The following is a 56592-nucleotide window of genomic DNA, read 5'->3' as shown; positions in this document are numbered from 1 at the left end:
GTAGTCGCCGTCGAGCGCGCGGATCTGTTCGATCACGTCGTCGTCGAGCTTGATCGGATGGCCGCCCGTCTGCAGCAGCGCAAGCACGAGCGACGTGAATTCATGGCCCATCGGGATGCCGGCAAAGCGGATGCCGGCCGGCTTGCCGGGCTCGCCGATCGAGAACGACGGCTTGCGCTCGGCGTCGTCGCGGCGTTCGGTCACGGTCACGCGATCCGTCAGCGACGCAATCTCGTTCAGCAGCGCCAGCAGTTCCTGCGATTTCGCGCTGTCGTCGAACGAGGCGACGAGTTCGATCGGGCGCGTGATCTTTTCGAGGTACGCTTTCAGTTGATTCTTGAGATTGGCGTCGAGCATGGCGTTTCGGATTCCGTATTAATGATTATGGTCGGGCACGTCGTGCCGGAGGAGGGCGCGGGCCGCGCGATGCGGCGGCCCGCCGTCGCGCGCCTCGTGCGAGGCGCGCGGCGCGATCGTCAGATCTTGCCGATCAGGTCGAGCGACGGGGTCAGCGTTTCCGCACCCGGCGTCCACTTGGCCGGGCACACTTCACCCGGATGCGCCGCGATGTATTGCGCAGCCTGCACCTTGCGCAGCAACTCGCCCGCGTCGCGGCCGATGCCGTTGTCGTGGATCTCGCACAGCTTGATCTCGCCTTCCGGGTTGATCACGAACGTGCCGCGCAGCGCCATCCCTTCTTCCTCGATCAGCACGTCGAAGTTGCGCGACAGCGTGAGCGTCGGGTCGCCGATCATCGGGTACTTGATCTTGCCGATCGTGTCCGACGTGTCGTGCCATGCCTTGTGCGTGAAGTGCGTGTCGGTCGACACGCCGTAGATTTCGACACCCAGCTTCTGGAATTCCGCGTAGCGGTCGGCGAGGTCGCCCAGCTCGGTCGGGCAGACGAACGTGAAGTCGGCCGGGTAGAACACGACGACGGACCACTTGCCCTTGAAGTTCTCTTCGGAAACGGGCACGAACTCGCCGTTGTGGTAGGCGGTTGCCTTGAACGGCTTGATTTGGGTGTTGATGATCGGCATGTGGTGGTTTCCTTTGCGTCAGTGGTGAGTGGAGTGTTGCCAGTATCCGGGTTCACCCTGACTTTGTGAAATTGCTTGTTTCAATCCGGGGCATCGGGAATTTCTATCTGCTTCCGGCCCTTGATTGGGTGGGGTGGGCGGGGAGGCGCTTTTGACACTTGGGCGGGCGGGGTGGGGCGGAGCCCCGAGCAAGGTGCCCGGCGCCTGAGTGGCTTTGGACGCAATACAATCCAAAGCATGCCGTTAGGGCCTTTACCTGCGGGCAGCCGATCCACCCGAACAGCGCGGGATCCCATGAAAAGAAACCTGATCGTTCTGGACGAAGTACCGCCGTCTTTTCCCGATCTGATCGGAGACGGGCTGGCCGGATTCAACGCGGCGTCGAAAGGGCCGTCGAACTACAAGGATTTGGCCATCTCGGTCGGCGACACGGACGACTGCGCCGGAGGATTGATCGGCTACACCGCGTGGGGATGGTTGTTCGTCCAGTGGTGTGGGTCGCGGAGCACGTGCGCGGCCAGGGATACGCGTCCGGCCTGCTCGTGCGCGCGGAGCAGGTCGCGGCGGAACGAGGGTGCGCAGCCGCGTGGATCGACACCTTCAATCCCGATGCGAAGCGGCTCTACGAGCGATTCGGCTACGTCGTGTTCGGCGAGTTGGCCGATTTTCCGGCTGGGCACACGCGATACTTTTTGCAGAAGCGGTTCGGCTTGTCTGCGTCGAGTTGACGCATTTGCATTGCCGCCGCGCGTATCGGCTCAGATCTGATACGGCATTCGAACACCGGGTTCGGTGGGGGGGAAGTCTTTCGTGTTGCGCGACACGAGCAGCAGCCCGTTCACTTGCGCCGATGCCCAGACGATCGCGTCGGGCAGGCGTATGCGGCGTTCCTTGCGAATGATCACGGCGCGATTCGCAACCGTGCTGTCGAGCGCGATGACATCGAATGACGAGAGCCATGCGCGAGTCGGGGCTTCGTCACGTTCGGACGTGCCGACCAGGACTTCCATCCACGAGATCGTGCTGATCGCACGATAGTCGTAGCGGCCTAGCTCCGCGCGGGCGGATTCCACGCCGCCCAGATAGTCGATCAGGATGTTGGTGTCGAAGAGAGCTTTTACCATTCCGAGCGCAATTCCTCCTGATACGCGAGCCCGTCGACCGTGCGATCTTTCCAGAGACCGAATACGTCGTCGGCGAGCGGGCGCTTGTGCAGGGCAATGTAGGCATCGATCGCGTCGCGGATGATTGCGGCGCGGGGACGATGTTCAGTCTCGACGATGGCGGCCAACTCGTCGAGCTGGCCATCCGACAGATCAAGCAGAATCCGGCTCATGACAGCCTCCGATATATGATATGCATATCATATATACTCGATTGAAAGCATGCAAGACTCGGGCTGGGTGCGGCGCGACGAGTGCTCGCGTAAGCCGTTGTCCGACAAGGCGAGAGGGGCGTTCCGCTCAAATCCCCGCCATCTTCCTCAACCACTCCGCCAGCCGCCGTGCCCCGTCCGGCATGTCCGCGTCCTCGCGCGTGCACAGGTAGTAGTCGCGCCCGTCGTCGAGCGCGTGATCGAACAGCTTCACGAGTTCGCCGTTCGCCAGTTCGCGCTCGACCAGCGGCGCGCGCAGCAGCGCGGCGCCGAGATCCGCCCGCGCGGCGCTCAGCGTCAATTGGCCATCTTCGAACATCGGCCCCACCGCATGCGACACATGCCGCACGCCGGCGCCCTGCAGCCAGTTGACCCACGTGCTGCGATCCTCGTCGTGCACGAGCGGCGCATGCGCGAGATCGGCCGGCGTGCGGAACGGCCCGTGGCGCTTCAGGAACGACGGGCTGCACATCGGCACCATCGCGCCCGGCAGCAGCCGCTCGCAGCGGTAGCCGGGCCAGTCGCCGGTGCCGAAGCGGATCGACAGGTCCGACGCATCGCTTCGGTAATTGCGGTGATGCGCGTACAGCACGGTCACGTCGACATCCGTGTTGTCGGCCAGGAACGAATGCAACCGTGGAATGAACCAGCCGATGCCGAGCAGCGGAATCAGGCTGACGGTGATCTGCCGCAGCGACGAACGATCGCGCACGAAGCGCGTCGCGCTGCGCAGCACCGAGAACGCGGCGCTGATCGAGCGGTAGTAGTCGCGCCCTTCGTCGGTGAGTGCGAGCAGCCGGCCCTCGCGCACCGTCAGCGGCGTCTGGATGAACGCTTCGAGCAGTTGCAGTTGATGGCTGACCGCCGACGGCGTGATGTCGAGTTCGCCCGCCGCCGCGGTGACCGACCCGAGGCGTGCAAACGCTTCGAACGCACGCACCGCGCGCAATGGCGGATCGTGCGGCAATTGTTCGATATTTTTCATGTATCGAATTTTATCGAAAAGTCAGGGTAAGCGACAACAATAAAATGTCTTGTATTTACAATGTGTTGGGTTAATGTGTCGAGAACGGCATAAGCATCCAACAATTGGGTATTTGGGGTTTGGGTGCTGAATATTTAATATTTTTCATGTTTTGATTCGAGTCACCGATCCCCCGCACATGAAAATCGCCTTCCTTCACGCCAGCCTCGTTTTCTCGGCGGCCGCCTTGGTCGCTTCCGTTCCCGCGTTCGCGCAGTCCGCGCCGCAGACGGTCCTGATCGGTCTCGCCGCGCCGCTCACCGGCCCGTCCGCACGTATCGGCAAGGACTTGCAGAACGGCGCGCAACTCGCGATCGACGACGCGAATGCCAAGCATCCGACCATCGGCGGCAAGCCGGTGGTCTACAAGCTCGTCGCGGCCGACGACCAGTCCGATCCGCGCACGGCCGTCGCGGTCGCGCAGCAGCTCGTCGACCAGCACGTGATCGGCGTCGTCGGTCACTGGAACACCGGCTGCAGCGTGCCGGCGTCGCGCGTCTACCGCGACGCGGGCATTCCGCAGATCGCGCCGGCGTCCACCGGCCATCAATACACGCAGCAGGGCTACGCGACGGCCTTCCGCATCATGGGTCACGACGATGCGGGCGGCAACTTCACCGGCGCGTATGCGGTGAAGACGCTGAAGGCGAAGCGCATCGCGGTGATCGACGATCGCACGTCGTTCGGCGCGGGGCTGGCCGACCAGTTCATCAAGGGCGTGCAGGCGAACGGCGGCGCGATCGTCGATCGCCAGTACGTGAGCGACAAGACGACCGACTTCAGCGGCGTGCTGACCGCGATCAAGGGCAAGCGCGCGGATCTCGTGTTCTTCGGCGGCCTCGATGCGCAGGCCGCGCCGATCGCGCGCCGGATGCGCCAGCTCGGCGTGAACGCGCCGCTGCTCGGCGCGGGCGGCTTCGTGAGCCAGACCTTCCTGTCGCTCGCGGGCAAGGACGGCGACGGCGTGACCGCGCTCGAACCGGGCCTGCCGCTCGACCGGATGCCGGGCGGCAACGCGTTCGACACGCAGTATCAGGCGCGCTTCCGCGCACCGATCGAACTGCATGCACCGTTCGCGTACGACGCGGCGGCCACGCTGATCGCGGCCGCGCAGAAGGCCGGCACGACGCAGCCGGCGAAGCTGGTAGCGGCGGTTCGCGCGATCGACCGGCCCGGCGTGACGGGCCGGATCGCGTTCGACGGCGAAGGCAACCTGAAGGACCCGGCGTTCACGATCTACCAGGTGCGTGGCGGCAAGTGGAGCGTCGTGGACGTGCTCGGCGGCTCGCGTACCGCAACGAAATAAACGACGCAAGGAGACGACCCCATGACCGACCCGACCCAGGCATCCGCCGCCGCACCCGAGGACACGCGCCTCGGAATCCTCGCGCGGCGCCGCATCGAAGCGGAAATCATCAAGCCGATCTACGAGATCATGAAGCGCGAGTTCGGCGCCGAGCGCGCGCAGGCCGTGATCGCGGAAGCCGTGCGCGGCGCGGCCGTCGACGCGGGCCGCACGTTCGCCGCGCAGGAGCCTGGCGGCACGAGCGTGAAGTCGTTCATCGCGCTGCAGGTGCTGTGGGAGAAGGACGATGCGCTCGACGTCGAGGTGCGGCGCGCGGACGACGCGCACTACGACTACGACGTGCATCGCTGCAGCTACGCGGAGATGTATCACGCGATGGGGCTGGGCGAAATCGGCCACCTGCTGAGCTGCGCGCGCGACAGCTATTTCATCCAGGGCTATGCGCCGAACATCGCGCTGACGCGCACGAGCACGATCATGCAGGGCGGCAAGCGCTGCGATTTCCGCTACGCACTGCAGAGCGCGACGGAGAACGGCGATGCGTGACGACAACGTGAATGCGCCGCGCGTCGACAGCGATCGCCTGTGGGCGTCGCTCGAGCGGATGGCGCAGATCGGCGCGACGCCGAAGGGCGGCGTCTGCCGTCTCGCGCTGACCGATCTCGATCGCGAGTCGCGCGACCTGTTCGTGCAGTGGGCGCGCGACGCCGGCTGCACGGTGCGCGTGGACCGGATGGGCAATGTATTTGCGCGCCGCGCGGGCCGCAATCCCGATGCCGCGCCGGTGCTGACGGGCTCGCATGCCGATTCGCAGCCGACGGGCGGCCGCTACGACGGCATTTACGGCGTGCTCGGCGGGCTCGAGGTCGTGCGCGCGCTGAACGACGCGGGCATCGAAACCGAACGCCCGATCGACGTCGTGATCTGGACCAACGAGGAAGGTTCGCGCTTCGCGCCGGCGATGATCTCGGCCGGCGTGTTCGCGGGCGTCTATACGCTCGACTACGGGCTGTCGCGCACCGACAGCGCGGGCAGGACGATCGGCGAGGAACTGGAGCGTATCGGCTACGCGGGCGCCGAGCCCGTCGGCGGCTATCCGGTGCACGCCGCGTACGAACTGCATATCGAACAGGGCGCGATTCTCGAACGGGCCGGCAAGTCGATCGGCGTCGTGACGGCCGGGCAGGGGCAGCGCTGGTACGAGGTGACGCTCACCGGTGTCGATGCGCACGCGGGCACGACGCCGATGGAATTCCGTCGCGATGCGCTGGTCGGCGCCGCGCGGATGATCTCGTTCATCGACGTACTCGGCCGCCGTTACGCGCCGTACGCGCGCGCGACGGTCGGGATGATCGAAGCGCGGCCGAATTCGCGCAACACGGTGCCGGGCGGCTGCTTCTTCACGGTGGAGTTTCGGCACCCCGACGATGCGGTGCTCGACGAGCTGGACGCGGCGCTGCGCGCGGAACTCGCCCGCGTGGCGGACGAGACCGGCCTCGGCGCGCAGATCGAGCAGATCTTCAAGTACCCGCCGATCCCGTTCGCGCCGCGCTGCATCGACGCGGTGCGCGACGCAGCGGTAGCGCTCGGGCTGTCGCACATGGATATCGTGTCCGGTGCGGGGCATGACGCGTGCTACGTCGCGCGCGTCGCGCCGACCGGGATGATCTTCGTGCCGTGCGTCGACGGGCTGAGCCACAACGAGGCCGAAGCGATTACGCCCGAATGGGCGGCGGCGGGCGCCGACGTGTTGTTGCGTGCGGTGTTGCGGAGCGCGCAGGAAGCCTGAGCGTGACGAAGGCGGCCCGGCGGGCGGGTGTTCGCCGGCAGTTCGCACGCGTTCGGATCGCCGTTCGGCAGGACCATCGCCATGCGCGGGTGCGCCTGCGCGGCCTCGATCGATGCGATGGCGAACGGCGTGTCGCCTGACGTCATCAACGCCTTTTATTGTCCGGCCGTGCGTTACTTGCCCGCCTTGCGCCGCGCCATATACGCGAGATACGCGACGATCTGGTCGAGCTCCCGATCGCTCAACTGATCGGGCGGAAACGCCGGCATGCTCCGGCCCGGCCAGTCGCGCACCGACGCCGGGTTGCGGATGTAGCGGCGCAGCGCGGCGGGCTGGAAGTAGTCGACCGGATTCATCGGTGCGTTCAGGTCGGGGCCGGCATGGCTGCTGCCCGCACCGTCGACGCGGTGGCACGCGAGGCATTGCGTGACGAACAGGTGTTGGCCCGCGCGGGCCGGATCGCTTGCTGGCAACGCAGGATCGACGGCGAGCGACGGCCAGCGCGCAACCGGCGACGATTCGATCGTGACGCGCACGATCTGGTAAGGCCACTGCTCGCCGCGCACCGACGACGCGTCCGGCCCGAGCCACACGAGATAGAACGGCCCCGCGCTGACCTGCTTGCCGGGCAGCTTCGGCCACGGATGGGCCGAATCCTCGATCGCGAGCCATGCGACGGCGCCGGCCGGCGCGCGGCGGCGCACGAGATCGAGCGGCAGTTGCGCGGCGAAGCCGTCGGCCGCGCGCGTTTCGAGCACGCCGTCGGCCGGCAGCGGCGTGTCGCCGAGCAGCGCGGCGAACGGCACGGCGCGGAACGTCATCGGCCGGCCGTACGCGATGTCGCGCGGCACGTGGATCTCCGTTGCATCGGGGCGCGCGAGCAGCGTCTGCCGCGTCAGGGCGCGGGCCGTGCCGTCGGTGTCGAGTTCGAGCGTGGACTGGGCCCACGCGCGTTGTCCGATCAGGCAAACCGTCAGCAGCACAAGCGAAAACCACTGGCGCTTCAGCATTCGTTCTCCGGGAAAGGGCGTTCCGGCAGCGGCAGGACGCGCAAGCCGCGGCCGATGGAAGGAATCGGGCGACAGTCTATCCGGTACGCGCGGCGCTGGCGACTTCGGCGCGGGAAAGGTTGGGCGGCCACGGTCGGGCAGGCCCGCGACAGCGTGTCCGGCTACCAGGCGGCCTGGCGTTGTCGCAGCGCGGTTTGGGCAGGGGGAAACGAAGGGCAGGGTGGCCGACATGCGCACTGCCAGCGTTCACGACATTGCCGTTACCGGACCGCCGTCAATGATTCGCGCACGGCACTTCGTTCTTCGACAACGGCGTATCCCGCCCCGGTTCGAAATCGGCTTCGCGCGCGCCCGACGGCGTCAGCGACACGAAATGCATCGCCACGCCTTGCGCCGGGAAACCGGCAATGCCCGTCGTGCCCCACGGAATCGGCGAGCGCTGCGCGCCGCTCACCGAAATGTCCGCCGGCGCAAGTGCCAGCGTCAGCAGCCGCCCGTCGCGGGTCGGCACGTACGCACGCGTGCCGGAGACACCGATGCCGGATTCGCGCACCGACGCCGGCAGGCAGTCGAGCGTCGCCGTGCGGCGGCCGTTCGGGTCGATCAGCATCGCGACGCCGCGATCGTCCGCCGTCGTCGTGACGACGATGAAGCGGTCGATCGCCGGCACGTAGGCCGACGAGTACACGTAGTACCGGATCGCACCGTTCAGCGCCCCGAGCTTGTCGAGCTTCGCCGTGACCGGATCGAACATTGCGTATTCGAGCGTCGCGTCCGTGCTGCCTTCGATGAATTTCTGCCAGACGAGCAGCGCGTTGCGCGGCGAACCGGCGACCACGGGCCACCACTCGCGGCGGTGCGGCGCGACCGCGACGTGGTTCAACTCGCGCCCGGCCGCATCGTAGGTCTTCAGGTAGACGCCATTGCCGGTGCCGAGGTTGTCGACGCCGCCGCCGTCGACCCAGTCGGCGGAATAGAACACGACGAAGCGTTCGCCCGCCGTTGCGACATGCCCCGAGTGGCCACCCGGCTCGACGTCGTTCGGGTAGGGCTTGATGGGCTTCAGGTCGCGGCGATAGACGCCGTAGCGCTGGCTGACTTCCTGCGGCGCGTTCCAGCCGTCCTCGAACGTGACGAAGATGTCGCCGCGCGCGTTCTGCGCGATCGACACGGGCTCCTGCGCCTCGGGGCGGCTGATGAACGGTCGGACGTGCAGCAGGTGCGGCTTGCCGGGCAGCCACTCGCCGACGTACACGTCGTGCGGCCAGTTGCCGTTGCGCATCGCGCCGCGCGGCACGGTGCCCGAGCTGCTGAAGAATACCCAGCGTTTGCCGTTGCCCGCGTCGGCCACGCCGATGCCGTGCATGAAGCGTCGCGGGTCGCCGGTGTCCTGCGGCGCTACCGGGCCCTGCACGGTGACCGTATGCACGACGGGCGCGGCGGCCAGCGCCGACGGCAGTGTCGCGACGACGCAGCACGCGCCGCAGAGCGCGGCCGCGACGCGGCGAGCCGCGCTCGGCCGCTTGCCCGCCTGCGCCGCGCGCGTTCGCCCCGTCATTCGACGGTCACCGATTTCGCGAGATTGCGCGGCTTGTCGACGTCGGCGCCGCGCGCGCAGCCGACGTGATACGCGAGCAACTGCAGCGGGATCACGTTGACGATCGGCGACAGCAGGTCGCCCGAATCGCGCACGCGGATCAGGTGCGTATCGCGATCCGCGTCGATCGCGAGCTGGTTGCCGGCGAGCACGTAGAGCCGCCCGCCGCGCGCGCGCACCTCGGCCATGTTGGACTTCAGCTTCTGGAACAGGCGGTCGTCCGGCGCGATCGTGACGACCGGCATCGCGCTCGTGACGAGCGCGAGCGGGCCGTGCTTCAGTTCGCCGGCCGGATAGCCTTCCGCGTGTATGTATGACACCTCCTTGAGCTTCAGCGCGCCTTCCATCGCGATCGGAAAATGGATGCCGCGCCCGAGGAACAGCGCGTTCTCGGTGCGCGCGAACTTCGCGGCCCAGCCCATGATCTGCGTTTCCAGCGCGAGCGCGTGGCCGATGCGCTCGGGCAGCGCGCGCAACTGCTTCAGGTGCATCGCGACCTGCGCGGCGTCGAGCCGGCCGCGCAATTGCGCGAGCGTCAGCGTTAGCACGAACAGCGCGACGAGCTGCGTCGTGAATGCCTTGGTCGATGCGACGCCCAGCTCGATCCCGGCCCGCGTCAGGAACCGCAGCGGCGCGTTGCGCGCGATCGTGCTGGTCGCCACGTTGCAGATCGCCATCGACAGATCCTGGCCCATCTCGCGCGCACGCGCGATCGCGCCGATCGTGTCGGCCGTCTCGCCCGACTGCGAAATGCCGACGACGAGCGTGCGCGGATCGGCCACGGTGTCTCGGTAGCGGAATTCGCTGGCGATCTCGACCTGCGCGGGCACGCCCGCGATGCTTTCGAGCCAGTACTTCGCGGTCAGGCCCGCGTAGTAGCTGGTGCCGCAGCCGAGCAGCAGCACGCTCCGAACGCGCGACAGCAGCGCGCGCGTGCTTTCGCTCTCGTCGAACAGCGCCGGCGAGATCGTGTCGATGCCGTCGAGCGTGCTGGCGATCGCCTTCGGCTGCTCGAAGATCTCCTTCTGCATGAAGTGCTGGTACGGGCCGAGCGCGGCGTCGCCGTCGCGCGCCTTCACGTGGCACAGCGGGCGCTGCGCTTCGTGCCCGCCCGAGTCGACCACGGCGATGCGTTCCGGCGTGATCAGCGCGACGTCGCCGTCTTCAAGGTAGACGAAGCGGTCGGTCAGGTCGCCGAGCGCCGCGCAGTCCGACGCGAGGTAGTTCTGTTCGGCGCCGATGCCGATCACGAGCGGCGAGCCGGCGCGCGCGGCGACGAGGCGCTGCGGCTCGCGCGCGCTCAGCACCGCGATCGCGTACGCGCCGTGCAGCCGCTTGACGGCGCGCATGACGGCGTCGAACAGGTCGTCGCGATAGAGGCTGTGGATCAGGTGCGCGATCACCTCGGTGTCGGTTTCGCCGCGAAACGCGTAGCCGCGCTGCCGCAACTCGGCGCGCAGCGCGTCGTGGTTCTCGATGATGCCGTTGTGCACGACCGCGATCGTGTCGCCCGACATGATCGGATGCGCGTTCATTTCCGACGGCGCGCCGTGCGTCGCCCAGCGCGTATGCGCGATGCAGGTCTGCGCTTCGAGACCGAGCGTCAGCACGCGATCCTGCAGGTCCGTCACGCGCCGCAGCGTGCGTTCGCTGAGCAGGCGTCCGTTGCCTTGCACGGCGATGCCGCACGAATCGTAGCCGCGATACTCGAGCCGGCTCAGCGCATTGACCAGTTGCGGCACCTGATTGCCGATGCCGCTTGCTCCGACGATTCCGCACATGATTCACCTCGTCCACAAGAAGTTGCCGGCCTGCCGGCGATGCACGGCAGCGCGGCGTCAGGAGCGGCGCCGCGCTGCACGGATGCCGTCCCGTGCGCGGCGGCGCGTCTCCGCTAACCTACTCGCGGGGCGGCGGCCCCGCATGGGCTACCCATTCGATGCCGGAAATCGACCCGTTCGCGTCGTGCGACGCGACGAGAATGCGCGTCGTGCGTCGCGCGCCGCGCCGGCGGGCGCCGGCCAGCGCGGTCGGCGGCACCGCGCGCACCTTCGCGCTGGCCGAGCGCCGCAGCATCTTCGACACGCGCAGCCGGTACGCGAGCGGATGCACGACGCGCCCCGCGATCAGCCACGTGACGGTCGTGCCCGCGATGATCGCGATGCAGGTCGCGTAGAACACGATCTGTTCGATCGGCATCTCGGCCTCGTTGAACGGCAGCAGGTAGCGGTACGTGTAGATGCAGATCGATGCCCACACGGCGCCCACCAGCGCGGGTCGCACGAGGCGGAACCAGCCGACCAGCACGAGCCCGGTGATGCGGCCGCGCTCGGCGATCATTTCGCGCGGCGTGCGCAGGGAAAGGTCAATAATCGGTGCGTTCTTCATGTTGAATGCCTCGGTCGGGGCTGACCCATACGGCCCGCTTGCCGCGGCCCCGCAATAGGACGGCGGGCAGGGCGACGACGGTGGTGATCATGCTGATCAGCCAGAAGGCCACGGGATACCAGACGGTGTCCAGGAAATACATCAGGAGTTTTTCATCGTAACGACGGTCGATCATGCTGCCGATGATCAACTGCAGGATGCAGGTGGCGACCAGCAGCATCCCGTGCCAGTGCGGCACGACCGATACGTGCCAGTCCAGCGGCAACGGATGGAAGACATCGACGAGCGCGAGCAGCAGGATGAACGACATCGAGTAGGCCCACGCGATGCCGATCAGGTATTCGACGAACAGCGGCCACATCATCATCTGCGTCGGCCGTGCGAGCGTGCCCGCATACTTCATCAGCACCTGGATGCCGCCTTTCGCCCAGCGCAGCCGCTGCCGGTACAGCCCCTTCACCGTTTCGGGCATCAGGATCCAGCTCAGCGCGTGCGGTTCGTATACAACGCGCCAGTCGCGGCACTGCAGCTTCCAGCTGATGTCGATGTCCTCGGTCAGCATGTCCGAGCTCCAGTAGCCGACGTCGGCGAGCGCGGTCTTGCGGAACATCGTGATGACGCCCGACACCGTGAAGATGCGGCCGTACACCTGCTGCGTGCGCTTGATCAGCCCGACGATCGACGAGAATTCGCCGACCTGCATGCGGCCGAGCAGCGACGTGCGCGTGCGGATGCGCGGGTTGCCGGTCACGGCGCCGACGCCGGGGTCGGTCAGGAAGTGCTCGAGCATCCAGCCGATCGCGTCGTGCGCGAGCAGCGAATCGCCGTCGATGCACAGCAGGTATTCCGCGTTCGATACGGCCGCCGCGGTCGTGAGCCCGACCGCCTTGCCTTCGTTGCGCGCGTGATGGATCACGAGCAGCCGCGGAATCTCCACGGCAAGTTCGTTGAGGATCTCGCCGGTGCGATCCTTGCTGCCGTCGTTGACCGCGATGATGTCGTAGTTCGGGTACTGCATCGCGTTCAGGTGGCCGATCACGGCGCGCGCGTTCGCGGCTTCGTTGAAGCAGGGCACGACGATCGAGATCTTCGGGATGCCGCTCGACGCGATCGTCCGCGTCGACAGCACGCGCCCCTCTTCGAGCAGGAAGTAGTGCACGACGCCGCCGATCATCCACAGATACGACATGAAGAACGGGTAGTAGAAGACGAAATCCTGCAGGCGCTGGATGATGCCGTGGGTCGTCATGGTGTCTTCGTTCCTTGCGGACGCTGCATCTGCATCAGCGCGTTGATCGACGTCGGATCGAGACGCGACTTCAGCGACATCACGTCGCGCATCGTGTCGAGATCCGGCTGGTTGTTCAGGAACTTGTCCGGGTAGTAGCCGAAGTTCACCGCGCCCTTGCTGCGCAGCCGCCGCATCTGCGCGATCAGCGCGCTGCCGGAAATATCCTTGCGCTCGCGCCAGTCGTACGACTGCAGTTCGAACACGGTGCGCGCGAGGCCGCGCTGTTTCGCGCGGACGGCGCCGACGAGCTGGTCCATCCAGCGCTGGGGGTCCGGTGCCTGTTCCATGTACGGCATCGCCATCAGTGCGACGAAGTCGTAGGTGGCGAGGAAATCGTCGTAGTTCTGCGCGTACCATGCTTCGGACTCGGGCTTCAGCACCGGCAGCGCGAAGATGTTGCGCGCGGTCAGCACGTCGCCCGCGTTCTGGTTCGCGAGCACGATCTGCTCGAGCTGGCGCGTCAGCTCGATCAGGTAGCGCGTCTTCTGCCGCGTCCAGCGGCTCATCAGGTCCGGCGTCGCGCGGATCTTGCCGATGTCGGCCGGCAGCCCCCACTGCGAATACGTGCTCAGCGCGTGCCGGCCCCCATCCTCGTAATCGTCGAGCACGGCGTCGTCGCTGAACAGGATGCCGTTGAACGACGCGTACTTGCCGAGATCCTCGTAGATCTGCTCGATCATCAGCCGCGCTTGCGGATCGAACGGGCTCAGCCGGTACACGCGCGAGCCGTTTTCGCGCGTAGGCGCGCCGCCGTACGCGCTGACGGCCTCGAGCCCGCGATGCTTGTCGGGCGGCGGGCGGAACGCCAGCACCGGCATCCATGCGTACACCTGCACGTTGGCGCGCGTGTTGAGCTGCCACGCGGCGCGCGAGAACAGGTCGCCACGCATCGGCAGGTGCCGGTTCGGGAAGTACAGCGATTCCGCGACGCCCGTGCCCTTCGGATCGGCGAACGCCTGCAGGTACACCGATTTCGGCTGCATCCGGTAGATGCGCTCGATGAGCTTGCCGAGATTCGTTTCCTGCCGCCCCGGATCCGGATCGTAGACCTGGTCGAGATCGACCTGCACGACGCGCTCGGGGATATCGACGTCGCCGCGGTTGGTCGCCGGCTCGCGCATCGACCGCTCGAACCCGCCGATGTCGACGTCGTACATCATCAGGATCCGCCGCAGCCGGTCGAGCGGCACGTCCGGCGTATTCGGGCCGGCGTCGAGGCTGAACTGGATGTCCATGCCGAGCGACGTCGAAATCTTGCGCACGGGCTGGTTTTCCGCGCCGTATGGCCAGACCATCGAGCGTGCGACGATGCCGGTGCGTTCGCGAATCTGCCGCACGCATGTCTGAAGGTCGTCATGCACGCGGGCTTCGAACTCCGCATCGGTTTCATAGCGCTTCTCGTTCTGGAGGTACAGGTGCGACGTGGTGGCCGGCAACTCGTTGCCCTGCGGATTCGCGACCGCGCCGTGATGGAGGTTGTGCGTGTGGCACGCGAGCTCGACGAGATTCGACTTGCCGACCTTCTGCACCTCGTCCCACGACATGAAGTAGTCGCGCGGCATCTGGATCCGGTCGCTGATGCGGATCGGCGTATCCGGCGGCGCGTCGATCCACGCGGTGACGATGCCCATCACGGCCGGATACTTGAAGCGCTCGAGTAGCGGCAGGACTTTCGTGTAGTGGCTGCGGTAGCCGTCGTCGAACGTGAGCAGCACCGCGCGCGGCGGCAGCGGCTTGCCGCCGTGCCGCGACGCCTCGATCTGCTTGACCGTGACGGTGTGATAGTTGTTGGTCTGCAGCCACGAGAAGATGGCGGTGAGCGTACCGGTATCGACCGCGTACGGATCGACCATCGTCGACGTGGCGAACGTCGACAGCAGGTTGTCGCGCACGTCGTGCAGGCAGATCACGCGGAACGTCTTGCCGTCGACGGGATCGGACGGCGGCAGCAGGTCGATCATCCGCGCATTCGTCACGCCCGGGAACAACGAACAGGCTGCAAACGTGCCGAGGCATCCGCACATGAAGAACCGTCTGGATTGCATCGTTCGAGCTCCTTTCTAAAACGGCAGGTTGAGCGACAGGAAGCCGGTTTCGGAACGCTCGCGCTGGCCGTCGTATGCGTGGCTGCTGACCTCGACGCCGTAGGTCAGCGTGATGTCGTGCTTGAACGTCCACGTGTGCGCGAGGCGGGCGCTCCACAGCGGACTGGTGCCGAAGCCGCGCTCGTTGTACACGCCGCCGGACGCCGATAGACGCTGCTGCAACGACATGTCGCCCTTCTTCCACAGCGTCAGCTGATGCATGACGGTCGCCGCGGCCGCGTAGTCGCGGCCCGGGCTGAAGTAGGGCGCGTCCCGCCGCGTGTTGCTGTCGGTGCCGAGATTCAGCGATACGTTGACGAGCTGGTTCGCGGACGTGTACACGCGCTGCGTACCCGTCGCTGAAATCTCCTGGTGCAGGTTCGAATCGCTGTAGCGGCTCACGCCGTAGCTCAGCTGGACTTCGCGGCGGTCGTTCTGGCGATACACGACCTCGACGTTCGCCGAGCGGCCCCAGATGTGCGCGAGATACGCCTTCCACGGCAGCGAGTTGTCGTTGGAATCGAGCGCGCCGCTGACCGTCCAGTAATCGTTGAGGTTGTACGTGATGGAGCCTCGGCCGCCCGTGCGCCCGTCGCTGCCGAACGAGCGCGTGACTTCGCCCAGGATCGTGAGCGGCCCGTGCCGGTAGTCGCCGCCGATACCCGTGCGCGTGCGGCTGACGCTGCCGGCGTCGGTTTGCGCATGGCCGAAGAACGTGTGGGAAAACACGCGCCAGTTGTCGCCGAACGGTTGCGAATACACATAGCTGTCCGACGAGAAGCTGTTGTCGGCCAGTGCGCTGTTGCCGTGCTCGAAGCTCAGGTCGGTCGTGAACAAGGGGCTGCGGTACGCGTTGTAGTCGCGCTTGAACGCGCGCACGGAGCCGCTGTCCGGGAACGTGTTGCCGAAGGTCTGGTCGACGCTCTTCGCGGTCGCGTAATCGTCGGCCGTCAGCGATGCGCGGCCGAGCCCCGCGAGCATTTCCACGTTGTCCGGGTGGTCGGTCAGCGACGCGCGATACATCGCGATCGCCTGGCGCGGATGCGACTGGCCCGATACGGCGTCGGCGTGCGCGGCGCGGACCTCGGCATTGAACGGCACTTCCTTCTCGAGCTTTTCCAGCGCGGCGATCCCTTCTTCAACCCGGCCCGTGTAGATCAGGTATTGCGCCTGCAGCCGGTAGTAGCGCAGGTAGTCGTCGTTTTCCGGCCCCCAGGTCCGCACCTGGTTGGCCGGCGGCAGCGATTTGCCCATGTCGTCGAGCACCCGGCTCGCGTCCGCCGCGCGTGCCTGGTCGACGTACGACCAGAACAGTCCCTCGCGCAATTCGATCGGACGCGTGCGCGCGCCGTACAGGAAGCCGCGCGTCGCACGGTCCGTCGGCGATGCGGTCGCCTGCGACAGCGCGCGCTGGTACACGGCGTTGGCCTTGCCCGGTTCGCTCAGGTACAGGTACGCGTCGCCGACGGCCGCCAGCGCGTCGATCGAGATTTCCGCATCCGGCGGAATCGTCTCGAACGTCGCGACGGCCGTCTTCATTTCGCCGCGCGCGGCGTAGGCGATCGTCCGGTCGCCGGCGAGCGCCGTCCTGACCTGCGAATACTCGGGCGTGGCCGGCATCCGCTTGTCGAGGTCGTCCGCGGCGCGCAATGCGCTGTCGAGCCCGTCGAAGCGGTCGGCGCTCGTCATCGAGCGCGACTTGTCGCGTCCGCCGCGCACCTGCTGGCGAATCGACAGTTCCTCGAGCTGCGCGAGATCGACGGCGGAGAAGACGTCGGGGCGGGCTTTCGCTTCCTCCAGCGCCATGACCGCGCCGCCGCTCGACGCGAGCCCGAACACGTCGTTGCGGACGGTGGCCGGATCGGCGGTGCGGAGGTCGGGCATCTGCGCGTTCGGGGTTTCCGCGTCGGGGATCTGGGCGCCTGGCGGTTGGGTACCCGATGGTTGGGCACCCGGCGCCTGCGCATTCGGCATCGGCGCGCCGGGTGTCTGCGGTGTCGGCGTCTGGGCATTCGGCGTCTGGGCACTCGCGGCCTGCGCGATCGGGGTCGGCGCATTCGGCGGTGGCGCGTCCGGCGCGAGCGCGCCCGGTGTCGGCGCGCCCGGCGGCTTCGGATCCGGCGCACCGCTGGTCCCGGCGATTTCGCCGACGCTGCCCGGTTCCGTGTCGCCTTCGGCGGAGACGCAGGGGCCGGACGCGACGAGCAGCAACACGAGCGGCGCATGCAGGAGGATCCGCCGGCTGGACGGGGCGACGGTGGTGCATTGTTGTTTACGATTGTTGGCCACGGTATGTCCTCACTTCGAAACGATCACATCGGTTGCCCCGACGATGCACGCCGCCGCTCGCCATGCTGCCGGACGGCGAGGGCCCGGTCATGCGGAACCGGCTCACAGACGATTGCGGATCGCCTGCCCGAGCAACGCACGCGATTCGCTGTTCGTCGGGTCGATCGCGAGCGCCCGGCTTGCGTTTTGCTCCACACAGTTCCATTCGTCGATCTGCGCGCACCAGCGCGCCTTTGCCAGCGCGCGGGCGCCTTCCAGTTCCGCGTGCGTGACGCTTGCCGTCTGCATCCGTGCCGTGTCGGTGCTGTACGACTGCGGCTTCGGCGCGAGGTCCATGTGCTTTCTCGTGCCCGCCAGCGTCTCGGTTCGCGGTGCGCGATGCGCATCGCCGAGCCGTGCGTTGGCACGGTCGTGGGCCGGCGCGGCATTCAGATATAGCCCATCGCGACGGCGTAAGAGACTGCCTGCACGCGGTTACTGGCGCCGATTTTGCGTTGGATGTTGCGGTGGTGGTAATTCACCGTATCGGTGCACACCCCCATGATCACGCCGATTTCCTCCGAGGTCTTGCCGTCGGCCGTCCAGCGCAGCACATCACATTCCCTACCGCTGAACTCCACATCCGTATTGAACACACGCACGTCGCTCTCCAGCTCGGAAATCTTCTCGTGGACCGCTGCGGCAAACGCCTTGGTCACCACCTTCAACGCCTCAAATTCCTGAAGACTGATGGGATTATCCTTGCGCGCCAGGCTTAACACCCCAACCCTCCCCTGGGTGTTGAACGAGGGCTGTGCCAGGCCGTGGCGTAAATTCGAGTCGTTGGCTTCGGACCACAGATCCGGGCACCCACGGAACAACTCATTGCTCCACAAAATGGGGGACGACGATACTTTGCTGTGTTTCACCGTGGGATCGATCACCGCGTAGTTAGCCGCCTGATATCGCTGCACCCAGTCCTCGGGATAATTGCCATACATATAAGTCCTGGGCCGCATGAACGGAGTCACGCTGCACATGCCGTAGGCAAAAAAATCAAACCGTAGTTCGCGCAAGGCCCTCAACGCGACAGCCGTAAACTCCTGCATATCCATGGTTCGCGCAAAGATACTATAAAAGTACGCATCCCATCCCAACTGCTGCCCTAATTCCATGCGTATTCGCCGCGAGTTTCACGGGCGGCGCGTGCGACGGTTGGCGGTGTTTCGCGGCGGCGCGGGACGCTGCCCGCGGCGCGGCTTCCGGTTCGACCGCGAGCTTGACGGGCGGCGCTGCAGCAGCGGGCGGCGCCGGTGGCGCGGGCGGAGTGGCCGGTGCGATCGTCGGCGCCGGCCCGGGGGCGGCCGATGTTCCGGACACGCCGGACGCACCGGTTGCGCGGGACGTCGCGGCCACGATCGCGTTGCGGTATTTCCCGACGGCGGTTGCGATCACGCCGGAGAGGTCGTGCGTCACGCTCGCATGGCCGAGCGCCGTGTCCCGCTCGGCATACGCGAAGATGCCGAAGATCGTGGCAAACGCGACGAAGCTGAGTGCGGCGTTCTTGCCGGGACCCCAGGAGGGTTTCGACTGGCGGGCCGGCGGGTCGTCCGGTCGTTCTGCGCGAGCCATTCAATGCTCCTAGATTCGATACGCTGCGGTGAATGACATTGTCGGAGCGGGTTCAGGCGGCGTTCACCATCGCAATTGCGTGGTGAGTACGCCCGTTTCGACGATCGCGAACTGCGTGGCGCCCTGATAGGTCCCTTCGACCCGGTAGCTCGCCTCGGGCACGCTGAACAGGCAGCGCGATCCCGATGCGTTGAATTCGACGAGCACGCGGCCGTGTCGCCTCAGGCGCACCTGTACGTTGGCAAGCGGTTGCCCGGTTCGGGCCGACGCGAACGACACGCCGAGGTTGTACGGACGGCCGTCGGGGGGAAGCGGCGCCGTACCGTCGATTTGTGCATCGCCGCAGATATACGAAATCACATAGCGGCCTGAGCCGGAACCGGACGCGGGTGTCTGGGCCGTGGCATTCAGGCAGAGCGCGGATACGACGACGCTCAGGAAAGGGCGAGCATGTTGTCGAAACGAGGAAGACATTGCAACCTCCCGTCCGGAATCAATGGCAGCGCATTTATTCCGAGTCTCCGAGTCAAATTTGCCAACGTTCTTTTTGCGACATGCTATTGATACACGATGGATTTTGAATCAACAACCGCGTGTGGCTTGAATGGAACGGCGCTGAAAGATATTATCTAAACAGGATTGCGACAGATTTGTATGACCTGCTTACCACTGAAGAAAGTCGATATTGCCAGATATGAATATTGCTTTCGGTACGGATGATCGAGCACACATTGAATCAAGTCGGAGGTATCGAAATTCGTACCGAAAAATAACGACTGATAAAAGAAAGTTTTGCGCCTGTGTTCGAGGCGAATCAGTGAATTTCAGACACAGGTTACGCGATTTTAAATGGGGCGAGACGTCTTTTTTGATATTCGTTTCGTTACATGCAAATAGAAACTTTTTATTTGTTCTGTAACAGGGTATTTCTGATATTAAAATAAGAGGAGATATTCGGGATCGGTGCGAAGGGCTTAAAAAATACTATTTTGAATCGCAAACGTTTGCATTTTCTTTGATATCGATTCCGGGCCTGAAAAATGATTTCGCGAGTTGCGGCGGGATTGCCGATTGCTGCAGGAAAGGAGGCGCGTTCGATATGAAGCGGCGCGACCCACAAGCACGCGGCCACCGCATTGCCCGGGATCGCACCCGCGCTCGCGCCGTTGACGCGCACGGCGCGGACGCGAATGTCAGCGGCTGCCGCCCGCGCTTCGCCGCGCGATGCGCATTCAGATGAGGCCCAGCGCCGCGGCGTAGGTGGCAGCCAGCGTCTTGTTCGGCGCGTCGAACTTCTTCTGGATGTTCTTGTGGTGGAAGTTCACCGTGCTCTCGGAAATGCTCAGGATGATGGCGATTTCCCCGGAGCTCTTGCCGTCGGCGGTCCATTGCAGGATCTCGCGTTCGCGATGGCTCAGGCAGACCGGGTTGGACATCAGCATCGGATGCTCCAGGTCGGTCAGCTTCTGGGTCAGCAACTCGATCATGCAACGCAGCCGCAGGCGGATTTCCTCGCGCTCGAAGCTGGAGATGTTCTGCTGGTCGCGCGCCACGGAAAGCACGCTGAGCAAATTGTTCGGCGCGCGGATCGGCAGGGTCGCGCCGACACAGAGGCCCCAATCGCGAGCCTCGTTCCAGAGCATCCGGCTCTGGTCGAACAGGCTGTCGCTCCAGACCACCATTTCCGAGGAGCGCAGGCCGTTGAGGATCGCCGGATCCACGGCCCCGTAGTTCTGCATCTGGTATCGCTCCAGCCAGGCCTTGGGATAGGTGCCATGGACCTCGGTCTTCGGCCGGGTGAAGGGAATCGTGTGGCGCACGCCATAGGCGTAGTAATCGAAGCCCAGGCGCCGCACTTCCTTTTCCAGGACGGCGAACACGCCCTGGCTGTCGTGGATCGGCTGCATCTCGCTACGCAAACCGTCCCACCACAGCAAAAAGCCTCCGTCATTCCTCATTGCCGGCGCGGCCGCTTGCTCGGCACCGCTCGCGCCTTCGGCCGCCGTGCGCGGCCGGTTCATGATGTAGGTCCACAGCTGCTCGGCCGCGAGCCCGCGCTTGCGCGCGGATCGATACAGGCGGATTTCGAGTTCGGTGATCCAGTCCCCGGAGCCCGCGCACACGAGCGTGCCCTCCGCGAGTTCCTTCTCGACGCAGCTTTCGGGCAGCCAGCCGATCCCGTGCCCGGCCACGACCATGCCCTTCAATGCTTCGGACATATGCGTCTCGAAGCACCGGTGCAGCACATACGGCTCGGTCGCATTCAGCAGCAGCATCTCGACGATGTTCCCGAGAAACGCGCCCGACGAATACGCGAGCAGCGGCAGCGGGGTATCGGGCGTGCCCGGCAGCTGGAACACGGGCTTGCCGCGCGCGTCGGGCGTCGACACCGGCAGGATCCGCTCGACGCCGAGGCTGACGAACGGGAAGTGGTTCGGGTCGAGCACGATCGGCAACTGCGGATGGTGATAGCCGAGCAGCAGGTCGCATTCGCCTTCGACGAGCTGCTGCACGCCTTCCGGCACGTTCACCGCGTTCACGCGCGCGGTCACGTGGCCGACCTCGCCGTTGAGCTGCTTGAGCCATTCGGGAAACAGCGTGAAGACGAGCGTATGCGCGACGGCAAAACGCACGACCTGGTCGCTGGCCGCGAACTGGTCGTAGCCGTTCACGAGATTGCGCGCCGCATACATGCTGCGCAGGATGTCCGCGGCGAGCCCGCGGAACATCTGTCCGGCCGGCGTCAGCGTGATCGGGTTGATGCTCCGGTCGACCAGCTTCGCGTCCATCCAGGTTTCGAGTGCGGCGATTCGTCTGCTGAATGCAGACTGCGTCAGGTGCCGGTTACGCGCGGCACGGGAAAAGCTCTTGGTATCCGCAAGGCTCAGGAAATCTTCCAGCCACTTTGCTTCCATTTCGATCTTCGCTTTTTATAGTCGGGCGCCGGGAGGGCGGCGGCGGCGCCGCTTCGCTGCAACAATTTTCTAGCGTACCGCGCCTCGCGCCGATCGTCCCGATGTTTTTTTTCGATGGGTGTCAGTCGAAATATGCATGGGCGTTGTCGGCGGGATTACGGCTGCATAGCGTTGAGGTGCCGGACCCGGCTAACCGATTAGTTCATCGCGTCGAACTGCCGGTGCGGCCGCAGACGGTACTTCCCCGGGCCGGCCGCGCGGTGCGCGTGCCGGCCCGCCTTCCCGCCCCTCGGTTCAGGCGGCCGGCGATCCGGCGGCCGGCGCTTCGGCGCTCCGGGTGGCCGTCTTTTTGTGCAGTGCAGATTGCACATTCGCGACACGCGGGAGAACTATGTTCGGCAGACGCGGCGCAGCATCGGCCGTGCGCGATCGCGGCGCATCGATGCCGCCATCGGCATCGCGCGCTGCACCGTAATGGTGCGGCAGGCCGCGCGGGCATGCCCGGCTCGGCGCAAAAGGGGGGATATCGCAAGGCACGGTCCTTGCAGAGTAGTCATTACGCCGGTCCGGCATGCGCAATGCCGGGGAAAACGATCGATGGAGAAAAGATCGATGAAGCCATTCGATGAAATGCTGCAATCCGGCGACATGGTAAGGGCGCCTTACGCGCGCCTGAAGCAATGGCTCGACACGCAGAATCCCGCGAGCCTCGCCCAGAAAGCCCACGACGCGGAGGGCGTGTTCCGCAGGACGGGCATCACGTTCGCCGTTTACGGCGACGCGGAGGCCGCCGAGCGGCTGATTCCGTTCGATATCGTCCCGCGCATCATCTCGGGTTCGGAATGGAGCCGGCTGTCGCTCGGCATCGAGCAGCGCGTGATGGCGCTCAACGCGTTCCTCGACGACATCTACCACCGCCAGGAGATCGTGCGCGCGGGCATCGTGCCGAAGCACCTGATCGCGCACAACGAAGCGTTCATTCCGGAGATGATCGACTTCCGGCCGCCCGGCAACGTTTACACGCACATCATCGGCGTCGACATCGTGCGCACCGGCGAGAACGAGTTCTACGTGCTCGAGGACAACGCGCGCACGCCGTCCGGCGTGTCGTACATGCTGGAAAACCGCGAGACGATGATGCAGCTCTTCCCGGAGCTGTTCCAGCAGGTGAAGGTGCGCCCGGTCGAGACCTATCCGCAGATGCTGCGCCAGTCGCTCGCGGCCGTGTGCCCGCCGGGCGGCAACGCCGACAACCCGACCATCGCGGTGCTGACGCCCGGCATCCACAATTCCGCGTACTACGAACATTCGTTCCTCGCCGACCAGATGGGCGTGCACCTCGTCGAGGGCAGCGACCTGCAGGTGATCGACGGCCGCGTCGCGATGCGCACGACCGAAGGCTTCCAGCCGATCGACGTGCTGTACCGGCGCGTCGACGACGCGTTCCTCGATCCGCTCACGTTCCGCCCCGATTCGGTGCTCGGCGTCGCGGGGATCATGGACGTGTACCGCGCGGGCAACATCACGATCGCGAACGCGCCCGGCACCGGCATCGCCGACGACAAGGCGATCTACTCGTACATGCCGGAGATCGTCGAGTTCTACACGGGCCGCAAGGCGCTGCTCGAGAACGTGCCGACCTGGCGCTGCGGCGATGCGGACAGCCTGAAATACGTGCTCGAGCATCTGGACGAACTGGTCGTGAAGGAAGTGCACGGCTCGGGCGGCTACGGGATGCTCGTCGGGCCGTGCGCGTCGAAGGCCGAGATCGAGGCGTTTTCCGCGAAGCTGCGCGCGCGGCCCGCGAACTACATCGCGCAACCGACGCTGGCGTTGTCCACGACGCCGATCCTGACCGAAGCCGGCCTCGCGCCGCGCCACGTCGACCTGCGGCCGTTCGTGCTGGTGTCGGACCGGATCCGCATCACGCCGGGCGGGCTCACGCGCGTCGCGCTGAAGGAGGGCTCGCTCGTCGTCAACTCGAGCCAGGGCGGCGGCACCAAGGACACCTGGGTGCTGGCCGACTGAGCCGGACACGACCGCGCGCGCCGGAGCCGGCGCGCCAACCGAACGAAGACGGAGTGGACACGAGATGCTTCTGGGACGTACTGCAAGCGGTCTCTACTGGATGTACCGCTATATCGAGCGCGCGGAGAATATCGCGCGCATCGTCGATGCCGGGCTGCGGATGGCGCTCACGCGCACGTCCGACGCGCCGGCCGAATGGTCGTCGGTGCTCGTCAGCTCGGGCGCCGACGACGGCTACCGGCAGAAATACGATGCGTATGCGGCCGATACCGTGACCGACTACCTGCTGCGCGACCGCGACAACCCGTCGAGCGTGCTGTCGTGCATCGAGGCCGCGCGCTCGAACGCGCGGATGGTGCGCACGGCGCTCACGCGCGAGGCGTGGGAGAGCGTGAACGGCGCGTGGCTCGCGCTGCGCCGCGCGTTCGCGCGGCCGGTGCCGGAAAGCGAGCTGCCGGCGGTGCTCGACGAGGTGAAGCGCGAAACCGCGCTGATCCTCGGCAGCTTCTACAGCACGATGCTGCGCAACGAGATCTTCGATTTCGCGCAGATCGGCGCGTTCGTCGAGCGCGCGGACAACACCGCGCGGATCATCGACGTGAAGTACCACCTGTTGCTGCCGTCGGTGTCGCACGTGGGCACGATCCTCGACAACTACCAGTGGGAAACGATCCTGCGCTGCGTGGCCGCGCACCGTTCGTACCGCTGGGTGTACGACGTGCAGTACAAGCCGATGAACATCGCCGACTACCTGATCCTGAACGGCCGCATGCCGCGTTCGCTGCGTTATTGCTACGGGCGCGTCGTGTCGAGCCTGAACCTGCTCGCGAAGGATTACGGCGTGACACATCCGTGTCACGACACGGCCGCGAAGATCCTGCAGATGCTGTCCGATACCTCGGTCGAGCGGATCTTCAAGAGCGGCCTGCACGAGTTCCTGACCGACTTCATCGGCCGCAACAACAGCCTCGGGCTCGAAATCGCCCAGGCCTACAACTTCGACTGAGGCTTGCCATGCGACTCGCCATCCGACACATTTCGCGTTATCAGTTCGACGATCAAGCCACCCATGCGCTGCAACGGCTGAGGCTGCGCCCGCAGTCCGGGCCCGGGCAGACGGTGCGCGCGTGGCAGGTCACGATCGACGGCGTCGAGCCGACGCTGTCGTACGCCGACGGGCTCGGCAACCGGATCGACCTCGTGCGTCACGACCGCGGCGCGAAGGCCGAGATCGTCGTCGTCGCGGCAGGCGTCGTCGAGACGCAGGACCGCGCGGGCATTCTCGGCAATCCAGAAGGTTATGCGCCGCCGTGGATCTTCGAGCGCGAGACCGCGCTCACGAAGGCGGGCGACACCGTGCGCGCGCTCGCGCAGGCGCTGCCGATCGAGCCGTACGGCCTCGACGCATTGCACTGGCTGATGACGGAAGTGCACGGCCGCATCGCGTACGCGCCGAACCTGGCCGCCGACGCGCCCGTCGATGCGGAAACCGCGCTGCAAAGCGGCGAGGGCACGAGCCGCGACCATGCGCACGCGTTCATCGCGGCCGCGCGCGCGCTGAAGATTCCCGCCCGCTATATCTCGGGCTACGTGCTCGCCGACAGCGCGATGCAGCGCATCGCCGACGCGAAGCAGAACGCGGGCGACGACGAAGACGAGGAAGCGCTCGCGTTGCAGAGCGGCGAGGGCATGCAGCAGGTGCTCGGGGCGTCGCATGCCGCGCAGTCGCAGTCGCAGTCGCAATCGCAGGGCCAGTCGCAGGCGGCGCTCGGCGCGCAGCCGCAAGCCGCCGCGCTGATGCAGCAGCCGGCCGGCCATGCATGGGCCGAGGCCTATGTCGAAGGGCTCGGCTGGGTCGGGTTCGATCCGTTCATGAACCGCTGCCCGGACGAGCGCTACGTGCGCATCGCGGTCGGCCTCGACTATCGAGACGCGCAGCCGGTGACGGGGCTCGGCGCGACGGCCGTCGGCGTCGAGATCAGCGTCGTGCAGACGCCCGAACTCGTCTGACCGGACCCGCGCTTTCGCCGCATCCGCCATGCCGGGCCGCCGCGTCGACAGCGACGCGGCGCGCGCGGCCGATCCAACCCGAATCGAGCTCCCATGTCCATCCACGTCGCGCTGCATCACACCACCCGCTACCGTTACGACCGGCTCGTCAACCTCGGCCCGCAGGTCGTGCGGCTGCGGCCCGCGCCGCACTGCCGGACGCCGATCCTCGCGTATTCGATGACGGTCGAGCCCGCGCAGCATTTCATCAACTGGCAGCAGGACCCGTTCTCGAACTATCTCGCGCGGCTCGTGTTTCCTGAGCGCACCGAGTCCTTCGAGATCACGATCGATCTCGTCGCCGAGATGTCGGTGTACAACCCGTTCGACTTCTTCCTGGAAGCGAGCGCGGAGCAATATCCGTTCAACTATGACGACGCGCTGAAGACCGAGCTCGCGCCGTATCTCGCATGCGATCCGCAAACGAGTGCGTCGCCGCTGTTCCGCGCGTATGTCGACAGCGTCGACCGCACGCCGGCCGGCACCGTGAACTTCCTCGTCGCGCTGAACCAGCAGCTTCAGCACGACATCGGCTACCTCGTCCGGATGGAGCCGGGCGTACAGACGCCCGAACAGACGCTGAAACTCGCATCCGGCTCGTGCCGCGACAGCGCGTGGCTGCTCGTGCAGCTTTGCCGCCATCTCGGCATCGCCGCGCGCTTCGTGTCGGGCTACCTGATCCAGCTCACGCCCGACGTGAAATCGCTCGACGGCCCGAGCGGCACGTCGGTCGACTTCACCGACCTGCACGCGTGGTGCGAGGTCTACCTGCCCGGTGCCGGCTGGATCGGCTTCGATCCGACGTCGGGCCTGCTTGCCGGCGAAGGGCATATCCCGCTCGCGTGCACGCCGCAGCCGACCAGCGCGGCGCCGGTCGAAGGGCTGATCGACGAATGCGAGGTGTCGTTCGAGCACGAGATGGCCGTGACGCGCGTGTACGAATCGCCGCGCGTGACGAAGCCGTATACGGAGTCGCAGTGGGATGCCGTGCGCACGCTCGGCACGCAGGTCGACGGCGCGCTGGCGGCCGGCGACGTGCGGCTCACGCAGGGCGGCGAGCCGACCTTCGTGTCGATCGACGATCGCGACGGCGCCGAATGGAACACCGATGCGCTCGGCCCGACCAAGCGCGGCTATGCGACCGAGCTCGTGCAGCGGCTGCGCGCCGAATACGGCGACGGCGGCTTCCTGCATTTCGGGCAGGGCAAGTGGTATCCGGGCGAGCAACTGCCGCGCTGGGCGCTGTCGATCTTCTGGCGCGCGGACGGCCAGCCGGTATGGCACGATCCGTCGCTGTTCGCCGACGAGCGCGAGCCGTCCGCGTATACGACCGACGACGCGAAACGCTTCATCGACGCGCTGGCCGCGCGGCTGAACCTGACCGACGAATTCATCCGCCCCGGCTACGAGGACGTCTGGTATTACCTGTGGCGCGAACGCCGGCTGCCCGTCAACGTCGATCCGTTCGACTCGCGCCTCGACGACGAGCTCGAACGCGCGCGGTTGCGCAAGGTGTTCGAGCAGCAGCTCGACAGCGTGGTCGGCTACGTGCTGCCGGTCAAGCGTACGGACGACGAGCGGGGCCGCCATCGGCCGGGCCTCGACGGGCCGCGCTGGCAGACGGGCCCGTGGTTCTTCCGCGACGAGCGGATGTACCTCGTGCCCGGCGATTCGCCGATGGGCTATCGGCTGCCGCTCGATTCGCTGCCGTGGGCCGCCCGCGCCGACCATCCGTACCTGGTCGAGCGCGATCCGTTCGCGCCGCGCGCCGCGCTGCCGGAAGCCGCCGCCATCCGCGCGCGCTACGCCGGCCCGGCCGACGCGCCGCGCTACCTGTCCGGCGTGCATCGCGAAGCGTCCGCGCAGACCGTGATGCAATGGCGCGGCGACGACACGGCCAGCGGGCGGCATGCCGCGCATGCGCACGACCCGCAGCGCCGGCCCGAGCGCTTCGAGTCGGCCGCGTGGATCACGCGCACCGCGCTGTGCGTCGAAGTGCGCAAAGGCATCCTGTACCTGTTCATGCCGCCGCTCGCCGCGCTCGAGGATTATCTCGAACTGCTCGGCGCGATCGAGCTGACCGCGCATGCGCTCGGCGTGAAGCTCGTGCTCGAAGGTTATCCGCCGCCGCGCGACGCACGGCTGAAGCTGCTGCAGGTGACGCCCGATCCCGGCGTGATCGAGGTGAACATCCATCCGGCCGCGAGCTTCGACGAGCTCGTCGATCACACCGAATTCCTGTACGACGCCGCATGGCAGTCGCGGCTCAGCAGCGAGAAGTTCATGGTCGACGGCCGTCACGTCGGCACGGGCGGCGGCAACCACTTCGTGCTCGGCGGTGCGACGCCGGCCGACAGCCCGTTCCTGCGCCGCCCGGACCTGCTTGCGAGCCTGATCTCGTACTGGCACAACCATCCGTCGCTGTCGTACCTGTTCTCCGGGCTTTTCATCGGGCCGACGAGCCAGGCGCCGCGCGTCGACGAGGCCCGCAACGACCAGCTCTACGAACTGGACATCGCGTTCGCCGAGATCCAGCGCAACAAGCTGCTCTACGGGCAGGACATGCCGCCGTGGCTCGTCGACCGCGTGCTGCGCAACCTGCTGATCGACGTGACGGGCAACACGCACCGCAGCGAGTTCTGCATCGACAAGCTGTATTCGCCCGATTCGTCGACCGGGCGGCTCGGCCTGCTCGAACTGCGTGCGTTCGAGATGCCGCCGCATGCGCGGATGAGCATCGTGCAGCAATTGCTGCTGCGCGCGCTGGTCGCGCGCTTCTGGGCCGCGCCGTACACGACGCCGCTTACGCGCTGGGGCACCGCGCTGCACGATCGCTTCATGCTGCCCGCATTCCTTCAGATGGATTTCGACGACGTGCTGGCCGAACTGCGCGACGCCGGTTTCGCGTTCGATCCGGCGTGGTTCGCGCCGCACTTCGAATTCCGCTTCCCGCTGTTCGGCCGGATCGCGGTGAACGGGATGCAGCTGTCGCTGCGCGGCGCGCTGGAGCCGTGGCACGTGATGGGCGAGGAGGGTGCGCCCGGCGGCACGGTGCGCTACGTCGATTCGTCGGTCGAACGGCTCGAGGTGCGCGTGACGGGGCTGAACGACAACCGGCACGTCGTGACGGTCAACGGCCGCGCGCTGCCGCTGCAGCCGACCGGCACCGTCGGCGAATACGTCGCGGGCGTGCGCTACAAGGCGTGGTCGCCGCCGTCGGCGCTGCACCCGACCATCGGCGTGCACGCGCCGCTCACGTTCGACATCGTCGATACGTGGCTGCAGCGCTCGCTCGGCGGCTGTCGTTATCACGTCGCGCATCCGGGCGGGCGCAACTACGCGACGTTCCCCGTCAATGCGTACGAGGCCGAGAGCCGCCGGCTCGCGCGCTTTGTCGAGATGGGGCACACGCCGGGGCGGATGAGCGTGTCGGCTGCCGCGCCGAGCCGCGAATTCCCGTTCACGCTCGACCTGCGGCGGCCGTGACCGGCCGATGACGGGGCTGACGACGATGCGCGGTTCGCGACTTTCCGGCGCGCCGGCCGATCGCGGCCGCGCCGGAATGCTAGGATGCGGGCAGATTGCGGCCGCGCGCCGCGGCCCGCCGCCCGTGCGGCGGCGTGCATGCGCGGCCGCGCCCTGACGACGAAACGACACCGTGCAGCCCATTCACTCCGACCATCTCGCCGACCCCGACGCGATGCCCACGCTATTCGATACCGGCGCGCAGCCGGACGCCGCCGAACTGGCCGCCGCGCTTGCGGCGCCGGCGGCCGCCGGCCGTTACGACGAACTGCGCGGCAGCGCGGCCGGCCTGAACGCGCCTGCGCTCGCGCCCGCATGGCGCAGTTTCTTCACATCGATCGGCAGCGACGGCGTGGCCGACCTCGATCGCCGTGCCGACGCGCTGCACCGGCGCATGCGCGAGAACGGCCTGTTCTACCAGCTGCACGAGCAGCGCGCCGGCGACGGCGCGGCCGGCCCGTGGTCGCTCGACCTGCTGCCGCTGATCGTCACGCCCGAGGACTGGGTCGCGATCGAGCGCGGCGTGCTGCAGCGCGTGCGGCTGCTCAACGCGACGATGGCCGACCTGTACGGGCCGCAGACGATCCTGCAGCGCGGGCTGCTGCCGCCCGCGCTCGTGACCGGCCATCCGGGCTACCTGCGCGCGATGCGCGGTGCGCGCGTGCCGGGCGATACATGGCTGCACGTCGTCGCGTTCGATCTCGCGCGCGGCCCGGACGGGCAGTGGCGGATCGTCGCGCAGCACACGCAGGGCGCGGCCGGGCTCGGCTATCTGCTCGAAAACCGGCTGATCGTGTCGCGGCTCTTTCCGCGCGGGTTTCGCGGGCTGCGCGTGCAGCGGCTCGCGTCCGCGTACCGCGCGCTGCTGCAGAGCATGCAGGCGCTCAGCCCGGCCGCCAGGAATTCGCGGATCGTGCTGCTGACGCCGGGGCCGCACAGCGCGACGTATTTCGAGCATGCGTATCTCGCGCGCTACCTCGGCCTCACGCTCGTCGAGGGCGGCGACCTGACCGCGCGCGACAACCGCGTATTCCTGAAGACGCTGCGCGGGCTCGAACCCGTGCACGGCATCCTGCGGCGCGTCGACGACGCGTGGCTCGATCCGCTCGAACTGCGGCCCGATTCGATGCTCGGCGTGCCGGGGCTGCTGCAGGCCGTGCGCGCGGGCAACGTGCTGCTCGCGAACGCGCCGGGCTCGGGTTTCCTCGAATCGCCGGCCATGCTCGGCTTCATGCCGCGTCTCGCGGAAGGCCTGCTCGGCGAAACGCTGACGCTGCCGGCCGTGCATTCGTGGTGGTGCGGCGAGGCGGCCGCGTGCGACGACGCGCTGCCGCAGCTCGCGCGCTGCATCGTGAGGGCGTCGTATCCGGCCGACGTGCAGGCGGGCGGCCCGTTCGACCCGGTGATCGGCGCGCGGCTCACGCAGGCGCAGCTTGCCGACTGGCGCGCGCGGATACTCGCGCGGCCCGAACACTACACGGTGCAGGCCGACCTGCCGCTGTCGCAGGCGCCGACCTGGCCGGGGCACGGCACGCCCGACGGCAACGGCGGCGCGCGCATCGTGCCGAAGCCGCTGCTGCTGCGCGTGTTCGCGCTCGCCGACGGCGCGCAGCGCTGGCGGCTCCTGCCGGGCGGGCTGTCGCGGGTCGGCACGCGCGACACGCTGTTCAACGCGCCGATGCCGCACGGCGGCAGCACCGTCGATACGTGGGTGATGACCGAGGGCATCGTCGATTCGACGACGCTGCTGCAGACGCACCTCGGCCCTGACGACCTCGTCGAGCGGCCGCGCGCGATCGCGAGCCGCGCGGCCGAGAACCTGTTCTGGCTCGGCCGCTACACCGAGCGCGCGACCAACCTGATGCGCCTCGCGCGCGCCGCGCTCGAACGGCTGCGCGGCGAGGACGACGTCGACAGCCCCGCGCACCTGGAACTGCTCGACACGCTGTGCCGCGACACGGGCCTGATCGCGGCCGACGCGCCGAACGCCGTCGATGCGCCGCGTGCGTTCCTGCACGCGCTCGCGACGTCGCTGACGCGCGGCGCGGATCGCACCTCGGGAATCGCGTCGTGCCTGTTCGGGATGCGCGGCGCGGCCGCCGCGATTCGCGAACGGCTGTCGAGCGATCAGTGGCGGTTGATCGACGACGCGACGCAACTGTTCGCGGACAGCGCCGACCATCCGGAAGCCGACGAGCAGATCGGCAACGAGGCGCTGCAACTGCTGGAACGCCTCGGCCTGCTGCTCGGCGCGATCACTGGCGCGCAGACCGACCACATGACGCGCGATGACGGCTGGCGGCTGCTGTCGATCGGCAGGCAGATCGACCGGCTGGACTTTCTGTGCAGCGTGCTGAAGTTCGCGTTCGACGAAGGCGCCGTGTACCGGCAGGACGGCTTCGAACTCGTGCTGGAGCTGTTCGACAGCACGATCACGTTCCGCTCGCGGTTCCAGCGCGGCTTCGACGTCGCGCCGCTGCTGTCGCTCGTCGTGCTCGATACCGACAACCCGCGCTCGCTCGGCTGGGTCGTGCAGGCGCTGCGCGGCCGGCTGGCGAAGGTTGAGCGCAGCGAAGGTTATGCGCTGTCCGAGCTGGCCGAGACGATTCCGGACGTGTCCGCATGGTCGCTGCACGAGCTGTGCGAAACCGCCGACGGCGGCCGGCACGACAAGCTGCTCGGCATGCTCGACGCGACGGCGAAGGCGGTCTGGGAACTGTCGAACCGGATCGGCGAGCGTTATTTCAGCCACGTGCGCGAGGCGGGCAGGACGCTATGGTGACGACGAAAGGCACGACGAAAACGCCGCCGGGTTCCGGAAACGGACGACAGGCAGCGGTGCCGGCCGCGCCTGCTGCACCGGCCGCACCGGCCGCCATTGCACCCGGCCGGTTGCTGCGCGTCACGCACGATACCGAATACCGGTACGCGGCGCGCGTCGAATCGGCGCAGCACCAGGCGCGCCTGCAACCGCTCGCGACGCCGCGCCAGCAGGTGCTGTCGTTCTCGCTCGACATCAACCCCGCGCCGGAATCGATCTGCACGGAGATCGACGCGTTCGGCAACGCGCGCGCATCGTTCGCGCTGAACCAGCCGCACGACGCGCTGCTCGTGCGCAGCCGCAGCACGGTGCGCGTGACGCCGCCCGTGTGGTCGCTCGGTGCGCGCGGCGAGCCGCCGCCCGCGATCGCTCGTCCCGACGAAAAACACGCGACTGCATGGGAAGCCGTGCGCGACCGCTTGCGGTTCCGCGCGGGGCAGCCTTACGACGCGGCGAGCGAATTCGTGTTTGCTTCGCCGCACGTCGCGTGCGACGCCGAACTCGCCGCGTATGCGGCCGCGAGCTTCACGCCGCAGCGGCCGCTCGTGCAGGCCGCATGGGACCTGATGCGGCGCGTGCACGCCGACTTTGCGTACACGCCGAACAGCACCGACATCACGACATCGGCACTCGATGCGCTGCGATTGCGCAAGGGGGTCTGCCAGGACTTCGCGCACGTGATGATCGGCGCACTGCGCTCGCTCGGGCTGGCCGCGCGTTACGTGAGCGGTTATCTGCTCACGCAGCCGCCGCCCGGGCAGCCACGGCTGATCGGCGCCGACGCGTCACATGCGTGGGTCGAGGTGTACGACCCGGCGTGGCCCGAGGACAACGGCTGGCTACAGCTCGATCCGACCAACGACCGCGCGCCGGGCGACGACTACGTGATGCTGTCGATCGGCCGCGACTATGCGGACGTGACGCCGCTGCGCGGCGTGATTCGCGGCGGCGGCGCGGATCAGGAGCTGAAGGTCGGCGTGACGGTCGAGCCGCTCGACGCGCCGTGATGTCGCGCGATGCCGCCCGCCCGGGCGATTCGCCGTTTAAGTCTTCGTTAATTCTGCACGCCTAGCATGATCCTGCCGGCGAACGGATCGAGCCTCGGTCCGGCACCGGCGGCACGCGCGGGTGCGTCGACGTCACGGCGCCGCGCCGTCGCGCCTCGCCATTCCCCAGCAACGGCGGCAGATCATGATCAAGAACTTCGACTACACGCTCGGCAGCGAGACGATTGCGCTCTGCGCGAGCTTCGGCGCGGGGCCGGCGTTGCGCCGCGTGCTCGTGAGCCGCGCGGATTCGATGGAGACGCTGGTGGTGCTCGACGCGCGGGGCCTGTCGGGCCTGTTGAAGGTGGCGACCGAAGAACCGGAAGGGCTGCTCGACGACGCGATCCGCAAGGTCGGCGACGAACAGCTCGTCGAGCGGGCGATCAGCGGCAGGACCATCGTCGAAACCGTACTTTGATCGGGCGGCGCGGCGCGTGCCGGCAGGCATGGCCGCACGCGCCGCGTTGCGTGTGTCGTGTTGATTAATCGGCGAACCGGTCCGTTGCCGCGAGCAGCGCCTGCAGGATCCCCGGCTCGTTGTACGCGTGCCCGGCGCCGGGCACGATCTCGAACGTCGCGTCCGGCCACGCCTTCGACAGATCCCATGCGGTGCGTGCGGGCGTCGCGATGTCGTAGCGGCCTTGTACGATCACGCCCGGAATGCCGGCGAGGCGATGCGCGTCGCGCAGCAACTGGCCTTCTTCGACGAAGCCCTTGTTGACGAAGTAGTGGTTTTCGATCCGCGCGAACGCGAGCGCGTAGTGGCCGTCCGCGAAGTGCGCGGCGAGCGCGGGATCGGGCAGCAGCGTGATCGTGCGGCCTTCCCAGATGCTCCATGCGCGCGCGGCTTCGAGTTTCGCGGCTTCGTCGTCGCCGGTCAGCCGGCGATGGTAGGCGGCCATCAGGTCGCCGCGCTCGGCTTCCGGAATCGGTGCAAGGAACGCTTCCCACAGGTCGGGGAACAGCCACGACGCGCCTTCCTGGTAGTACCACAGCAATTCCGCGCGACGCATCGTGAAGATGCCGCGCACGATCAGCGCGCTCACGCGTTCGGGATGCGTTTCCGCGTACGCGAGCGACAGCGCGCTGCCCCACGAGCCGCCGAATACGAGCCATTGCTCGGCGCCGACCATCTCGCGCAGGCGTTCGATGTCGGCGACCAGATGCCACGTCGTGTTGTTCTCGAGGCTCGCATGCGGCGTCGAGCGCCCGCAGCCGCGCTGGTCGAACAGCAGGATGTCGTAGCGCTCCGGGTCGAACAGGCGGCGATGGTCGGGGCTGCAGCCCGCGCCGGGGCCGCCGTGCAGGAACACGGCGGGCTTGCCGGCCGGGTTGCCGCAGCGCTCCCAGTAGATGCGATGGCCGTCGCCGGTGTCGAGGTGGCCGTGGGCGTAGGGTTCGATCGGTGGGTACACAGGCAGGCTCCGGGTGAGGGTCGACAGGAGGCGGACGAGGCGCGGGCCGGTGTGCGGGCGGGGCACGGCACGGTGGATATTGCGGCGCCGCAAAAAACTCGTTGCGTGGGCATCGGACCGGCCGCCGCCGGACAAGGCTTGTCATTATGCCCATTCGCCGCCGCGGACGTCGGCTCGTCAGGGTGTGCGCCGTCGCCGGTGCCCGCCCCGGGATTTTTGAAGCAATTTCATTCCGATATTTTTCATACAAAATCCCGGCGGCATATCGGTGCCGCCGAATCGGGGCACCGGCCTATCTCCTGCTCCTTTACCGTGCCAACGGGAACCAGCCGATGAACCATCGCGTCACGCAGTTGACCGGGTTGCGCGCCGTCGCGGTGACGATGGTTGTCGTCGGCCATGCCCAGCACATGCTGCCGGGCGGCTACACGGGCTGGTACGCGCCGTTGCGGCTGATCGCCGACGGCCGGCTCGGCGTGCTGATCTTCTTCGTCCTCAGCGGCTTCCTGATCACCAACGTGCTGCGCGCCGAGTTCGCGCGCACGGGCGGCATCGCGCTGACGTCGTTCTACGTGCGCCGCGCGCTGCGGATCTGGCCGGCCTGCTATGTCTATCTCGCGGCGGTCGCGATCGTGGCCTTCGCCGGCTGGTTCGACGTCGATCGCCGGCAGTGGCTGTATGCCGCGCTGCACCTGTGGAATTACTCGGCGTGGTTCGGGCTGACCGGCGACAACGCGCTGCATCCGGACGGCGCGTGGTATCTCGGCCATTTCTGGTCGCTCGCGCTCGAGGAGCAGTTCTACTGGTTCTGGCCGCTGCTGTTCGTGTACGGCGCCCGCCGCGGCGGCACGCGCTGGCTGGCCGCGCTGATCCTGATCGTGCCGCTGGTGCGCACCGTCACGTATTTCGCTGCACCGACGCTGCGCGGGCAACTCGCGATGATGCTCCACACGGGCGTCGATTCGATCCTGATCGGCTGCTATGCGGCGCTCAACGGCGAACGGCTCGAAGCGTGGATCCGCTCATGGCGCGGCGAGACTCGGATCGTGACGGCGATTGTCTTCATCGTGCTGCTCGGCATGCCGCTCGCCGAACATCGGCTCGGCGGCTTCTGGAACGCGACGTACGGCGTGACGCTCGAAGCCGCGCTGATCGCGATCGTGATCGTCGTGCTGAATTTCCGCGGCGAGTTCTGGTGTGCGCGCTGGCTGCGCGCGCGGCCGGTCGTGTTCGTCGGCACGATCTCGTTCAGCCTTTATCTGTGGCAGCAGCCGTTCGCGAACCCGGCCCTGCCGGTCGCGCATGCGTTTCCGCTTGGCATCGTGTGGGCGCTGCTGGCCGCGACGGCCAGTTATTTTCTCGTCGAGAAGCCGTTCCTGAGGTTGAAGGATCGGTATACGGCGCGCGAGGCGCGACGTGTGCGTGATGACGCGTTGCTGAGGCCGGTGGCGACCGACGCGATCCGGGCGAAGGTGGTGGAGTAGGCGGGTGGGGCGGCGATTCGCCTCGGCGTTACTTGAAGCGCTTCATCGAGGCGGGGGAGTACCAGAAGTCGCGGAACATATCGATTCCGTACGACTTGCCGTCGTATTTGACGATCGTGCGCACGGTACGTTTCCCGGTGGCTGAGTCTTTGTCGTCGTCGCTTTCCATATTGGTGACGTGCGCCGTAATCGATAGATCCGCGAAACCATTGTGCGATGTCTTTTCGACGGCAATAGTCATCCGTGCGGACTCGCTACGCAGGTCGCGGGTATCGGGGGCGCACACGGGGCCGGTGACAGCGACCCAGCCGTTGAGATTGGTACCGAATACGGGGCGGATGCGGGCGCCGTCGTGAATCCAGAGCGTCAGTTCGTTCTCGGGGTAGGCGTCTGCACAACTCGGCCCGCGCGCACTGCTCTTGAACACGACCCCGAACGCACGCACGTTGGGCGACAGCCTGTACGGCGCCGTGTCGATGCGATAGCTGTTCTCGTCGATCTCCGTTGCCGCATCTTCCTGGACCACTGCCCGCTCGGCCGCCACGACCTTGCCGCCCTCGACCAGCGCGACGACCTGCAACTTGGCGCTGTCGTCCGGGTTCTTGCTTTTCGGAAGCGAATCGAACGCGACGGCCGCGATCGTCGTGCCCGGCGCGTTCGGCATGGCCTTGCACGCCGACGCGACGACGAGCCGGTTCGTGTCGCGCGTGGCGATGCGTGCGCTGGCGATGCCGGCCCAGCGGGCGACAGCCGTGACGGTATCGTCGCCGCAAGGCTGGCTGTCGGTGGCGTGAGCGGTGGGAGCGGCGGCAAGCGCCAGCAAAGGAACGAAGCGACGGATTTTCATGGTCTCGATGGGAAAACGGGTTCTTCGCAGATTTCCTGGGAGCGCGGGGTAGGGAGTCGGTTTTCGGCCAACTCCGGTCATCCGCCTGAAATCAACCGTAGACAATCGAACGGCCGCTCCGAAAGCGGCCGTTCGAGCCTACCGCCGCCGTATTTATACCTCTGAGTCGCGAAAGGCAGCCGATTCGTGGCAGGCCAGGACGCAGTCAAACAAAAGAGCGCTGGAGAAAGCCGCACCAACGCCATTTCATGCTGATCCCGACTCTGGTTCGGAGCCAGATTGCCGATTGCTTCACTTGTGTTTGCTCTGAGCAACTGCGGCTCGCAAGGCGAGCAGATAGCTCTCGACCCCAAAGCCGCAGATTTGCCCATCGACGATCTCGGCGAATACCGAGTGATGTCGGAACGGTTCCCGGGCGTGAATGTTGGACATGTGCAATTCCACAACCGGGCAGACGAGAATAGCCAGCGCATCGCGTATGCCGTAGCTGTAGTGTGTCCACGCCCCGGCGTTGATCAGCACGGCGTCACAGCGCTCCTCGAAGGCTCGGTGAATGCGCTCGCACATTGCCCCTTCACTGTTCGTCTGAAATGATTCCACCTGCACGCCAAGCTCGGCGCCGAGAGCCTGCAGCCGGGCATCGATTTCGGCCAGAGTGATCGTTCCGTACTGCACCGGGTCGCGCTTGCCAAACATATTGTGGTTGATACCGTGAAGCATCAGGACCTTTTTCATTCGCCACTCCGTTGCACTTTCAATCCAGCGGCACCGTGAGCCGGTCGATCACGGCACGGGTCTGGGGCCGCACGCCTCGCCACCAGTCGAATGCTTCCGCCGCCTGCTCCACCAGCATGCCGACACCGTCCGCGACACCCAGCACGCCCGCATTGCGCGCGAGTCTCAGGAAGGGCGTCAATCGCTTGCCATAGGCGAGTTCGTAAGCCGCGCCTGAAGGACTGAAAACGCTCGGTGGGACAGGAGGCAGATCGCCGGTAAGGCTGGCCGACGTCGCGTTGACCACCAGGTCGAACTGTCCCATCGCCTCGAGGTCGCCGTACCCGCAAGCGGCCAGCGGACCGCTCGTGGCGACTTGTTCGACCAGCGCCCGAACCTTGGCAATGTCCCGGTTGGCGACGACCAGTTCAGCCGGTCGCGCGGCAAGGAATGGCAGCAATGCACCACGCACCGCCCCACCGGCGCCGAGGATCAGCACGCGCCTGCCGGCCATCGGCAGGTTCAGGTTGACCTCGATGTCGCGCACCAGACCAACACCGTCAAAATTCTCGGCGACGATCCGGCCGTCGCTGAAGCTCAGCGCATTGGCGGCACCGGCCAGTGCCGCGCGTTCGCTGCGTTCGTCGGCCATCGCGAACGCCTTCAGCTTGAACGGCGCGGTCACGTTCATGCCTTTGCCGCCCGCTGCGATGAACGTGCGCACGGTCGCGGCGAACGCGTCCTGCGGCTCCAACGGTCCTTCAATTGCCGTATAAGACATGTCCTGCCGTGTCTCCTGCGCGAAGAGACCGTGGATCAGCGGGGATTTCGTATGGCCGATCGGGTTGCCGATCACCGCGTACTGGTCAGTCATCATGGCCTCGCTTTTGAATACAGCACACCTTCAGTCTGCATCGCGTCGATCTCGGCAGCGCCGAAACCCAGCGATTGCGCCACTTCGACGTTGTGCTGACCGAGATCGGGAGCGACCTCGCGGATCGTCGTGTCGCAGTCGGAGAAACGGAACGGCAGGTTCGGCAGGCGCAACTTGCCGTAGCGCGGGTGCTCCTGCTCGACCACCATGCCGCGCGCCACGATCTGCGGATCGACAAGCACTTCGTCAATGCGCTGCACCTTCGCACAAGGCACATCGATGCCATCCAACAGCTCAAGCACCTGCGCGACCTGTCGGCTTGCCACCCAGGGCTTCACGACGGACAGAATGTCCAACCGGTTCGCGTTGCGTCCCGCGAGGGTGTGATAGCGCGTGTCAGTGCCGAAACCGGCCGGTCCTTCATGCGACTCGATCAGGGCGGCGAAGCGCTTCCACGCGTCGTCCACCTGGGCCGCGATTACGAGGTCGCCGTCGGCGGCACGAAACACGCCATAGAGTGTCGACGTGGGCATGTCGTGACCGGTCTGCTCGGGCACGGTGCCTTGCATCGTGTAGCACTGCACGGCGTACTCGTGCATCGACACCAGCGTGTCGTACAGCGCCATGTCGATGTGCTGGCCGCGGCCGCTCTTTACGCGACCGAGCAGCGCGGCATTGATCGCCGCCACCGCGTGAATACCGGTGTACATGTCGCCGAGCGAAATGCGCATCAGCGGGGGCGGCTCGCCGGGAGTGCCGATCATCTGCATGATGCCGCTCTTCGCTTCGGCAATCAGACCGAAACCGGCGCGATGCGCATCAGGTCCCGTATGGCCGTAGGCCGAAATTGAGCAGTAGACCAGTTTCGGATTGCGCGCGGACAGTTCGTCATAACCAAGCCCGAGTTTGTTCAGCGCACCCGGCCGATAGTTCTCGATGAACACATCCGCCGAATCGCACAGCCGCTGCATGAACTCCTTCCCACGCGGGTCGCGCATGTTGACGCTGACTCCACGCTTGCCCATGTTGAGCTGCAGAAAATAGCCGCTCTGTTCGTCGTCGAGCACCGTGGCGTGCTGACGACCCGCATCGCCGCTACCGGGACGCTCGACCTTGATGACTTCGGCGCCGAGCGCCGCGAGACAACGCCCGACATACGGACCGGCCAGAAAATGGCTGTAGTCGACGACGCGAATACCTTCGAGAGGACGTGCTTGCATCAGAATGCTCCCGGTCGGCGCGGTACCATCAGACGATGCTCGCCATGCTGGACGACGTGGCCGTCCTGATTGATCAGCTCCGACGGCAGCACGACGATGCCCCAGTCGGGACGGCTCTTGCTCGCGCGCATCGTGCCGACGCGGAACCTGACGTGCAGCACGTCGTTGACCTTGATGGGCAAGTTGAAGTCCCACGTCCAGCCGAGCGACATACCCGGCAGGAAGCGGTAGTCGCTCTGGGTCTTGAGCCCATCGGCGATAGACAGGCCAAACAGACCGTGTGCAACGATCGAACCGAAGTGGCTCGCGTTCGCGTATTCCTCGTCCACATGAACCGGTGTGTGATCGCCTGTCAGGTCTGCATAGGCCAGAATGCGTTCCTTCGTTACCGTGTAGTTCGGGCTCACGCACTCGTCGCCCTCGCGGGCATCGTCCCAATATTTATCGACGATCGTCATCTCAAACCTCCGAGCGTGGATTGATGTCCAGTGCCCGCGCCACGCACGATGCGGGCTTTGCCTGGATCAGTTCGACGGCGAGGCCGTCCGGGAGGCGCAACCAGTTGCGTCCCTGCGGCATTTCGCTGACGTCATACTTTTGCGCGGCAGCCAGCGCGGCCTCCAAGTCTTCACACATCACGCCCAGGTGCCCGAGGCGACCTTCAGGCGCGTCATGCTGGGGGTTATGGATGAACTGCAATCCGCCGAGCGTCCAGTACTGTCGCGGTTCATCGACGGTGCCGTCGACCTCGCGCATCGTCATGCCGAGAACGTCTTCGAAAAAGCGGATGTGCCAGTGGATGTCCTTCACCCAGATGGCGACATGCTCCAGATAAGCCTTGCTGCCGTTCATGCGGTTGTCTCCCTGTGTTGTCGGTCGGCCATGGCGCGCTCGATGCCCTTGATGCACGCGACCAGTGTCGCGTTGACGGGCGTCGGCACGCCGTGCCGTTGTCCCCAGCGCACGATCGCGCCGTTGATAAAGTCGATTTCGGTGATGGAGCCTTTTTCGAGGCTTTGCAGCATCGAGGTCTTGAAGGCTGACGAAAGTCCTTCGCCTGCCAGGTTCCACGGGCGTTCAGGATCGGTTGTCGAGAGCGTTACATCAGCGGCGTGGGCGACCGCGATCGCTTCGGCGACCGCCGCGAGCGCGGCCGCTTTCAGAAGCGGTTCGTCGTAAAGCTGGCCGTAGGTCAGGCCCGTGGTGCCCGTCAGCGCGCCGGTTGCGACATTGACCAGCAGCTTGTCCCACATCGTGCCGACGATGTTGTCGCTGACGGTGGTGGCCAGTCCGGCGGCATTGAAGGTTTCGGCGATCGCCGTCACGCGGGAGGTTATCCGGCCATCGAGTTCGCCGATATAGGTCGTCTTGCCAGCGACGCCTGACTCGATGTGCCCGGGATTGCGCATCACGCCGCCGACGTACGTCTTGCCGGCCAGTACGCGCTCGCGGCCGACGATGTCGGCGAGCACATCTTCGTGCCCAAGGCCATTCTGCAGCGACAGGACCAGCGTGTCGGGTCCGATCAGGTCCAGCGCGCCGCGCATCGCTGCGTCGGTATGAAATGACTTGACCAGCACGACCACCAGATCGGCGGCGCCGGCTTCGTCGGCACGCGTCGTCGCGTTTACCTTCACACGACGCGAGCCATTCGCGTCGTCCACGCACAGACCATCGCGCCGCATGGCCTCCACATGTGCCACCGAGCGGTTCAGCAACCAGACTTCGTTACCGCCTTCGGTCAGCGCCGCGCCGATGGCACAGCCCAGAGCACCCGCACCTAAAATCGCAATCTTCACTGCCGTCTCCTTGATCTGGAGACCAAGATACGATTCGGCACTCATGTCCGCAATGCAATGGATACAATGACGTCATTGCGCCAGACAATATTGCTATGAACCCGGCAGAACTCCCCGATCTGAAGCTGCTGCAGCTCTTCGATCTTCTCTACGATGTCCGCAGCGTCACGCGCGTCGCGGAGCAGCTCGGACAGAGTCAGCCGACGGTCAGCATCTGGCTCGGGCGTTTGCGGGAGCATCTGCAAGACCCGCTGTTCATACGTACGCCTGGCGGCATGGCGCCGACGCCGCAAGCCGATGCGCTGATCGGTCCGTGCCGGGAGATTCTCGAATCGCTGCGGCGCTTCGCTGCGTGGGAGATCGCATTCGATCCCACCACCGCAAAGCGGCGGTTCCGCATCTGCATGACCGACGCGAGCCACATCACGCTTCTTCCGCGCATGCTGGCGCACGTGCGCGCGCAGGCGCCGGGGATCCGTCTCGAAGTGGCCGGAATCGACGGCAATACCGAACGCGCGCTGGAATCGGGTGAGGCAGACCTTGCGATCGGTCACGTGCCCTGGCTCGGCGGCGGCATTTACCAGCAGCAGTTGTACACCCAGGACTGGGTATGTCTGATGAATAAGCATCATCCGCGCGGGCGCGGAAAGCTCGGGCTCAAGCAGTACCGCGCGGAAGGCCATGTCGCCATCTCGGCAGGGACCGGGGCGCAACTGCTGGAGCAGGCGCTTGTGCGCGAACACGTTGAGCGGGACGTCGTACTCGAGCTACCGGGTTTTCTCGGGCTCGGGGCCATCATCAAGAGCACCGACCTGATTGCCACGCTGCCGCGGCATATCGGCGAGACGCTGGCGAAGGTGAATGACCTGTCGGTGCATCCGTGTCCGATACCGGTGGCGGGATTTGCGGTGCGGCAGCACTGGCACGCCCGCTATCACCACGAAGCGGGAAATCGCTGGCTGCGCGATCTGGTCGCTCAGCTTTTCAGCAGTCTGCGCTGACGTTTCACGCGACGTCGACCATCTGATCGTCAGTTCTATCCCCGGGAACAGCCGTTCAGTTGACGTAGCATCGAATGGCCGCGGAGGGTGGCTAAGCGACATCCACGGAAATCCGCGAACAAAAAAAGGCCCTCACGGGCCTCTCGTCGACGAAGCAGCAGCCGCTTACCGCGTCAACTCGGTAAAACCATCCAGCAACCGGTCGACATCGGCCGCTTCGATCGCGCCCATCGTCGAGATGCGGAACAGCTCCTTCGACAGCCCGCCTTGCCCCGCATAAATCACGAAGCCGCGAGCCTTCAGGCCGTCGTGCAGCGTCTCGTACGTGACGCCCTGCGGCAACCGGTACGCGCGCAGCACGACCGACGACGCACCTTCCGGCAGCACCAGCGGCATTCCGCGCACGGCGAGGCCGGCCTGTGCCCGGTCGGCGAGCGCCTTGTAACGCGCATGGCGCGCGCGCCAGCCGCCGGCTTCGTCGAATTCGCGCAGCGCCTCGACGAGCGCGTAATACGCGTGCACGGACGGCGTGAACGGCGTGTTGCGCTGGTCCTGCAGCTTCGCGAGACGGCCGAGGTCGAGGTAGTACGTGCGGCTCGCCGCCTTCGCGAGCGCGCTGCGGCGCACGATCACGAATGCCGCGCCCGGCACGCCGTGCAGGCACTTGTTCGCGGTCGCGGCAACCGCGTCGATGTCGCCGCCGGCGAAGTCGATCGCTTCCGCGCCGAAGCTGCTGACGCCGTCGACGAGCAGCCTCACGCCGCGCGAACGGCAGACTTCGGCGATCGCGCCGAGGTCGTTCAGGCGGCCCGTCGTCGTTTCGTGATGGATCACCGCGACGTGCGAGTAGCCGCCCGCGTCGAGGCGCGCGGCGATCTGCGCGAGATCGGGCGCCTGCATCCATTCATGCTTCAGCACGTCGTGCGCGATCCCGTACTGCGTCGCGATCTGCGCGATCCGCTCGCCGTACACGCCGTTCTCGATCACGAGCAGCTTGCCGTCCTGCGGCACGAGCGCCGCGATCATGCTCTCGACGGCGGCCGTGCCCGAGCCCGTCATCAGCACGGCCGCCCATTCGGCCGGATCGAGTTCGTAGGCGGCGACGAGGCGCGCGCGCGCTTCGTCCTGCAGATCGAAGAATTCGCTTTCGCGGTGGCACAGGTCGGGTTGCAGCAGGCTGCGGCGCACGCGTTCGGTCAGCGTTACCGGCCCGGGGTTCAGCAGCAGCATCAAAGGGCTCCTTCAGCGTGGGCTTCGGCCTGCGCGGCGCCGATGTGCCGCATCAGACGGGTCTTGACCTCGACCGGTGTGACGGTCGGGCGGGGCAGGCCGTCGGGCACGCCCGTGCGGATCGCAACGCGCACGAACTGTGCCCCGTCGCCCGGCGCGGCCAGCGTTGCATCGAGCACGTCGAGCGTGTCGCCTTCGACCGCCGACGCATAGCCGCATGCGGCCGCGACGCCCGCGAACGACACATGCCGCGACACGGTTGCCTGGCCGCCCGTCGATTCGTGCGCGCCGTTGTCGAGCAGCACGTGCGTGAGGTTGGCCGGGCCGTAGGTGCCGAGCGTCGCGAACACGCCCATCCGCATCAGCGCGGCGCCGTCGCCGTCGACGGCCACCACGCGCAGGTCGGGGCGCGCGAGCGCGAGGCCGAGCGCGAGCGGCGTCACGCAGCCCATCGAGCCGACCATGTACAGCTGGTTCGGGCGATCGTCGATGGCGTAGAGTTCGCGGCCGCAGAAACCGGTCGACGCGAGCACGACGGTCGAATCGACCGGCGTGTGCGCGATCACGCGCTGCAGCGCGTCGTGACGGGTCGGCCATGCGTCGGCCGACACGGCGCGCGACGCCGATTGCGCGGCGACATGCGCGCGCGGCTGTGCTGCCGGGTTCGCCTTCAGTTCATACGGCGCGACGCTGCCTTTCTGCATCACGAGCGCGTACGGGCGGCCCGTCGCGTCCATGTGCGCGATCGCGCGGTCGAGCGCCGGGCCGACCTGTTCGGGGTCGGTCGGGAACGTTTCCCACGGGATCTCCATCGTGTCGAGCATCGCGGGCGTGATCGGGCCCATCAGCGCGTGCTGCGGCTCGTCGGCGACGCCCGGCTGGCCGCGCCACGTGACGATCAGCAGTTGCGGCAGGCGGAACGTCCAGGTCAGCGACGTCAGCGGGCTCACCGCGTTGCCGAGCCCCGAGTTCTGCATCATCGAGATTCCGCGCTTGCCGCCGAGCGTCGCGCCCGCGATCAGCGCGACCGCGTCGCCTTCGTTCGCGGCCGACACGTAGTGCAGCGTCGGGTCCTGCAGCACGTAGTTGATGAACGGCGTCAGGTACGAGCAGGGCACGCCCGCGTACCAGTCGAAGCCGCGTTCGCGCGCGGCCTCGACGAACTGGGCCGCTTCGATCATTGCGCGCCCCCGTTGCCGGCGCCCGGTTCGGACAGCGGCGTCTGGCCGTGCGCGAAGTCGCCCGCGCGGCGGAAGTCTTCGAGATCGTTGACGCCGCGCCAGTGGCCGTGCACGTACTGCACCTCGATCTTCTCGCCGGCGGCGATCAGTTCGTTGAGGAGCATCGGGATGTCGAGCGTGTCGAAATCGTCGCGCGCCTGCAGCGTCGAGAGCATCGCCTTCAGGCGATCGACGCCGGCGCCGCGCACGTTCAGCAGGCCGATCCAGCGGCCATGCGGCGTGCCTGTGGCGACGTCGCTCGATACACGTTGCAGATACGTCTTCTGGCCGAACAGGCCGCGATCGTCCGCAGCCGAGCAGAGCGCGAAGTCGCGCACGCTCTGGTTGGTCGGCTCCGTCAGCGACGAATCGACGACGACGCTGAATTCGGCCTCGCTCTCCGCGAGGTCGCGCAGGATGTAGCTGCGGAACAGCAGGTCGCCGTACGAGATCACGGTGTCGCCCGTCAGGCGTTCCGCCGCGCATGCGAGCGACGCGAGTTCGCCCGTCTGCGCATGGCGCTCGTTGACGACGAGCTTGATGCCCGACGTGTCGATCGCGTCGGCGCGATAGCCGCCGACCACGGTGATGTCGTTGACGCCTTGCTTCTTGAAGCCGTCGACGAGCCAGCGCAGCAGCGGCTTGCCGGCGACCGGCAGCATGACCTTGGGTTTGTCTTCGGTGACGGCTTCGAGCCCCTTGCCGCGGCTCGCGGCGAGCACGACCGCCGCATTCGACGCGCGCGACGACGACGACAGGTAGATGCGCTCGGCCGCCGAATATTCGTCGGCGTCCTGCAGGCGGAAGATCTCGTTGACCGACGCGACGCGGTCTTCGACGTTGATCAGCGTTTCGTTCTCGTGGATCTCGCGTGCGACGGCCTGCATCGCGGAAGCCGATGCGCGGATCAGGTGGTTCGCCCAGATCACGGTGCTGATGCCGGCCTGGCGGAACACGTCGGTCGGCGTGCTGTAGTACTTGGTCGGCACGATCACGAGCGGCGCCTTGCCGCTCCATTCGCGCGCGAACTGCAGGATCTCGTCCGGGCGCGACAGCTTGCTGTGGATCAGGATCGCGTCGGCGCCGGCTTCCGCATACGCGTTCGCGCGGCGCAGTGCCTCGTCCATCCCCCAGCCCGCGATCAGGGCCTCGACGCGCGCGACGATCGAGAAGTCCGGATCGGTCTGCGAATCCTTGCCGGCCTTGATCTTGCCGCAGAACTCATCGATCTCGGCGAGCGGCTGGCGTTCGCCGTCGATGAAGCTGTTCGTTTTCGGGAACTGCTTGTCCTCGATGCAGACGCCGGCGATGCCGCGCTGTTCGAGCTTTCTCACGAGGCGGCGCACGTTGTTGAAGTTGCCGTAGCCGGTATCGCCGTCGAGCAGGATCGGCAGGTCGCTCGCGTCGGCCATGAATTCGAGCACGTCGACGACCTGCGTCCAGCTGGCCTCGTTGTTGTCGCGCACGCCGAACTGCGCGGAGATCGCGAGGCCCGATGCCCAGATCCCCTTGAAGCCGGCCTCGCGGACGATCCGCGCGGACAGGCCGTTGTGCGCTTCCATCAGGAATTCGAGGTCGCTGCTGACGAGCATGCGGCGCAGGCGCGCGCTGCGCGATTCGGTGAAGTTGGGTTCGCGTGCGTTCATCGTGCGGCTCCTGCGGTGGTGCGTTGAATCAGGGGAAGGATTTCTTGGGTGGCGCGTGCAACGTCGTTCGGGAAGTCGATCTCGATCCACGGCGAGCCGGTGACGTCGGCGACGTCGAACGAATGGCCGCCTTCGAGCAGCAGGTCGCGCACGGCTTCTTCGTGCGGCATGTTCGAGCGGCCGCTGTCGACGTAACCCGCGATGATCGCCGCGAGGCGGCGCGCGGTGCCTTCGGTGAAGCGGAAGAAGCCGACCGATTCGCCGATCGTGTCGTAGTCGAGGTCGACCGCGAGCTGCTTGCGCAGCTCGACCGGCACGCCGTTCTTCACGCACAGCTTGACGGGTTCGTCGCCGGCCTCGAAGTCGCGATCGATCAGCAGGCGATCGACCGCCTTGTCGGGATCGGCCACCAGCGCGTGCAGGATGTTCTCGTCATACAGCACGTCGGCGTCCATCAGCAGCACGTCGCCGCCGCGCGTCATCGCATCGGCGACGGTATGCACGGTCAGCACGCTGCCGAGGTCGTAGCGCTCGTTCAGCACGATCTCGGCCTGGCGGCCGAGGCGCTTCAATTCCTGCTCGACCTTCCCGGCCTGGAAGCCGAGCCCGAGCACGATCTCGTCGATGCCCGCTGCATCGAGCACACGCAGATGGCGCTCGAGCAGAGAAACGTCGTCGAAGCGCAGCAGGCACTTCGGGAACTGCGCCTCGGGCGGTTGTTGCAGGCGCAAGCCGAGGCCTGCCGCAAGAATGATGGCTCGCATGGGTTCTCCAACCAAAAAGCCGGCGGATCTGAACGATCAGTCGGCGAGCGGCTGCGGCGCACGGCGCCGCTGCCAGTTTCTTTCACTGAAATGCAGATAGAGCAGGCCGGGCAGGCCGAGCGCGAGTTCGCGCGCGCGCTTCGCGAGCGACAGCGCGAGCGCCGCGTCGGGCGGCAGTCCGACCAGCGGCGCGAGCAGCAGGTAGCCGCCTTCCTGCGCGCCGAGCGAGCCCGGGATCGCGAAGGCCGCGCCGCGGATCGCCTGGCCGACGCTTTCGAGCAGCAGCGCGTCGAGCCAGCTCACCGGGTGCCCGAGGAAGTGCAGCGCGAGCCACACTTCCGCGGTGCCGACGATCCAGCCGACGAGGCTCAATGCGAAGGTCTTCGCGACCCTCGCACGATCGCGGTACAGCGCACCGACCGCGTCGTCGATCGCGTCGGCGCGGGTCGCGAGCGACGACCAGTCGCGCGGGCCCAGCAGCTTCGACGCGAGGCGCAGGCCGCGGCCGAACAGCCCGCGCCGCTGCGCCACGTAGAACAGCGCGGCGAGCGCGCCGAGCACGCCGGTGGCGATCAGCGCGGGCGTGCGCAGGTGCGCGACCGACTCGTGCGTCGCATACAGGCTGAACGCGGCGATGCCGATCAGCGCGAACGCCATTTGCGCGAGCGCCTGCATCGTCGTGCCGACGGTGACGGCGGCCGCCGCGTCGGCCATCCGCGTGCCGCGCTGCGCGAGGTGGCGCACCATCAGCACGGGGCCGCCGATCTGCCCGGCGGGCAGCAGGCTGTTGACCGATTCGCCGACCCAGCGCGCGCGCAGCGCGTTGCCGAGCTCGGCGCCCGGCTGGCCGCGGCGGAACATCACGGAGATCGCGATCGCGTCGATCACGAGAGGTACGACGTGGAACGCCGCGACGAGCGCGAGGCCCCAGCCGGCCGCGAGGAACGTCGACGCGACCGCGCCGACGCCCTGCCATGCAAGGAGTGCGACGAAGAGTGCGGTCCCGAGGGACAGCAGGATCAGGCCGGCGCGTGTCATGACCCGGCCGTGCGCCGCGTGGCCAGTTGCTTGAACACCTGGCGGAAACCGAAATACGCGATCGCGTCCTTCATGTTCGAGATGAAGCGCTTCCACGGCCGCATGCCGGGGTTCGTCACGTATTCGAAAGTCAGCGACACGCGCATCTCGTTCTGGCCGAGCGGCGTGATGCGGTGGCGCAGCTTGTCGCCGTCGAACAGCACGATGCCGCCGTCGGCGATCTGCACGGAGCCCGGTTCGTCGGGCACGTCCGGGTTGCGCGTGTGCAGTTCGTAGTCGAGCCGGCACGACGATTCGTCGATCACGCCGATCAGCAGCGTGTAGCGGCGGCCGTCGTAATACGACGTGTCGTAGTGCCAGCCGATGTGGTCGCCGGGCTTCGTGTAGTAATACAGCGCATACGCGTGCGGATCGTCGTCCGGCGACAGCATCAGCTTGTCGCCCGTGAGCTTCTCGAGGAAGCCGATCAGCGCCTTCGAACGATATAGCTCGGCGATGTACGGCGCCTGCTCGTCGATCGTGTGGCGGCTCACGCTGCCGCCCTGCTTGTGGCCGGGCAGGTAATTGCGGTTCAGGCCGGCCTGCATCGCGCGGGCGGCGGCCGCGAGCTTCGCGTGCGCGTCGGCCGGCAGGAAGGCGTCGAGGTACAGGAACGAACCCTGGCGCGTGTAGTCGCCGCGCAGGCGGTCGAGGTCGAGACGGCCGACGCAGTCGGCCACGGTGCGATCGGGGTCGGACGCGGCCGCGCGCGCAGGCGCGGGGCGTGCCGGGCTCAGCACGGAGTCGTCGCGCGTGCTCGGAGTCATTTGGAAGCCTGGATTTCGGTTGAATTCTGCGGGAGGTTGCCGCGCCGGACGATGCGCCACCAGTCGATCACGACCCATGCGGCAAACAGCGGGGCGCCGATCGACGCCGCGAGCAGGAACGGCTCGACGCCGTCGACGAGCGTCACGATCGGCAGCAGGTACAGCACGTCTTCGGTTTCGAAGCCGCCGGCGAATGCCTGTTTGGTGCCGGCCTTGCCGGCGATCGATTCGATCCGCATGCGCAGGAAGAAGATCAGCGCGACGGCTGCGCCGGCTACCGCGCCGAGCAGCACCGGCGACGCGGCCATCTGGCCGCCCTGGGCGACGATGCCGAGGCCCATGCTGACGAACAGCGCGATCGTCACGAGCGCATCGGCCGCGAGGTCGTAAAAGTGACCGATCTTGCTGGACTTGCCGCTGATGCGCGCGAGCTCGCCGTCGGTGTGGTCGACGAAGTTCGACAGCACGATCAGGAACGCGCCTGCGTTGCTCCAGCCGAAGCCGCCGTGCGCGAGGCACCAGGCGCCGGCGAGGCCGATCAGCAGACGAAGGGTGGTGAGGTGATTCGGGGTGACCGGCGTATCGACAAGCGGTCGGACGAGCGAGCGCGCGAGCCGCGCATCCCAGGTGCGTGGCAGGGGGGGCTCGGATCGTGTGGCGGTTTTTCTTTGGTCCATCGGCGAAATATATACGGAATTGTAATTTGTTGCTTTTTATTCGATCAATGTCCTGACATACGCGAGTGTTACCGCGTCTTGCGGGGCGCGGCCGGTCGAAAAAACGGGCGTGCGAAAGGGCGCGCAAACACGGCGGCCGGGCCCGTATTCCAGTGTGGTTCGCATCGCGCGGCTGTCAAGGACGGACGGGCCTCGAAGGCCGTTGCGGCGGCGCTTTTCGCGCATGCCGGCGGACGGCGCGCGGAGCGTGCGACCTTGACATGCGTCAGGCTCGGAAAAGGTGCATCGGGCGACAATTGGCCGCGCCGCCGCATACGTATCGACAATTGCCGATCGACGGGCGGCAAATTGCAATGGAAATCCGCCGATTGATTCGCAAAGGTTGGGCGATCGGCGACCGGTCATTCGTCCCGATGCTTTCGTGCACCTTTCGCGTGCATCCGGTTCATTGGGGGGGCGCCTGTCACAGAACGGTCGTTCGATACCCGGCAAATCCGGCAAGGATCTTTTGCATCCGGCGGACATTTCGCGGCGGTCGCCTCTGCGATACTCCGACCGTGCCTGTGGTGCCGGCCGCTCCTTGCGGCCCCAAGGGCTTCATGTCGCTCAGGAGACACCCCCCGCGACGTCAACGACAGACCAAAGCGTCAGAAACCAGCCATGTCTTCATCACGCATCCTCGCTCCCGCCCTGCGTTCGCTCGTCCGCACCGCCGACGAAGCCGCCGCGCTGATCCGTCCCGGCATGACCGTCGCCATGAGCGGCTTCACCGGGTCGGGCTATCCGAAGGCCGTGCCGGCCGCGCTTGCCGCCCATATCGACGCGGCGCACGCGCGCGGCGAGGACTTCCGGATCAACGTGCTGACGGGCGCATCCACCGCGCCGGAACTCGACGGCGCGCTCGCCCGCACCAACGGCATCTCGATGCGGCTGCCGTACCAGTCCGACCCGACGCTGCGCGACAAGATCAACAGCGGCGAAGTCGACTACCAGGACGTCCACCTGAGCCACGTCGCGCAATACGCATGGTTCGGGCTGTACGGCGATCTCGACGTCGCGATCGTCGAAGTCGCGGGCATCCGCGAGGACGGGCTGCTGATTCCGTCCGCATCGATCGGCAACAACAAGACGTGGCTCGAGCGCGCGAAGCACGTGATCCTCGAGGTCAACTCGCGCCAGCCGCTCGGCCTCGACGGGATGCACGACATCTATTACGGTACCGCGCTGCCGCCGCATCGCAAGCCGATTCCGCTGACGAAGAGCGACGACCGGATCGGCGAGCCGTACCTGCGCTGCCCGGCCGACAAGATCGTCGCGATCGTCGAGACCGACGCGCCCGATCGCAGCAACGCGTTCTCCGCGCCGGACGAGACGTCGAAGCAGATCGCGCTGCAACTGATCGACTTCCTGCGCCACGAAGTCAAGCGCGGCCGCCTGCCGGAGAACCTGCTGCCGCTGCAGTCGGGCGTCGGCAACATCACGAACGCGGTGCTCGCGGAACTCAGCTCGGCCGGCTTCTCGAACCTGACCGCGTACACCGAAGTGATTCAGGACGCCATGCTCGACCTGCTCGACGACGGCACGCTGGGCTTCGCGTCGGCTACCGCGCTGTCGCTGAGCCCGGCCGCCGTGCAGCGCTTCGCAGACGAGATCGCGACGTTCCGCGAGAAGATCGTGCTGCGCCCGCAGGAGATCAGCAACCATCCGGAACTCGTGCGCCGCCTCGGCTGCATCGCGATGAACGGGATGATCGAGGCCGACATCTACGGCAACGTGAACTCGACGCACGTGATGGGCACGAAGATCCAGAACGGCATCGGCGGCTCGGGCGACTTCGCGCGCAACGGCTACCTGTCGTGCTTCATGTCGGCGAGTACCGCGAAGGGCGGCGCGATCTCGCGGATCGTGCCGATGGCGAGCCACGTCGACCATACCGAGCACGACGTCGCGGTGGTCGTCACCGAGCAGGGCCTCGCGGACCTGCGCGGCCTGTCGCCGAAGCAGCGCGCGCGCAAGATCATCGCGACCTGCGCCCACCCCGATTACCGGCCGATGCTCGAGGACTACTTCGAGCGTGCGTCGCGCGAAAGCTTCGGCAAGCACACGCCGCACCTGCTCGCCGAAGCGCTGTCGTGGCACGAGCGCTACGTGCGGACCGGGACGATGAAGGCCTGACGCGGCGCGAAGCCGAGCGCCGCGACGAGCGCCTCGATGCGGATTTCAAGGCGGTCCACGCTTGTCTTTACGGAGTCGGACGACTATCTTGCAGCTTCAAGTTCACTTGAGGTCAGGCATGAGCCGTCTGGACATTGCGGACGTTGCGCGGCGCACGGGGTTGCCCGCGTCGACGCTGCGCTACTACGAGGAAAAGGGGCTGATCGTCCCGACCGGCCGGCACGGGCTGCGGCGGCAATACGACGAGTCGGTGCTGGAGCGCCTGGCGCTGATCGCGCTCGGCCGCGAGGCCGGTTTTTCGCTCGACGACATCCTCGCGATGGTTGGCGCGGACGGCCGGCCCGCGGTCGATCGCGCGAAGCTCGACGGCAAGGCCGACGAACTCGATCGCACGATTCGCCGTCTCGGCGCCGTGCGCGATGCGTTGCGGCATGCGGCCGTGTGTCCGGCGCAGAACCATCTCGAATGCCCGTCGTTCCGGAAGCTGCTGCGCATCGCCGCGCATCGTCATCCGGCGCGCCGCACGAAGGCGGAACGCGCGTAAGCGGTCGGCCTGCGCGATGCGGCATTCGACGTCAGCGAAGCTGCCGACGCATGACTCATCCCGCGTAATACACGCGGCACTCCATCTCGCGCCCGCGCACGATGCGCTTGCCGACGAGCGAGCCGAACGTTTCGGTGAAGACGGTGCGCTGGTGTTCGCGCTGCACGGCATCGTAGAAGTAGAGCGAAACCCAGTCCATCGTGTGGCCGGATTCCGGCGTGCGCGCGGCGGCGTGCTGGCACAGCGCCGTGAAATGCCAACCGCCTTTCGTCATGTGCATCACGGGCGGCGGCACATAGTCGTCCGCGTTCAGGCGTCGGTGCACGAGCATCGGCAGCACGCCGGCGGCGGCCTTGTGGCGGTACTGGCGATCGATGTAGAGCAGCAGCTCGACGGGCGGCTCCGTGCCGGGGCCGGCGTCCTGGACGTGCCCCTGCCAGCGCCGGCGGCGGCTCAGCACGTCGTCGAGCGCGGTGCGGATGCCGACCGCGCGCCGTGGGCCGACACCCGCGATCGTTTCGAGCTGGCCGTTGCGGGCCGCGCGTTCGAGCTCCTCGAGCGTGTCGATGTGCAGCGCGTCTTGAATGCGCAGCGCGAGCGCGTGGCCGATGCCCGGCACGGCCTCGAATGCGGATATCCGCTCGGTATCGCCGCGCAGCCGGTCGAGCTGGCGCCAGCGTCCCGTCACCAGCAGTTCGGCGATCGCCTGCGCGACGCCCGTGCCGATGTCGGGCAGCGCGCCCAGCGCGTCGACGCCACCGGCGTCGAACAAGGTGCGGATGTCGCGGTCGAGCGCATCGATCGTAGCGGCCGACGCGCGGTACGCAGCGACCCGGTACGGGTTCGCGCCCTGATCGGCGAGCCACTGCGCGGCCTCGCGCAGGCATGCCGCGATGTGCCGGTTTTCCTCGTACGTTTGGCTGGCGGTCGACTGCATGGCGAGGGACCCGGGGAAGCGCAAACGGAATGGACGCGGCGAGCGATGCGCCGGTCGGCTCTTGACCATTGTCGCGACGCGCGACGAACAACACTTGACGCACGTCAATGGCAAACGTAGCACAGGCGCGAAGCGCACGGTCGTGCCGCATGTGGGCACGACCGTGCGTCGCGCTTACGCGTCGAGAAACGACTGCGCGTTCTCGGCCTCGGCGGCCGTGCGCAGCGCGGCGAGCGCACGTTTCTCGATCTGCCGCACGCGTTCGCGCGACATGCCGGCGTCCTGCGCGATCGCGTCGTACGTATCGGGCTCGGTGCCGCCGAGGCCGAACCGCCGGCGCAGCACGTCGGCCTCGGCCGGCGTGACCGACCGCAGCAGCGACGTCACGCATTCGCGCATGCGCGTGTCGGCCAGTTGCTCGAACGGGCTGGCCGACGCCTGGTCCTCGATCAGGTCCACGAGGCCGGTGTCCGCGTCGGGCAGCGGCGTGTCGAGCGAGACGGGCTCGGCGGGCAGCGCGAGCACCGCGCGAACCTTGTCCTCGTCGAACCCGGTTTCGGCCGCGAGCTCGGCAGGCGTTGCCTGGCGGCCCGTGCGCTGGCGAAAGCGCAGCGCATGCCGCCGTACACGCTGGTACTGGTCGCCGACGTGCACCGGCACGCGGATCGTGCGCGAGCGATCCGCGACCGCGCGCGCGATCGCCTGACGGATCCACCAGGTCGCATACGTCGAGAACTTGAACCCGCGCCGGTATTCGAATTTCTCGATCGCGCGCATCAGGCCGAGGCAGCCGTCCTGCACGAGATCGGACAGGTCAATGCCGCGGTTCATATATTTGCGCGCGATCGACAGCACGAGCCGCAGGTTCGCCTCGAGCATCGCGCGGGTCGCGTCGTGCACTTTCTGCTGGCCGTCGGTCAGCGCTGCCGCGAGGGCACGCCGGGCGACCGCGTCGAAGCGGGCGGCTTCGCCCGCTGCGGCGTCGTGCGGGGCTGACGCGAGCGCGCGCACGACGCGGCTTGCGTCGTCGACGGCCGGCGCGACCCACGCGATCGTGCCGAGCAGCGCGGCCACGCGGTTGCGCGCGTCGCGGTATTCGGCCGAACGGCAGCCATGCGCAAGCAATGCGCCGCGCAGCGCCGACACGGCTTCCTGCAGCGCGTCGTAGCTGGCGGGCATGGGCGTGTCGCCGTCGTCGTCATCGGGCGATCCGGCCGCGCCGGCGGCACCCGATGCACGGTGACGCGCAAGCAGCGCGTCGACCGCGGCCGGACAGCCGGCGAGCGCGTGCAGCACCTGGTGGCGGCCCGTCTCGATTTCGCGGGCGAGCACGATTTCGCCTTCGCGCGTGAGCAGCGGTACCGCCTGCATGCGCCGCATGTAGAGCGCGAGCGGATCGGTCGATGCGCTCGTGCCGCGTGCGAGGTCGCCGAGCACGGCCCGGCCTTCGTCGAGCGTGTCGCGATCGACTTCGACAGGCGCCGTGCCGGCGAACGGCGCAGGCGCGGCCGGTTCGTCGAGCACGGCGATGCCGATGTCGGCGAGCGCGGCGCGCACGACGTCCAGCGCGTCGGGGCTGTCGCTTTCGGGCGGCAGCGCGTCGACGAGGTCGGCGTGCGTCAGATAACCCTGTTCGCCGGCGAGCGCCAGCAACTGGATGATCGGATCGAGCGGCGTGTCCGCCCGGGGAGTGGGGCGTGGCGTAGTCATGTCGATGGCGGCGTGAGCCGCGCTCCTGTCGGGGCGGGCCGAAGTCCGCCGGTTCTCGGCTGCCGGGTGTCCGCGAACGCCCGTCCGCGCCGGTCAGCCTGACATCGTTCAAGTTGAGGGCATTTGCGCCAACTTCAACGCGGGCGCGGCAGACGGGCAGCATGCGGCATGCCCGCCCGACCGCCCGGCGCAAGAAACAAAAAGTAACCGATCATACCCGCGGAAATCTGCAGGGGACGTAAGCTAGAGTCAGGCGCGCGCCCGGCGGCGGCGCGCGGATTATGCCGGAGCACGAGATGAACCCGATTCCCGCCGCGAGGCCCGCCATCATCGCGCTGGCCGCGCTGACGCTCGGCGGCTGCTACTACACGAGCCCGTACGGGTATGCGCCTTATTACGCGCCGGCGCCCGCCACGGTAACACAGCGCGAGATCCCGGTTGCACCTGCCGCGCCCGGCGCGGCCCTTTCGCCGGCCCCCGACACGCCGGCCGACGTCGTTGCGCCGGTGCCGGTGTATGTCGCGCCGGCCTATGTGCCGCCGCCGTATCCGTACTACTACCCCGCGTACTATCCGGGCTGGTACGGGCCGCCCGTCACGATCGGCTTCTGGGGCCGTTGGGGCGGCGGATACTGGGGCGGGCGCGGCGGGTACTGGCATCGTCCGTGGGGCGGCGGGCATTGGGGTGGCGGCCACTGGGGCGGCGGCCATCGGCACTGACGGGCGCGCGGCGGGGCCGCGCGGGAGAGCATCATGAGCAACACGATTGTCCGAAGTCTGTGCGTCGTCCTGCTTGGCCTCGCGGCCGCGCCGGGCGTCGCCGATGCGCAGAGCAGCGCCTACACGAACTCGCCGGCCGAGCTGTACGCCGGGCCGGCGCCCGATTATCCGGTGGTCGCGCAGATCCCGCCCGACACGGCGCTGGACGTATTCGGCTGCCTGAGCGACTACTCGTGGTGCGACGTCGCGCTGCCGGGCGTGCGCGGCTGGATCGATGCGCAGTTGCTCGAGTATCCGTACCAGGGCAACTACGTGCCGTTGCTCGAATACGGCGCGATCATCGGGGTCCCGGTGACCGGATTCGCGATCGGCGCGTACTGGGATCGTTATTATCGGCACCGCCCGTGGTACCACGACCGCGATCGCTGGGCGCATCGCGCGGAACCGCGGCTCGGCCCCGGCGGGTTCCCGCCGGGGCAGGGCCGTCCGCGGCCGGGTGGGCCGATACAGGCCGAGCCGGGCGGCCCGGCGCCGGGGCCGCATGATGCGCGGCCGTCGGCCACGCGCGGCGGCTGGAACGGAGC

The 56592-nt window shown here is 67.1% G+C and carries 50 protein-coding genes and 2 pseudogenes (1 of these 52 only partly in view); 17 read left to right on the top strand and 35 right to left on the bottom strand.

Annotated elements, in window-relative coordinates; genetic code table 11:
* Together ahpF and ahpC are read right to left on the bottom strand one after the other, a co-directional pair.
* Window positions 1–357 carry the beginning of an alkyl hydroperoxide reductase subunit F gene (gene ahpF / locus ACNQQL_RS23095; protein WP_347065929.1) on the bottom strand. The gene continues 1242 nt to the left of window position 1, outside the view, so the window shows 357 of its 1599 coding nt (coding positions 1–357); the start codon lies at window positions 355–357; the stop codon falls past the left edge of the window.
* 119 nt (window positions 358–476) lie between these two features.
* On the bottom strand, window positions 477–1040 hold the full coding sequence (gene ahpC / locus ACNQQL_RS23090) for an alkyl hydroperoxide reductase subunit C (protein ID WP_034179823.1): 564 nt from the start codon (window positions 1038–1040) through the stop codon (window positions 477–479).
* Between the two features lie 473 nt (window positions 1041–1513).
* Between ahpC and ACNQQL_RS23085 the strand changes: the two genes are divergently transcribed.
* Window positions 1514–1768: a GNAT family N-acetyltransferase gene (locus ACNQQL_RS23085; RefSeq protein WP_347065926.1), complete on the top strand. Its 255-nt coding sequence runs from the start codon at window positions 1514–1516 to the stop codon at window positions 1766–1768.
* A 30-nt stretch (window positions 1769–1798) separates the two neighbouring features.
* Here ACNQQL_RS23085 and ACNQQL_RS23080 read toward each other — a convergent pair whose 3' ends face one another.
* The 3 genes from ACNQQL_RS23080 to ACNQQL_RS23070 all read right to left on the bottom strand — a co-directional run bounded on the left by ACNQQL_RS23080 (window position 1799) and on the right by ACNQQL_RS23070 (window position 3400).
* On the bottom strand, window positions 1799–2164 hold the full coding sequence (locus ACNQQL_RS23080) for a type II toxin-antitoxin system VapC family toxin (RefSeq protein WP_310143605.1): 366 nt from the start codon (window positions 2162–2164) through the stop codon (window positions 1799–1801).
* Complete coding sequence (locus tag ACNQQL_RS23075) at window positions 2158–2376, bottom strand: ribbon-helix-helix protein, CopG family (protein WP_310143603.1); 219 nt, start codon at window positions 2374–2376, stop codon at window positions 2158–2160. The genes ACNQQL_RS23080 and ACNQQL_RS23075 overlap by 7 nt, the downstream gene beginning before the upstream one ends.
* 127 nt (window positions 2377–2503) lie before the next feature.
* Window positions 2504–3400: a LysR substrate-binding domain-containing protein gene (locus tag ACNQQL_RS23070; protein ID WP_072436531.1), complete on the bottom strand. Its 897-nt coding sequence runs from the start codon at window positions 3398–3400 to the stop codon at window positions 2504–2506.
* Between the two features lie 178 nt (window positions 3401–3578).
* Between ACNQQL_RS23070 and ACNQQL_RS23065 the strand changes: the two genes are divergently transcribed.
* The 3 genes from ACNQQL_RS23065 to ACNQQL_RS23055 are packed head-to-tail and all read left to right on the top strand — an operon-like array spanning window position 3579 to window position 6534.
* Complete coding sequence (locus ACNQQL_RS23065) at window positions 3579–4745, top strand: branched-chain amino acid ABC transporter substrate-binding protein (RefSeq protein ID WP_347065923.1); 1167 nt, start codon at window positions 3579–3581, stop codon at window positions 4743–4745.
* 21 nt (window positions 4746–4766) lie between these two features.
* Window positions 4767–5291, top strand: a complete 525-nt coding sequence (locus ACNQQL_RS23060; RefSeq protein ID WP_347065921.1) for an L-2-amino-thiazoline-4-carboxylic acid hydrolase — start codon at window positions 4767–4769, stop codon at window positions 5289–5291.
* A complete protein-coding gene (locus tag ACNQQL_RS23055; protein WP_347065919.1) occupies window positions 5284–6534 on the top strand; it encodes a Zn-dependent hydrolase in 1251 nt (416 codons plus the stop codon). Before ACNQQL_RS23060 ends, ACNQQL_RS23055 begins: the two co-directional genes overlap by 8 nt.
* 173 nt (window positions 6535–6707) lie before the next feature.
* Here the strand turns inward: ACNQQL_RS23055 and ACNQQL_RS23050 are convergent, their stop codons facing one another.
* The 13 genes and pseudogenes from ACNQQL_RS23050 to ACNQQL_RS22990 form a co-directional block, all read right to left on the bottom strand.
* On the bottom strand, window positions 6708–7544 hold the full coding sequence (locus ACNQQL_RS23050; protein WP_204422722.1) for a c-type cytochrome: 837 nt from the start codon (window positions 7542–7544) through the stop codon (window positions 6708–6710).
* Between the two features lie 274 nt (window positions 7545–7818).
* Complete coding sequence (locus tag ACNQQL_RS23045) at window positions 7819–9102, bottom strand: hypothetical protein (RefSeq protein ID WP_347065917.1); 1284 nt, start codon at window positions 9100–9102, stop codon at window positions 7819–7821.
* Complete coding sequence (glmS, locus tag ACNQQL_RS23040; RefSeq protein ID WP_347065915.1) at window positions 9099–10922, bottom strand: glutamine--fructose-6-phosphate transaminase (isomerizing); 1824 nt, start codon at window positions 10920–10922, stop codon at window positions 9099–9101. The genes ACNQQL_RS23045 and glmS overlap by 4 nt, the downstream gene beginning before the upstream one ends.
* Window positions 10923–11040: 118 nt before the next feature.
* A complete protein-coding gene (locus ACNQQL_RS23035; RefSeq protein ID WP_175958863.1) occupies window positions 11041–11529 on the bottom strand; it encodes a Biofilm PGA synthesis auxiliary protein PgaD in 489 nt (162 codons plus the stop codon).
* Window positions 11507–12778, bottom strand: a complete 1272-nt coding sequence (gene pgaC / locus ACNQQL_RS23030) for a poly-beta-1,6-N-acetyl-D-glucosamine synthase (RefSeq protein ID WP_347065913.1) — start codon at window positions 12776–12778, stop codon at window positions 11507–11509. The genes ACNQQL_RS23035 and pgaC overlap by 23 nt, the downstream gene beginning before the upstream one ends.
* Window positions 12775–14865, bottom strand: a complete 2091-nt coding sequence (gene pgaB / locus ACNQQL_RS23025; protein ID WP_347065911.1) for a poly-beta-1,6-N-acetyl-D-glucosamine N-deacetylase PgaB — start codon at window positions 14863–14865, stop codon at window positions 12775–12777. Before pgaB ends, pgaC begins: the two co-directional genes overlap by 4 nt.
* Before the next feature lie 15 nt (window positions 14866–14880).
* Window positions 14881–17193, bottom strand: a complete 2313-nt coding sequence (gene pgaA, locus ACNQQL_RS23020; RefSeq protein WP_347065909.1) for a poly-beta-1,6 N-acetyl-D-glucosamine export porin PgaA — start codon at window positions 17191–17193, stop codon at window positions 14881–14883.
* Window positions 17194–17295: 102 nt separating this feature from the next.
* Window positions 17296–17592, bottom strand: a pseudogene (locus ACNQQL_RS23015) (hypothetical protein); the annotation flags it as partial.
* Between the two features lie 29 nt (window positions 17593–17621).
* Window positions 17622–18347: an autoinducer binding domain-containing protein gene (locus ACNQQL_RS23010; protein WP_009045585.1), complete on the bottom strand. Its 726-nt coding sequence runs from the start codon at window positions 18345–18347 to the stop codon at window positions 17622–17624.
* Window positions 18304–18804 (bottom strand): hypothetical protein, encoded by a 501-nt coding sequence (locus ACNQQL_RS23005; protein ID WP_347065906.1) that lies wholly within the window; start codon window positions 18802–18804, stop codon window positions 18304–18306. Before ACNQQL_RS23005 ends, ACNQQL_RS23010 begins: the two co-directional genes overlap by 44 nt.
* Before the next feature lie 63 nt (window positions 18805–18867).
* Window positions 18868–19278 carry a hypothetical protein gene (locus tag ACNQQL_RS23000; protein WP_072436544.1) on the bottom strand — a complete coding sequence of 137 codons (411 nt, stop codon included), beginning with the start codon at window positions 19276–19278 and terminating at the stop codon, window positions 18868–18870.
* 758 nt (window positions 19279–20036) lie between these two features.
* Window positions 20037–20762, bottom strand: coding sequence for a transcriptional regulator RhlR (gene rhlR, locus ACNQQL_RS22995; protein ID WP_347063173.1), 726 nt, complete (start codon window positions 20760–20762; stop codon window positions 20037–20039).
* Window positions 20757–21719, bottom strand: a pseudogene (locus ACNQQL_RS22990) (LysR substrate-binding domain-containing protein); the annotation flags it as partial. The gene rhlR and the pseudogene ACNQQL_RS22990, both read right to left, overlap by 6 nt.
* 612 nt (window positions 21720–22331) lie before the next feature.
* Here ACNQQL_RS22990 and ACNQQL_RS22985 point away from each other — a divergent pair.
* The 7 genes from ACNQQL_RS22985 to ACNQQL_RS22955 all read left to right on the top strand — a co-directional run bounded on the left by ACNQQL_RS22985 (window position 22332) and on the right by ACNQQL_RS22955 (window position 33606).
* On the top strand, window positions 22332–23747 hold the full coding sequence (locus tag ACNQQL_RS22985) for a circularly permuted type 2 ATP-grasp protein (RefSeq protein WP_072436546.1): 1416 nt from the start codon (window positions 22332–22334) through the stop codon (window positions 23745–23747).
* A 64-nt stretch (window positions 23748–23811) separates the two neighbouring features.
* Window positions 23812–24753, top strand: a complete 942-nt coding sequence (locus ACNQQL_RS22980; protein WP_347065904.1) for an alpha-E domain-containing protein — start codon at window positions 23812–23814, stop codon at window positions 24751–24753.
* Window positions 24754–24761: 8 nt separating this feature from the next.
* Complete coding sequence (locus tag ACNQQL_RS22975; RefSeq protein WP_347065902.1) at window positions 24762–25757, top strand: transglutaminase family protein; 996 nt, start codon at window positions 24762–24764, stop codon at window positions 25755–25757.
* Between the two features lie 93 nt (window positions 25758–25850).
* On the top strand, window positions 25851–29282 hold the full coding sequence (locus ACNQQL_RS22970) for a transglutaminase family protein (protein WP_347065900.1): 3432 nt from the start codon (window positions 25851–25853) through the stop codon (window positions 29280–29282).
* Between the two features lie 214 nt (window positions 29283–29496).
* Window positions 29497–32103 (top strand): circularly permuted type 2 ATP-grasp protein, encoded by a 2607-nt coding sequence (locus ACNQQL_RS22965; RefSeq protein WP_347065990.1) that lies wholly within the window; start codon window positions 29497–29499, stop codon window positions 32101–32103.
* A complete protein-coding gene (locus ACNQQL_RS22960; RefSeq protein ID WP_347065898.1) occupies window positions 32097–33149 on the top strand; it encodes a transglutaminase family protein in 1053 nt (350 codons plus the stop codon). The genes ACNQQL_RS22965 and ACNQQL_RS22960 overlap by 7 nt, the downstream gene beginning before the upstream one ends.
* A gap of 184 nt (window positions 33150–33333) precedes the next feature.
* Window positions 33334–33606, top strand: a complete 273-nt coding sequence (locus ACNQQL_RS22955) for a hypothetical protein (protein ID WP_072436552.1) — start codon at window positions 33334–33336, stop codon at window positions 33604–33606.
* 64 nt (window positions 33607–33670) lie between these two features.
* Here the strand turns inward: ACNQQL_RS22955 and pip are convergent, their stop codons facing one another.
* On the bottom strand, window positions 33671–34603 hold the full coding sequence (pip, locus tag ACNQQL_RS22950) for a prolyl aminopeptidase (RefSeq protein ID WP_347065896.1): 933 nt from the start codon (window positions 34601–34603) through the stop codon (window positions 33671–33673).
* A gap of 332 nt (window positions 34604–34935) precedes the next feature.
* On the opposite strand from pip, the gene ACNQQL_RS22945 reads away from it, so the two are divergent.
* Entirely contained in the window at window positions 34936–36087 is a 1152-nt protein-coding gene (locus ACNQQL_RS22945; protein ID WP_347065894.1) for an acyltransferase, read from the top strand.
* Window positions 36088–36115: 28 nt separating this feature from the next.
* On the opposite strand, the gene ACNQQL_RS22940 is transcribed toward ACNQQL_RS22945, so the two are convergent.
* The 7 genes from ACNQQL_RS22940 to ACNQQL_RS22910 form a co-directional block, all read right to left on the bottom strand.
* A complete protein-coding gene (locus tag ACNQQL_RS22940) occupies window positions 36116–36934 on the bottom strand; it encodes a multidrug ABC transporter ATPase (RefSeq protein ID WP_347065892.1) in 819 nt (272 codons plus the stop codon).
* Window positions 36935–37225: 291 nt separating this feature from the next.
* Entirely contained in the window at window positions 37226–37669 is a 444-nt protein-coding gene (aroQ, locus tag ACNQQL_RS22935; RefSeq protein WP_072436556.1) for a type II 3-dehydroquinate dehydratase, read from the bottom strand.
* Window positions 37670–37688: 19 nt separating this feature from the next.
* Window positions 37689–38522, bottom strand: a complete 834-nt coding sequence (gene aroE, locus ACNQQL_RS22930) for a shikimate dehydrogenase (protein WP_347065988.1) — start codon at window positions 38520–38522, stop codon at window positions 37689–37691.
* Window positions 38522–39742: a CoA transferase gene (locus ACNQQL_RS22925; protein ID WP_347065890.1), complete on the bottom strand. Its 1221-nt coding sequence runs from the start codon at window positions 39740–39742 to the stop codon at window positions 38522–38524. The genes aroE and ACNQQL_RS22925 overlap by 1 nt, the downstream gene beginning before the upstream one ends.
* The gene (locus tag ACNQQL_RS22920; RefSeq protein WP_072436558.1) at window positions 39742–40200 is read right to left on the bottom strand and encodes a MaoC family dehydratase; all 459 of its coding nucleotides are present in this window, start codon (window positions 40198–40200) and stop codon (window positions 39742–39744) included. Before ACNQQL_RS22920 ends, ACNQQL_RS22925 begins: the two co-directional genes overlap by 1 nt.
* 1 nt (window position 40201) lies before the next feature.
* The gene (locus tag ACNQQL_RS22915) at window positions 40202–40594 is read right to left on the bottom strand and encodes a VOC family protein (RefSeq protein WP_204422734.1); all 393 of its coding nucleotides are present in this window, start codon (window positions 40592–40594) and stop codon (window positions 40202–40204) included.
* Window positions 40591–41541 (bottom strand): 2-dehydropantoate 2-reductase, encoded by a 951-nt coding sequence (locus ACNQQL_RS22910; protein WP_347065986.1) that lies wholly within the window; start codon window positions 41539–41541, stop codon window positions 40591–40593. The genes ACNQQL_RS22915 and ACNQQL_RS22910 overlap by 4 nt, the downstream gene beginning before the upstream one ends.
* 95 nt (window positions 41542–41636) lie before the next feature.
* Here ACNQQL_RS22910 and ACNQQL_RS22905 point away from each other — a divergent pair, with 95 nt between their 5' ends.
* Window positions 41637–42542 (top strand): LysR family transcriptional regulator, encoded by a 906-nt coding sequence (locus ACNQQL_RS22905; RefSeq protein ID WP_347065887.1) that lies wholly within the window; start codon window positions 41637–41639, stop codon window positions 42540–42542.
* A 165-nt stretch (window positions 42543–42707) separates the two neighbouring features.
* On the opposite strand, the gene ACNQQL_RS22900 is transcribed toward ACNQQL_RS22905, so the two are convergent.
* The 7 genes from ACNQQL_RS22900 to ACNQQL_RS22870 are packed head-to-tail and all read right to left on the bottom strand — an operon-like array spanning window position 42708 to window position 49923.
* On the bottom strand, window positions 42708–43772 hold the full coding sequence (locus ACNQQL_RS22900) for a 2-aminoethylphosphonate aminotransferase (protein ID WP_347065885.1): 1065 nt from the start codon (window positions 43770–43772) through the stop codon (window positions 42708–42710).
* Window positions 43772–44953 carry a phosphonopyruvate decarboxylase gene (gene aepY / locus ACNQQL_RS22895; RefSeq protein WP_347065883.1) on the bottom strand — a complete coding sequence of 394 codons (1182 nt, stop codon included), beginning with the start codon at window positions 44951–44953 and terminating at the stop codon, window positions 43772–43774. The genes ACNQQL_RS22900 and aepY overlap by 1 nt, the downstream gene beginning before the upstream one ends.
* Window positions 44950–46638, bottom strand: coding sequence for a phosphoenolpyruvate mutase (gene aepX / locus ACNQQL_RS22890; RefSeq protein WP_347065881.1), 1689 nt, complete (start codon window positions 46636–46638; stop codon window positions 44950–44952). The genes aepY and aepX overlap by 4 nt, the downstream gene beginning before the upstream one ends.
* Window positions 46635–47402: a phosphocholine cytidylyltransferase family protein gene (locus tag ACNQQL_RS22885; RefSeq protein ID WP_347065879.1), complete on the bottom strand. Its 768-nt coding sequence runs from the start codon at window positions 47400–47402 to the stop codon at window positions 46635–46637. Before ACNQQL_RS22885 ends, aepX begins: the two co-directional genes overlap by 4 nt.
* A 36-nt stretch (window positions 47403–47438) precedes the next feature.
* Complete coding sequence (locus ACNQQL_RS22880) at window positions 47439–48440, bottom strand: HpnL family protein (protein WP_105391271.1); 1002 nt, start codon at window positions 48438–48440, stop codon at window positions 47439–47441.
* Window positions 48437–49246: a 2OG-Fe(II) oxygenase gene (locus ACNQQL_RS22875; RefSeq protein WP_034179790.1), complete on the bottom strand. Its 810-nt coding sequence runs from the start codon at window positions 49244–49246 to the stop codon at window positions 48437–48439. The genes ACNQQL_RS22880 and ACNQQL_RS22875 overlap by 4 nt, the downstream gene beginning before the upstream one ends.
* The gene (locus tag ACNQQL_RS22870) at window positions 49243–49923 is read right to left on the bottom strand and encodes a CDP-alcohol phosphatidyltransferase family protein (protein ID WP_347065875.1); all 681 of its coding nucleotides are present in this window, start codon (window positions 49921–49923) and stop codon (window positions 49243–49245) included. Before ACNQQL_RS22870 ends, ACNQQL_RS22875 begins: the two co-directional genes overlap by 4 nt.
* 660 nt (window positions 49924–50583) lie before the next feature.
* Between ACNQQL_RS22870 and ACNQQL_RS22865 the strand changes: the two genes are divergently transcribed.
* On the top strand, window positions 50584–52098 hold the full coding sequence (locus ACNQQL_RS22865) for an acetyl-CoA hydrolase/transferase family protein (RefSeq protein WP_072436567.1): 1515 nt from the start codon (window positions 50584–50586) through the stop codon (window positions 52096–52098).
* 118 nt (window positions 52099–52216) lie between these two features.
* Window positions 52217–52642, top strand: a complete 426-nt coding sequence (locus ACNQQL_RS22860; protein WP_347065873.1) for a helix-turn-helix domain-containing protein — start codon at window positions 52217–52219, stop codon at window positions 52640–52642.
* 55 nt (window positions 52643–52697) lie between these two features.
* On the opposite strand, the gene ACNQQL_RS22855 is transcribed toward ACNQQL_RS22860, so the two are convergent.
* Window positions 52698–53579 (bottom strand): helix-hairpin-helix domain-containing protein, encoded by an 882-nt coding sequence (locus tag ACNQQL_RS22855; protein ID WP_347065871.1) that lies wholly within the window; start codon window positions 53577–53579, stop codon window positions 52698–52700.
* Window positions 53580–53753: 174 nt separating this feature from the next.
* On the bottom strand, window positions 53754–55289 hold the full coding sequence (locus tag ACNQQL_RS22850; protein ID WP_072436570.1) for a sigma-70 family RNA polymerase sigma factor: 1536 nt from the start codon (window positions 55287–55289) through the stop codon (window positions 53754–53756).
* Between the two features lie 296 nt (window positions 55290–55585).
* Between ACNQQL_RS22850 and ACNQQL_RS22845 the strand changes: the two genes are divergently transcribed.
* Window positions 55586–56008, top strand: coding sequence for a hypothetical protein (locus ACNQQL_RS22845; RefSeq protein ID WP_347065869.1), 423 nt, complete (start codon window positions 55586–55588; stop codon window positions 56006–56008).
* A 33-nt stretch (window positions 56009–56041) separates the two neighbouring features.
* Window positions 56042–56592 (top strand): SH3 domain-containing protein (locus ACNQQL_RS22840; protein ID WP_347065867.1); only part of this gene is annotated, 551 nt, incomplete at its 3' end.

The sequence above is a fragment of the Burkholderia sp. LFS061 genome (assembly GCF_047978125.1).
Taxonomy (GTDB): Bacteria; Pseudomonadota; Gammaproteobacteria; order Burkholderiales; family Burkholderiaceae; genus Burkholderia; species Burkholderia pyrrocinia_C.
This window is presented reverse-complemented; position numbering and strand designations above follow the sequence as displayed.

What these genes read in the sequence shown, in the direction of transcription:
- ahpC (WP_034179823.1), bottom strand. Translation starts at nt 1,040, where the DNA reads ATGCCGATCATCAACACCCAAATCAAGCCGTTCAAGGCAACCGCCTAC.
- ACNQQL_RS23085 (WP_347065926.1), top strand. Translation starts at nt 1,514, where the DNA reads ATGGTTGTTCGTCCAGTGGTGTGGGTCGCGGAGCACGTGCGCGGCCAG.
- ACNQQL_RS23080 (WP_310143605.1), bottom strand. Translation starts at nt 2,164, where the DNA reads ATGGTAAAAGCTCTCTTCGACACCAACATCCTGATCGACTATCTGGGC.
- ACNQQL_RS23075 (WP_310143603.1), bottom strand. Translation starts at nt 2,376, where the DNA reads ATGAGCCGGATTCTGCTTGATCTGTCGGATGGCCAGCTCGACGAGTTG.
- ACNQQL_RS23070 (WP_072436531.1), bottom strand. Translation starts at nt 3,400, where the DNA reads ATGAAAAATATCGAACAATTGCCGCACGATCCGCCATTGCGCGCGGTG.
- ACNQQL_RS23065 (WP_347065923.1), top strand. Translation starts at nt 3,579, where the DNA reads ATGAAAATCGCCTTCCTTCACGCCAGCCTCGTTTTCTCGGCGGCCGCC.
- ACNQQL_RS23060 (WP_347065921.1), top strand. Translation starts at nt 4,767, where the DNA reads ATGACCGACCCGACCCAGGCATCCGCCGCCGCACCCGAGGACACGCGC.
- ACNQQL_RS23055 (WP_347065919.1), top strand. Translation starts at nt 5,284, where the DNA reads ATGCGTGACGACAACGTGAATGCGCCGCGCGTCGACAGCGATCGCCTG.
- ACNQQL_RS23050 (WP_204422722.1), bottom strand. Translation starts at nt 7,544, where the DNA reads ATGCTGAAGCGCCAGTGGTTTTCGCTTGTGCTGCTGACGGTTTGCCTG.
- ACNQQL_RS23045 (WP_347065917.1), bottom strand. Translation starts at nt 9,102, where the DNA reads ATGACGGGGCGAACGCGCGCGGCGCAGGCGGGCAAGCGGCCGAGCGCG.
- glmS (WP_347065915.1), bottom strand. Translation starts at nt 10,922, where the DNA reads ATGTGCGGAATCGTCGGAGCAAGCGGCATCGGCAATCAGGTGCCGCAA.
- ACNQQL_RS23035 (WP_175958863.1), bottom strand. Translation starts at nt 11,529, where the DNA reads ATGAAGAACGCACCGATTATTGACCTTTCCCTGCGCACGCCGCGCGAA.
- pgaC (WP_347065913.1), bottom strand. Translation starts at nt 12,778, where the DNA reads ATGACGACCCACGGCATCATCCAGCGCCTGCAGGATTTCGTCTTCTAC.
- pgaB (WP_347065911.1), bottom strand. Translation starts at nt 14,865, where the DNA reads ATGCAATCCAGACGGTTCTTCATGTGCGGATGCCTCGGCACGTTTGCA.
- ACNQQL_RS23010 (WP_009045585.1), bottom strand. Translation starts at nt 18,347, where the DNA reads ATGGAATTAGGGCAGCAGTTGGGATGGGATGCGTACTTTTATAGTATC.
- ACNQQL_RS23005 (WP_347065906.1), bottom strand. Translation starts at nt 18,804, where the DNA reads ATGGCTCGCGCAGAACGACCGGACGACCCGCCGGCCCGCCAGTCGAAA.
- ACNQQL_RS23000 (WP_072436544.1), bottom strand. Translation starts at nt 19,278, where the DNA reads ATGTCTTCCTCGTTTCGACAACATGCTCGCCCTTTCCTGAGCGTCGTC.
- rhlR (WP_347063173.1), bottom strand. Translation starts at nt 20,762, where the DNA reads ATGAGGAATGACGGAGGCTTTTTGCTGTGGTGGGACGGTTTGCGTAGC.
- ACNQQL_RS22985 (WP_072436546.1), top strand. Translation starts at nt 22,332, where the DNA reads ATGAAGCCATTCGATGAAATGCTGCAATCCGGCGACATGGTAAGGGCG.
- ACNQQL_RS22980 (WP_347065904.1), top strand. Translation starts at nt 23,812, where the DNA reads ATGCTTCTGGGACGTACTGCAAGCGGTCTCTACTGGATGTACCGCTAT.
- ACNQQL_RS22975 (WP_347065902.1), top strand. Translation starts at nt 24,762, where the DNA reads ATGCGACTCGCCATCCGACACATTTCGCGTTATCAGTTCGACGATCAA.
- ACNQQL_RS22970 (WP_347065900.1), top strand. Translation starts at nt 25,851, where the DNA reads ATGTCCATCCACGTCGCGCTGCATCACACCACCCGCTACCGTTACGAC.
- ACNQQL_RS22965 (WP_347065990.1), top strand. Translation starts at nt 29,497, where the DNA reads ATGCCCACGCTATTCGATACCGGCGCGCAGCCGGACGCCGCCGAACTG.
- ACNQQL_RS22960 (WP_347065898.1), top strand. Translation starts at nt 32,097, where the DNA reads ATGGTGACGACGAAAGGCACGACGAAAACGCCGCCGGGTTCCGGAAAC.
- ACNQQL_RS22955 (WP_072436552.1), top strand. Translation starts at nt 33,334, where the DNA reads ATGATCAAGAACTTCGACTACACGCTCGGCAGCGAGACGATTGCGCTC.
- ACNQQL_RS22945 (WP_347065894.1), top strand. Translation starts at nt 34,936, where the DNA reads ATGAACCATCGCGTCACGCAGTTGACCGGGTTGCGCGCCGTCGCGGTG.
- ACNQQL_RS22940 (WP_347065892.1), bottom strand. Translation starts at nt 36,934, where the DNA reads ATGAAAATCCGTCGCTTCGTTCCTTTGCTGGCGCTTGCCGCCGCTCCC.
- aroQ (WP_072436556.1), bottom strand. Translation starts at nt 37,669, where the DNA reads ATGAAAAAGGTCCTGATGCTTCACGGTATCAACCACAATATGTTTGGC.
- aroE (WP_347065988.1), bottom strand. Translation starts at nt 38,522, where the DNA reads ATGACTGACCAGTACGCGGTGATCGGCAACCCGATCGGCCATACGAAA.
- ACNQQL_RS22925 (WP_347065890.1), bottom strand. Translation starts at nt 39,742, where the DNA reads ATGCAAGCACGTCCTCTCGAAGGTATTCGCGTCGTCGACTACAGCCAT.
- ACNQQL_RS22920 (WP_072436558.1), bottom strand. Translation starts at nt 40,200, where the DNA reads ATGACGATCGTCGATAAATATTGGGACGATGCCCGCGAGGGCGACGAG.
- ACNQQL_RS22915 (WP_204422734.1), bottom strand. Translation starts at nt 40,594, where the DNA reads ATGAACGGCAGCAAGGCTTATCTGGAGCATGTCGCCATCTGGGTGAAG.
- ACNQQL_RS22905 (WP_347065887.1), top strand. Translation starts at nt 41,637, where the DNA reads ATGAACCCGGCAGAACTCCCCGATCTGAAGCTGCTGCAGCTCTTCGAT.
- ACNQQL_RS22900 (WP_347065885.1), bottom strand. Translation starts at nt 43,772, where the DNA reads ATGCTGCTGCTGAACCCCGGGCCGGTAACGCTGACCGAACGCGTGCGC.
- aepY (WP_347065883.1), bottom strand. Translation starts at nt 44,953, where the DNA reads ATGATCGAAGCGGCCCAGTTCGTCGAGGCCGCGCGCGAACGCGGCTTC.
- aepX (WP_347065881.1), bottom strand. Translation starts at nt 46,638, where the DNA reads ATGAACGCACGCGAACCCAACTTCACCGAATCGCGCAGCGCGCGCCTG.
- ACNQQL_RS22885 (WP_347065879.1), bottom strand. Translation starts at nt 47,402, where the DNA reads ATGCGAGCCATCATTCTTGCGGCAGGCCTCGGCTTGCGCCTGCAACAA.
- ACNQQL_RS22880 (WP_105391271.1), bottom strand. Translation starts at nt 48,440, where the DNA reads ATGACACGCGCCGGCCTGATCCTGCTGTCCCTCGGGACCGCACTCTTC.
- ACNQQL_RS22875 (WP_034179790.1), bottom strand. Translation starts at nt 49,246, where the DNA reads ATGACTCCGAGCACGCGCGACGACTCCGTGCTGAGCCCGGCACGCCCC.
- ACNQQL_RS22870 (WP_347065875.1), bottom strand. Translation starts at nt 49,923, where the DNA reads ATGGACCAAAGAAAAACCGCCACACGATCCGAGCCCCCCCTGCCACGC.
- ACNQQL_RS22865 (WP_072436567.1), top strand. Translation starts at nt 50,584, where the DNA reads ATGTCTTCATCACGCATCCTCGCTCCCGCCCTGCGTTCGCTCGTCCGC.
- ACNQQL_RS22860 (WP_347065873.1), top strand. Translation starts at nt 52,217, where the DNA reads ATGAGCCGTCTGGACATTGCGGACGTTGCGCGGCGCACGGGGTTGCCC.
- ACNQQL_RS22855 (WP_347065871.1), bottom strand. Translation starts at nt 53,579, where the DNA reads ATGCAGTCGACCGCCAGCCAAACGTACGAGGAAAACCGGCACATCGCG.
- ACNQQL_RS22850 (WP_072436570.1), bottom strand. Translation starts at nt 55,289, where the DNA reads ATGACTACGCCACGCCCCACTCCCCGGGCGGACACGCCGCTCGATCCG.
- ACNQQL_RS22845 (WP_347065869.1), top strand. Translation starts at nt 55,586, where the DNA reads ATGAACCCGATTCCCGCCGCGAGGCCCGCCATCATCGCGCTGGCCGCG.